This window comes from Streptomyces sp. NWU339 (assembly GCF_003143855.1).
Taxonomy (GTDB): Bacteria; Actinomycetota; Actinomycetes; order Streptomycetales; family Streptomycetaceae; genus Streptomyces.
This window is the reverse complement of sequence record NZ_QFRK01000024.1, coordinates 1-55,846: the sequence shown is the minus strand read 5'-3', so window position 1 is coordinate 55,846 and position 55,846 is coordinate 1. Positions and strand designations below refer to the sequence as shown.

At 71.2% G+C, this 55,846-nt stretch carries 51 protein-coding genes, 3 tRNA genes and 3 pseudogenes (1 of these 57 cut by a window edge); 36 read left to right on the top strand and 21 right to left on the bottom strand.

Annotated elements, in window-relative coordinates; genetic code table 11:
* Nucleotides 1-135: the 3' portion of a hypothetical protein gene (locus DIZ27_RS25710; RefSeq protein WP_109380826.1), read on the top strand. It extends 1,326 nt beyond the left edge of the window; the window shows 135 of its 1,461 coding nt (coding positions 1,327-1,461); the start codon falls outside the window, past its left edge; its stop codon occupies nt 133-135.
* Nucleotides 136-263: 128 nt separating this feature from the next.
* Here the strand turns inward: DIZ27_RS25710 and DIZ27_RS25705 are convergent, their stop codons facing one another.
* A complete protein-coding gene (locus DIZ27_RS25705) occupies nt 264-860 on the bottom strand; it encodes a histidine phosphatase family protein (protein ID WP_109380825.1) in 597 nt (198 codons plus the stop codon).
* Nucleotides 861-1,050: 190 nt separating this feature from the next.
* Between DIZ27_RS25705 and DIZ27_RS25700 the strand changes: the two genes are divergently transcribed.
* From DIZ27_RS25700 to DIZ27_RS25670, 7 genes are all read left to right on the top strand, one after another.
* Nucleotides 1,051-2,043, top strand: coding sequence for a phosphatase PAP2 family protein (locus DIZ27_RS25700; protein WP_109380879.1), 993 nt, complete (start codon nt 1,051-1,053; stop codon nt 2,041-2,043).
* A 1-nt stretch (nt 2,044) separates the two neighbouring features.
* A complete protein-coding gene (locus DIZ27_RS25695; protein ID WP_109380880.1) occupies nt 2,045-3,172 on the top strand; it encodes a hypothetical protein in 1,128 nt (375 codons plus the stop codon).
* The gene (locus DIZ27_RS25690; RefSeq protein ID WP_109380824.1) at nt 3,163-4,779 is read left to right on the top strand and encodes a hypothetical protein; all 1,617 of its coding nucleotides are present in this window, start codon (nt 3,163-3,165) and stop codon (nt 4,777-4,779) included. The genes DIZ27_RS25695 and DIZ27_RS25690 overlap by 10 nt, the downstream gene beginning before the upstream one ends.
* A gap of 196 nt (nt 4,780-4,975) precedes the next feature.
* Entirely contained in the window at nt 4,976-6,328 is a 1,353-nt protein-coding gene (locus DIZ27_RS25685; protein ID WP_109380823.1) for an AAA domain-containing protein, read from the top strand.
* 177 nt (nt 6,329-6,505) lie between these two features.
* Complete coding sequence (locus DIZ27_RS25680) at nt 6,506-6,871, top strand: hypothetical protein (protein ID WP_109380878.1); 366 nt, start codon at nt 6,506-6,508, stop codon at nt 6,869-6,871.
* Nucleotides 6,872-7,027: 156 nt separating this feature from the next.
* Nucleotides 7,028-7,654, top strand: coding sequence for a bifunctional DNA primase/polymerase (locus tag DIZ27_RS25675; protein ID WP_109380822.1), 627 nt, complete (start codon nt 7,028-7,030; stop codon nt 7,652-7,654).
* Nucleotides 7,645-7,718 (top strand) — tRNA-Lys (locus DIZ27_RS25670). Before DIZ27_RS25675 ends, DIZ27_RS25670 begins: the two co-directional genes overlap by 10 nt.
* A 37-nt stretch (nt 7,719-7,755) precedes the next feature.
* Here DIZ27_RS25670 and DIZ27_RS25665 read toward each other — a convergent pair.
* The gene (locus DIZ27_RS25665; RefSeq protein WP_375232006.1) at nt 7,756-8,997 is read right to left on the bottom strand and encodes a M6 family metalloprotease domain-containing protein; all 1,242 of its coding nucleotides are present in this window, start codon (nt 8,995-8,997) and stop codon (nt 7,756-7,758) included.
* Between the two features lie 441 nt (nt 8,998-9,438).
* Here DIZ27_RS25665 and DIZ27_RS25660 point away from each other — a divergent pair, with 441 nt between their 5' ends.
* Nucleotides 9,439-11,352, top strand: coding sequence for a bifunctional diguanylate cyclase/phosphodiesterase (locus DIZ27_RS25660; RefSeq protein WP_109380821.1), 1,914 nt, complete (start codon nt 9,439-9,441; stop codon nt 11,350-11,352).
* Here DIZ27_RS25660 and DIZ27_RS25655 read toward each other — a convergent pair.
* The 3 genes from DIZ27_RS25655 to DIZ27_RS25645 all read right to left on the bottom strand — a co-directional run bounded on the left by DIZ27_RS25655 (nt 11,325) and on the right by DIZ27_RS25645 (nt 14,231).
* The gene (locus DIZ27_RS25655) at nt 11,325-12,434 is read right to left on the bottom strand and encodes an LLM class flavin-dependent oxidoreductase (protein ID WP_109380820.1); all 1,110 of its coding nucleotides are present in this window, start codon (nt 12,432-12,434) and stop codon (nt 11,325-11,327) included. The two genes, DIZ27_RS25660 and DIZ27_RS25655, sit on opposite strands and share 28 nt — an antisense overlap.
* Nucleotides 12,435-12,543: 109 nt before the next feature.
* A complete protein-coding gene (locus DIZ27_RS25650; protein WP_109380819.1) occupies nt 12,544-13,275 on the bottom strand; it encodes a decarboxylase in 732 nt (243 codons plus the stop codon).
* Nucleotides 13,272-14,231 (bottom strand): aspartate/glutamate racemase family protein, encoded by a 960-nt coding sequence (locus DIZ27_RS25645; protein WP_109380818.1) that lies wholly within the window; start codon nt 14,229-14,231, stop codon nt 13,272-13,274. The genes DIZ27_RS25650 and DIZ27_RS25645 overlap by 4 nt, the downstream gene beginning before the upstream one ends.
* 138 nt (nt 14,232-14,369) lie before the next feature.
* Between DIZ27_RS25645 and DIZ27_RS25640 the strand changes: the two genes are divergently transcribed.
* Both DIZ27_RS25640 and DIZ27_RS25635 read left to right on the top strand, forming a co-directional pair.
* Nucleotides 14,370-15,377 carry a D-2-hydroxyacid dehydrogenase gene (locus DIZ27_RS25640; protein ID WP_109380817.1) on the top strand — a complete coding sequence of 336 codons (1,008 nt, stop codon included), beginning with the start codon at nt 14,370-14,372 and terminating at the stop codon, nt 15,375-15,377.
* A 16-nt stretch (nt 15,378-15,393) separates the two neighbouring features.
* Nucleotides 15,394-16,848 carry an amidase gene (locus DIZ27_RS25635; protein WP_109380816.1) on the top strand — a complete coding sequence of 485 codons (1,455 nt, stop codon included), beginning with the start codon at nt 15,394-15,396 and terminating at the stop codon, nt 16,846-16,848.
* Here the strand turns inward: DIZ27_RS25635 and DIZ27_RS25630 are convergent.
* Entirely contained in the window at nt 16,829-17,323 is a 495-nt protein-coding gene (locus DIZ27_RS25630; RefSeq protein ID WP_181383691.1) for a DUF3830 family protein, read from the bottom strand. The two genes, DIZ27_RS25635 and DIZ27_RS25630, sit on opposite strands and share 20 nt — an antisense overlap.
* 97 nt (nt 17,324-17,420) lie before the next feature.
* On the opposite strand from DIZ27_RS25630, the gene ehuB reads away from it, so the two are divergent.
* The 6 genes from ehuB (at nt 17,421) to DIZ27_RS25600 (ending at nt 21,713) form a co-directional block, all read left to right on the top strand.
* Entirely contained in the window at nt 17,421-18,356 is a 936-nt protein-coding gene (gene ehuB, locus DIZ27_RS25625) for an ectoine/hydroxyectoine ABC transporter substrate-binding protein EhuB (RefSeq protein WP_375232005.1), read from the top strand.
* A complete protein-coding gene (gene ehuC / locus DIZ27_RS25620; protein WP_109380813.1) occupies nt 18,353-19,069 on the top strand; it encodes an ectoine/hydroxyectoine ABC transporter permease subunit EhuC in 717 nt (238 codons plus the stop codon). The genes ehuB and ehuC overlap by 4 nt, the downstream gene beginning before the upstream one ends.
* A complete protein-coding gene (ehuD, locus tag DIZ27_RS25615; protein WP_109380812.1) occupies nt 19,069-19,719 on the top strand; it encodes an ectoine/hydroxyectoine ABC transporter permease subunit EhuD in 651 nt (216 codons plus the stop codon). The genes ehuC and ehuD overlap by 1 nt, the downstream gene beginning before the upstream one ends.
* Nucleotides 19,709-20,536 (top strand): ectoine/hydroxyectoine ABC transporter ATP-binding protein EhuA, encoded by an 828-nt coding sequence (gene ehuA, locus DIZ27_RS25610; protein WP_309074909.1) that lies wholly within the window; start codon nt 19,709-19,711, stop codon nt 20,534-20,536. Before ehuD ends, ehuA begins: the two co-directional genes overlap by 11 nt.
* Before the next feature lie 207 nt (nt 20,537-20,743).
* Nucleotides 20,744-21,517 carry an IclR family transcriptional regulator gene (locus tag DIZ27_RS25605; RefSeq protein WP_109380811.1) on the top strand — a complete coding sequence of 258 codons (774 nt, stop codon included), beginning with the start codon at nt 20,744-20,746 and terminating at the stop codon, nt 21,515-21,517.
* A gap of 122 nt (nt 21,518-21,639) precedes the next feature.
* Nucleotides 21,640-21,713 (top strand) — tRNA-Lys (locus DIZ27_RS25600).
* Between the two features lie 69 nt (nt 21,714-21,782).
* On the opposite strand, the gene DIZ27_RS25595 is transcribed toward DIZ27_RS25600, so the two are convergent.
* The 3 genes from DIZ27_RS25595 to DIZ27_RS25585 all read right to left on the bottom strand — a co-directional run bounded on the left by DIZ27_RS25595 (nt 21,783) and on the right by DIZ27_RS25585 (nt 25,166).
* Nucleotides 21,783-22,388, bottom strand: a complete 606-nt coding sequence (locus DIZ27_RS25595; protein ID WP_109380810.1) for a lytic polysaccharide monooxygenase — start codon at nt 22,386-22,388, stop codon at nt 21,783-21,785.
* A 170-nt stretch (nt 22,389-22,558) separates the two neighbouring features.
* Nucleotides 22,559-23,731, bottom strand: a complete 1,173-nt coding sequence (locus tag DIZ27_RS25590) for an SPFH domain-containing protein (RefSeq protein WP_109380809.1) — start codon at nt 23,729-23,731, stop codon at nt 22,559-22,561.
* 97 nt (nt 23,732-23,828) lie between these two features.
* Entirely contained in the window at nt 23,829-25,166 is a 1,338-nt protein-coding gene (locus DIZ27_RS25585; RefSeq protein ID WP_109380808.1) for a peptidoglycan-binding protein, read from the bottom strand.
* 234 nt (nt 25,167-25,400) lie between these two features.
* Between DIZ27_RS25585 and DIZ27_RS25580 the strand changes: the two genes are divergently transcribed.
* From DIZ27_RS25580 to DIZ27_RS25570, 3 genes are all read left to right on the top strand, one after another.
* Nucleotides 25,401-25,474, top strand: a tRNA-Lys gene (locus DIZ27_RS25580).
* Nucleotides 25,475-25,972: 498 nt separating this feature from the next.
* Nucleotides 25,973-28,036: a glycosyltransferase family 2 protein gene (locus DIZ27_RS25575; protein ID WP_109380807.1), complete on the top strand. Its 2,064-nt coding sequence runs from the start codon at nt 25,973-25,975 to the stop codon at nt 28,034-28,036.
* Nucleotides 28,033-29,973, top strand: coding sequence for a kelch motif-containing protein (locus DIZ27_RS25570; RefSeq protein WP_109380806.1), 1,941 nt, complete (start codon nt 28,033-28,035; stop codon nt 29,971-29,973). The genes DIZ27_RS25575 and DIZ27_RS25570 overlap by 4 nt, the downstream gene beginning before the upstream one ends.
* A 102-nt stretch (nt 29,974-30,075) precedes the next feature.
* Here DIZ27_RS25570 and DIZ27_RS25565 read toward each other — a convergent pair whose 3' ends face one another.
* From DIZ27_RS25565 to DIZ27_RS25555, 3 genes are all read right to left on the bottom strand, one after another.
* A complete protein-coding gene (locus DIZ27_RS25565) occupies nt 30,076-31,116 on the bottom strand; it encodes a glycoside hydrolase family 6 protein (RefSeq protein ID WP_109380805.1) in 1,041 nt (346 codons plus the stop codon).
* Between the two features lie 148 nt (nt 31,117-31,264).
* Nucleotides 31,265-31,981, bottom strand: a complete 717-nt coding sequence (locus DIZ27_RS25560) for a class F sortase (protein ID WP_109380804.1) — start codon at nt 31,979-31,981, stop codon at nt 31,265-31,267.
* 8 nt (nt 31,982-31,989) lie between these two features.
* On the bottom strand, nt 31,990-32,538 hold the full coding sequence (locus DIZ27_RS25555; protein WP_109380803.1) for a hypothetical protein: 549 nt from the start codon (nt 32,536-32,538) through the stop codon (nt 31,990-31,992).
* A 398-nt stretch (nt 32,539-32,936) separates the two neighbouring features.
* Between DIZ27_RS25555 and DIZ27_RS25550 the strand changes: the two genes are divergently transcribed.
* The gene (locus DIZ27_RS25550; RefSeq protein WP_109380802.1) at nt 32,937-33,716 is read left to right on the top strand and encodes an HAD-IIA family hydrolase; all 780 of its coding nucleotides are present in this window, start codon (nt 32,937-32,939) and stop codon (nt 33,714-33,716) included.
* Between the two features lie 7 nt (nt 33,717-33,723).
* Here the strand turns inward: DIZ27_RS25550 and DIZ27_RS25545 are convergent, their stop codons facing one another.
* Together DIZ27_RS25545 and DIZ27_RS25540 are read right to left on the bottom strand one after the other, a co-directional pair.
* The gene (locus tag DIZ27_RS25545) at nt 33,724-34,434 is read right to left on the bottom strand and encodes a hypothetical protein (protein ID WP_109380801.1); all 711 of its coding nucleotides are present in this window, start codon (nt 34,432-34,434) and stop codon (nt 33,724-33,726) included.
* 120 nt (nt 34,435-34,554) lie between these two features.
* Nucleotides 34,555-35,718 carry an ROK family transcriptional regulator gene (locus tag DIZ27_RS25540; RefSeq protein ID WP_109380800.1) on the bottom strand — a complete coding sequence of 388 codons (1,164 nt, stop codon included), beginning with the start codon at nt 35,716-35,718 and terminating at the stop codon, nt 34,555-34,557.
* Between the two features lie 76 nt (nt 35,719-35,794).
* On the opposite strand from DIZ27_RS25540, the gene DIZ27_RS25535 reads away from it, so the two are divergent.
* The 3 genes and pseudogenes from DIZ27_RS25535 to DIZ27_RS25525 form a co-directional block, all read left to right on the top strand.
* The gene (locus DIZ27_RS25535; RefSeq protein WP_109380799.1) at nt 35,795-36,868 is read left to right on the top strand and encodes a Gfo/Idh/MocA family oxidoreductase; all 1,074 of its coding nucleotides are present in this window, start codon (nt 35,795-35,797) and stop codon (nt 36,866-36,868) included.
* A 53-nt stretch (nt 36,869-36,921) separates the two neighbouring features.
* On the top strand, nt 36,922-37,386 hold the full coding sequence (locus DIZ27_RS25530) for a heme-degrading domain-containing protein (protein WP_109380798.1): 465 nt from the start codon (nt 36,922-36,924) through the stop codon (nt 37,384-37,386).
* A 305-nt stretch (nt 37,387-37,691) separates the two neighbouring features.
* A pseudogene (locus DIZ27_RS25525) lies at nt 37,692-37,808 on the top strand (IS5/IS1182 family transposase); the annotation flags it as partial.
* 392 nt (nt 37,809-38,200) lie between these two features.
* Here DIZ27_RS25525 and DIZ27_RS25520 read toward each other — a convergent pair.
* Nucleotides 38,201-41,183 (bottom strand): annotated as a pseudogene (locus tag DIZ27_RS25520) (nitrate- and nitrite sensing domain-containing protein); the annotation flags it as partial.
* A gap of 609 nt (nt 41,184-41,792) precedes the next feature.
* On the opposite strand from DIZ27_RS25520, the gene DIZ27_RS25515 reads away from it, so the two are divergent.
* Complete coding sequence (locus DIZ27_RS25515; protein ID WP_109380797.1) at nt 41,793-42,983, top strand: GH25 family lysozyme; 1,191 nt, start codon at nt 41,793-41,795, stop codon at nt 42,981-42,983.
* A gap of 111 nt (nt 42,984-43,094) precedes the next feature.
* Here the strand turns inward: DIZ27_RS25515 and DIZ27_RS25510 are convergent, their stop codons facing one another.
* The gene (locus DIZ27_RS25510) at nt 43,095-43,832 is read right to left on the bottom strand and encodes a membrane protein insertase YidC (RefSeq protein ID WP_109380796.1); all 738 of its coding nucleotides are present in this window, start codon (nt 43,830-43,832) and stop codon (nt 43,095-43,097) included.
* Nucleotides 43,833-43,950: 118 nt separating this feature from the next.
* A complete protein-coding gene (locus tag DIZ27_RS25505) occupies nt 43,951-44,292 on the bottom strand; it encodes a DUF6412 domain-containing protein (protein WP_375232004.1) in 342 nt (113 codons plus the stop codon).
* 230 nt (nt 44,293-44,522) lie between these two features.
* Here DIZ27_RS25505 and DIZ27_RS25500 point away from each other — a divergent pair, with 230 nt between their 5' ends.
* A complete protein-coding gene (locus tag DIZ27_RS25500; RefSeq protein WP_109380795.1) occupies nt 44,523-45,542 on the top strand; it encodes an SEC-C domain-containing protein in 1,020 nt (339 codons plus the stop codon).
* Between the two features lie 221 nt (nt 45,543-45,763).
* Here the strand turns inward: DIZ27_RS25500 and DIZ27_RS25495 are convergent, their stop codons facing one another.
* A complete protein-coding gene (locus DIZ27_RS25495) occupies nt 45,764-46,525 on the bottom strand; it encodes an IclR family transcriptional regulator (protein WP_258308541.1) in 762 nt (253 codons plus the stop codon).
* A 249-nt stretch (nt 46,526-46,774) separates the two neighbouring features.
* Here DIZ27_RS25495 and DIZ27_RS25490 point away from each other — a divergent pair, with 249 nt between their 5' ends.
* Nucleotides 46,775-48,118, top strand: coding sequence for an MFS transporter (locus DIZ27_RS25490; RefSeq protein ID WP_109380793.1), 1,344 nt, complete (start codon nt 46,775-46,777; stop codon nt 48,116-48,118).
* 77 nt (nt 48,119-48,195) lie between these two features.
* Complete coding sequence (locus tag DIZ27_RS25485; RefSeq protein ID WP_109380792.1) at nt 48,196-48,774, top strand: nuclear transport factor 2 family protein; 579 nt, start codon at nt 48,196-48,198, stop codon at nt 48,772-48,774.
* Between the two features lie 179 nt (nt 48,775-48,953).
* Here the strand turns inward: DIZ27_RS25485 and DIZ27_RS25480 are convergent, their stop codons facing one another.
* A complete protein-coding gene (locus tag DIZ27_RS25480; RefSeq protein ID WP_109380791.1) occupies nt 48,954-49,457 on the bottom strand; it encodes an ArsI/CadI family heavy metal resistance metalloenzyme in 504 nt (167 codons plus the stop codon).
* Nucleotides 49,458-49,546: 89 nt separating this feature from the next.
* Here DIZ27_RS25480 and DIZ27_RS25475 point away from each other — a divergent pair, with 89 nt between their 5' ends.
* The 5 genes from DIZ27_RS25475 (at nt 49,547) to DIZ27_RS25450 (ending at nt 53,501) form a co-directional block, all read left to right on the top strand.
* Nucleotides 49,547-49,927, top strand: a complete 381-nt coding sequence (locus DIZ27_RS25475) for a helix-turn-helix transcriptional regulator (protein WP_109380790.1) — start codon at nt 49,547-49,549, stop codon at nt 49,925-49,927.
* Nucleotides 49,924-50,700, top strand: a complete 777-nt coding sequence (locus DIZ27_RS25470; protein WP_181383689.1) for an MIP/aquaporin family protein — start codon at nt 49,924-49,926, stop codon at nt 50,698-50,700. Before DIZ27_RS25475 ends, DIZ27_RS25470 begins: the two co-directional genes overlap by 4 nt.
* Nucleotides 50,697-51,113 (top strand): arsenate reductase ArsC, encoded by a 417-nt coding sequence (locus DIZ27_RS25465; RefSeq protein WP_109380789.1) that lies wholly within the window; start codon nt 50,697-50,699, stop codon nt 51,111-51,113. The genes DIZ27_RS25470 and DIZ27_RS25465 overlap by 4 nt, the downstream gene beginning before the upstream one ends.
* A gap of 479 nt (nt 51,114-51,592) precedes the next feature.
* Nucleotides 51,593-52,945, top strand: a complete 1,353-nt coding sequence (locus DIZ27_RS25455) for a S28 family serine protease (protein ID WP_109380787.1) — start codon at nt 51,593-51,595, stop codon at nt 52,943-52,945.
* Nucleotides 52,946-53,063: 118 nt separating this feature from the next.
* The gene (locus tag DIZ27_RS25450; RefSeq protein WP_109380786.1) at nt 53,064-53,501 is read left to right on the top strand and encodes a glutaredoxin domain-containing protein; all 438 of its coding nucleotides are present in this window, start codon (nt 53,064-53,066) and stop codon (nt 53,499-53,501) included.
* Between the two features lie 46 nt (nt 53,502-53,547).
* Here the strand turns inward: DIZ27_RS25450 and DIZ27_RS25445 are convergent, their stop codons facing one another.
* Nucleotides 53,548-53,820 (bottom strand): hypothetical protein, encoded by a 273-nt coding sequence (locus DIZ27_RS25445; protein ID WP_258308540.1) that lies wholly within the window; start codon nt 53,818-53,820, stop codon nt 53,548-53,550.
* A 426-nt stretch (nt 53,821-54,246) separates the two neighbouring features.
* Here DIZ27_RS25445 and DIZ27_RS25440 point away from each other — a divergent pair, with 426 nt between their 5' ends.
* The 3 genes and pseudogenes from DIZ27_RS25440 to DIZ27_RS47370 form a co-directional block, all read left to right on the top strand.
* The gene (locus tag DIZ27_RS25440) at nt 54,247-54,687 is read left to right on the top strand and encodes a hypothetical protein (RefSeq protein WP_258308539.1); all 441 of its coding nucleotides are present in this window, start codon (nt 54,247-54,249) and stop codon (nt 54,685-54,687) included.
* 17 nt (nt 54,688-54,704) lie between these two features.
* A complete protein-coding gene (locus DIZ27_RS47375) occupies nt 54,705-55,001 on the top strand; it encodes a hypothetical protein (protein ID WP_258308538.1) in 297 nt (98 codons plus the stop codon).
* Nucleotides 54,989-55,338 (top strand): annotated as a pseudogene (locus tag DIZ27_RS47370) (HAD family hydrolase); the annotation flags it as partial. The gene DIZ27_RS47375 and the pseudogene DIZ27_RS47370, both read left to right, overlap by 13 nt.
* Here DIZ27_RS47370 and DIZ27_RS25430 read toward each other — a convergent pair.
* Nucleotides 55,307-55,846 (bottom strand): N-acetyltransferase (locus tag DIZ27_RS25430; protein ID WP_146228988.1); only part of this gene is annotated, 540 nt, incomplete at its 5' end. The pseudogene DIZ27_RS47370 and the gene DIZ27_RS25430 sit on opposite strands and share 32 nt — an antisense overlap.

Sequence of the window (55,846 nt, the reverse complement as noted above, 5' to 3'; positions counted from 1 at the left end):
CTGCTGCCCGAGGTCCAGTCGTCCCGGGTCCGCACGATGCTGGCGGGCACGGCCCGCGTACTCCTCCCGCACCGCCGCACCTCGGACGTGTCGGCCTTCCTGGACCGCCACGACTCCCTCCCCCGCACGACGTGACCGCCCCGGACCGACCTCAGGCCCGGGCCGGCGTCGGGTCCGGGCCGGCGTCGGGTCCGGGCCGGCGTCAGGTCCGGGCCGGCGTCAGGTCCGGGCCGGCGTCAGGTCCGGGCCGGCACCGGGTCGGCTCACCCCGCCAGGTGACCCAGGTCGTTCCAGCTCTCGACGGCCGGCTCCCCGTACGCCCAGCCCAGGACCGACAGTGACGTCGGGTTGAGGCGGATGCGGGCCGCGAAGTCGAGCGGCAGCCCCAGCCAGCGGGCACCGATCGAGCGCAGGATGTGTCCGTGGGCGAAGACCAGCACGTCCCGGTCGGCGGAGCGCGCCCAGGCGACCACCTCGTCCGCGCGGGCCGTCACCTCGGCGAGGGTCTCCCCCTCGGGCACGCCGTCGCGCCAGATCAGCCAGTCGGGGCGGTCCGCCCGTATCTCGTCGGGGGTCATGCCCTCGTACGCCCCGTAGTGCCACTCCATGAGGGTGTCCCAGGTCTGCGCGCGCTCGCCGAACCCGGCGAGCTCGCAGGTCTCCCGCGCGCGTACCAGCGGACTGGTGCGCACCTCGACGTCCGGCAGCCCGTCGTACGGCGGCCGGTGCAGGCGCTCACCGAGCAGCTTGGCGCCCTGCCGGCCCTCGTCCAGGAGGGGCACGTCGGTCCTGCCGGTGTGCTTGCCGGACAACGACCACGCGGTCTGTCCGTGCCGGGCCAGCAGGATGCGCGGTGCCATGAGAGACCTTCCGGGAGAAATCGGGGGCGGAACCCCTCCATCATCGCGCACCCTGGAGTGGGGCAACCCGGCGGGCGATCTCAGCGTCTATCAGGGCCGAAGGCACCTCATGAGGGGCGCGAGTACGCCTAGAGTGGCTGTTCGGATCGCCGTGGGGGCAGGAGTGAGTGTGAAGGGGGAGGGCGATCGGATGCCGCACACCGAGACACCGGGTACCGAAGGGGCCCCGGCGATCCGGCTGCGCTGGTGGACCGAGCTGCCGCTGATCCTCCTCGTGTACGCCTGTTACTCGGCGGGGCGCCTGTTGGTCCGGGGCGACGTCACCGACGCCGTGGACCACGGACTGGCGATCCTGCGCATCGAGCAGGCGCTCCACCTCAACGCCGAGCACCCGCTCAACCGGCTGTTCACGCGCGAGCCGTGGCTGGGCATACCGGCCGACTTCTGGTACGCGTCGCTGCACTACCTGGTGACGCCCGCGCTCCTGGTCTGGCTGTTCCGTTCCCAAGCGGTGCACTACCGCGCCGCCCGCACCTGGCTGATGACGTCCACCTTCATCGGGCTGATCGGCTTCACCCTGCTGCCCACCTGCCCGCCCAGGCTGCTCGACGCGAGCCACGGTTTCGTCGACACCATGGCCCAGTACAGCTCGTACGGCTGGTGGGCCGGTGAGGCCAGCGCCCCGCGGGGCCTGGGCGGGCTGACCAACCAGTACGCGGCGATGCCGAGCCTGCATGTGGGCTGGGCCCTGTGGTGCGGTGTGATCCTGTGGCGGATCGGCGGAACCCAGACGACGAGGGCGGCGAGGACGGCCGCCGTCGGCTATCCGCTGGTGACGGTCGTCGTGGTGATGGGCACCGCCAACCACTACTTCCTGGACGCGGTCGCGGGTGCCGCCGTGATGGGCGCCGGGCTGCTGCTCGCCCCCGTCGTGACGCGGTACACGGACCGGGTGAGGGCCCGTCTGCTGCCGCGCCCGGCGCCGGTCCCGGCGGCCTCCCCCGTCCCGGGTTCCCCGATTGTCAGTGCCGGATGCCAGACTTCCGCGGGTGAGCAATTTCCACGACAGCGGCCACGGCAGCGGCAGTTCGAGCCACGGTTCGCCCCGGAAACCGAACCGGGCGGCGCTCCCCCCTCCGACCAGGGGGAAGGAGCCCAGGCCGCTCCGGCACCGGCTCGCTGAGCTGCGCGGTCCGGACGTGTCGGCGAAGGCGCTGGACGCACGCGCCCTGGCCGCCCTGGCCGCCAACCCGGGCTGCGCGCGCCGCGCGATCCTCGACGGCGCGGGAGTGGACAAGGCGAGACTGGCGGGCGCGCTGGGCTCGCCCTCGGTCTTCGGCCAGTCCCAGTTCGCGTTCGTCCGGGGCAACGCGTTCGAGGCCCGGGTCAAGGCGGACGGCGGTACGGAGCTGCTGCGGCTCGTCCACGAGAAGCTGGACCGCTCCGCGGAACCGCCCACCGGCGCGCGGGTGCCGGACCTGACCGCGTCCGGCCCCCAGGGGCGCGCCGCGCGCACGGAGTTGGCGCTGGGCGAGGCCGCGCGGGCGCGGGACGGGTGGACACTGCTCGACCACCCCCTGCTCGCGCTGGACGTCGCGGGCTCGCCGGCCTTCCTGGAACCGGACGCGGTGGTGGTGCACCCGGACGGCAGCTGGACGGTCGTGGAGATCAAGTCCTTCCCCATGCTGGACGGGGCGGCGGACCCGGCGAAGGTCGGCGCGGCGGCCCGGCAGGCGGCGGTGTACGTGCTGGCGCTGGAGGAGGTCGCCGCCCGCCTCACCACCGTCCCGGCCCCCCGCGTGCGGCACAGGATCCTGCTGGTGTGCCCGAAGGACTTCTCCAATTTGCCGACCGCGTCCGCCGTGGACGTGCGCAAGCAGCGCGCGGTGACCGCCCGCCAGCTGGCCCGGCTCACCCGGATCGAGGACATCGCCGGTGCGCTCCCCGAGGGCACCTGTTTCGCACCCGAGCTGCCCCGCGAGCGGCTCACGGCGGCCGTGGAGTCGGTCCCGGCGAGCTACGCGCCGGAGTGCCTGTCCGCGTGCGAGCTGGCCTTCCACTGCCGGGACCGTTCCCGCGCGCAGGGCGCGGTGACCTCCCTGGGCCGCCCGGTCCGTGCCGAACTGGGCGGTCTGACGACGGTCGAGGACGTGCTGGCGGCGGCCCGCGGTGAGGCCGGCGATCCCGACGACCCGACGGTGGCCGCCCTGCGCAGGGCGGCGGCGCTGCGGGCGGAGGCCCTCGCCGACGCACAGGTCCCCGTCGGCGCACAAGCCCTCACCGGCCGCCCGGAGGTGGCCCCTTGTCGCTGATCGCCACCCTGGCCCGCCTCGAGGCCGTCAGCACCGGTCGCGCCCAGCCCGCCGCCACCGTCCGGCACCGGCATCTGTCCGAGCGGCCGCTGGTGTTCGTGCCGCTGATCACCGCCGGTGAGGCGGGTGCCCCGCTCGGCGCGCTGGTGGGCACCGACCGGGACGCGCCGCGGCTGCTGGCCGTGCCGCAGCCGCGCGACCGGGACCTCAGGTTCGCGTTCCTGGCCGAACTGGCCGACGTGGTCCTGCCGTACGTGGACAGCTGCGCCGAGGCGGTGGAGGCCGCGGAACGCAGCGAGACCGACCCGGAGACCGGAAAGCGGGTCAAGGTCGAGGTCGAGCTGTGCGCGGACGCGCCGCAGCTGATCGTGCCGAGCCGGGCCGGCGTCGACCTCGTACGGCTCCTCGGCCGTTCCACCCGGTTCCGGCGCACGGCGGAGCAGGACCCGGAGGCCCCCTTCCCGGCACCGCCCCGGGTGCCGTTGCTGGGGCGGTGGCTGACGCACTTCGGGGAGCGGGCCCGGGTGCCCGGCTCGTCGCTCCTGACGGCCATGACGGATCTGCTGGGCCGGCACTGGGCGACCGGTCAGTCCACGCTGGAGGACCAGCACCTGGGGGCGCTGCTCGCCTGGATCGACCCGCCCGAGGGACGCTCCGGGGCCGAGGCGGCGCGGGAGGCGGAGCTGGCGCGGGACGCCGGCGGTCAGCTGCTGTGTCCGCCCGCGGGCCCGGCGACCGACCCCGCGTTCGACAACAAGCTGCTCGCCCCGGGCGTCGAGCGGTACGACCGCGCCCGCAGCGCGCTCGCCGCCGCGGAGGACGGTCTGGAGGCCGACGACCGGCTCGGCGCGCTGGCCGCCGCCGAGCGGGAGATCCGCAAGCTGGTGGAAAGCCGTACGCGGCCCACCTGGGACGCGGTGTGGCGGGGCCTGGATCTGCTGCGTGCGCTGCCGGAGGGGGCGCGCGTCGAGGAGCGGTGGACGCGCGACCGCTGGTCGTTCACCGGTCACCGGGACCGGGTGCTGGCCGGTGAGCCGCCGCAGCCGCGCCGCGACGACGCGGTGACGGCGGCCAACAAGCTCGCCACGCGCGAGCGGGAGCAGGCCCGGCTGGAGGCCCAGGAGGCCCTGGACGACCCGTTGGTGATGGCGGGCCGGCGGCTGTCCGGGGAGGCGTTCGCGGGCGAGGTCGTCGAGGTCGTCATGGCGTACAGCGAGAGCAAGCGGCCGAGCCCCCGCCCGCTGGTCACCGTCCGGACGGACGACCACCCGTACCTGGGCGAGCGGGCCAGGGTGTACCGCTCGCTGGGCGGGAAGCCGCAGACGGCCGAGTTCGTCGCCGTGGAGGACTCGGAAGCCGGGGAAGCGGACGGTTCCCTGCTCGTGCTGCGGATCCTGGACAAGATGGGCCGCGGCAAGGAGCCCGAGGCGGGTTCGTTGCCGGAGAAGGGCGACCGGCTCTGCTTCACACTGTTCGAACACGAGCCGCGCGGCGGGGCGAAGCTCCCCGACCCGGAGGAGACCCCGTGGACCCACGGCGGCCCGCCCGGTGCCGCGACCGCCGCACCGGAGGCCGCCGACCCGGTGACCGAGGAGGACCTCCTTTGAACCCTCCCCCTCGCGAACGAGGAGGATTCCTGGCTCACGCTGCCCCGTCGCTCAGCGAACGACCAGGTCTTACGCGATCAGCACCAGCCGGGTTGGAACCAGCCCGGTTTCCCCAGAGATCGGAGGTTGTTGTGCCAGCTTGGCTCTCGCTCAGCACGCCGCGACACTACCATCCGCCAACGGACTGGAACTCTCAGTGACCACCCCTGTCCAAGAGGCGGGCTTCGACCCCGGCGCGGCGGCCACCCGTGCCACCGACGCGATCCTGCGCGACACGCTGCACGGCACCGCGCGCGGTGTGGTCGTCGACTCCCCGCCCGGCGCCGGCAAGTCCACGCTGGTGGTCCGCGCGGCACTGGAACTCGCCGAGGCGGGGCGCCCGTTGATGGTGGTGGCGCAGACCAACGCGCAGGTCGACGACCTGGTCCTGCGGCTCGCCGAGAAGAACCCGGACCTGCCGGTCGGCCGGCTGCACAGCAGCGACACCGACCCGTACGACAAGGCGCTGGACCAGCTGGAGAACGTCCGCAAGTCGGCGAAGGCCGCCGATCTCGCCGGGCTCGACGTGGTCATCTCCACGGCCGCCAAGTGGGCGCACGTCAAGGGCGTCGAACCGTGGGCGCACGCGATCGTCGACGAGGCGTACCAGATGCGCTCGGACGCGCTGCTCGCCGTGGCGGGGCTGTTCGAGCGGGCGCTGTTCGTGGGCGACCCGGGGCAGTTGGACCCGTTCTCGATCGTGGGCGGCGAGCAGTGGGCGGGCCTTTCCTACGACCCGTCCGCGTCCGCCGTGACGACCCTGCTCGCCCACAATCCCGAGCTGCCGCAGCACCGTCTGCCGGTGTCGTGGCGGCTGCCCGCCTCGGCGGCGCCCCTGGTGTCGGACGCGTTCTACCCGTACACGCCGTTCCGCAGCGGCACCGGCCCCGGCGACCGGCGGCTCACCCTCGGTGTCCCGTCGGACGGCTCGGGTCCGGACCGGGTGATCGACGAGGCCGCCGAGTCCGGCTGGGGCCTGCTGGAGCTGCCCGCCCGGCACACCCCGCGCACCGACCCGGAGGCGGTCCGGGCGGTGGCCCTGGTCGTCCGCCGGCTGCTGGACCGGGAGGGCGCCACGACCTCCGAGCGCCCCGCCCCCGACCCGGTTCCGCTCACCGCCGACCGGATCGCCGTCGGCACCGCCCACCGGGATCAGGCGGCGGCGGTCCGGGCGGCGCTGGCCGAGCTGGGCGCGGCGGACGTCACCGTCGACACGGCCAACCGGCTCCAGGGTCGGGAGTTCGACGTCACGGTGGTGCTGCATCCACTGTCCGGCCGCCCCGACGCCACCGCCTTCCACCTGGAGACCGGCAGGCTGTGCGTGCTGGCCTCCCGGCACCGGCACGCCTGCATCGTGGTGTGCAGGGCGGGCGTGGGCGAGCTGCTGGACGCCTACCCGTCGACGGAACCGGTCCAGCTGGGCACCCTCGTGAAGTTCCCGGACGGCTGGGAGGCGAACCACTCGGTCCTGGCCCACCTCGCGGAACACCGGGTCGAATGGCAACCCTGACCACCGCGGACCCGGTCGCGCCTGCCCCGAGGCCCTCTTGCCAGGGCGCGGGACAATGGACGGTGGCCCACTCACCGGCGGGCCGACGTGACGTACGCGTACGACCGGCATGACGAGCACGACGTGTCCGACGTGTACAGCGTGTACGACGAGAAGGACGAGCAAGAGGGAGATGACATGGCGGAGCCCACGCCGCACCGGGACCGACCGCGGCTACGCCCCGCGCCCCTGCTGTTCGAGCCCGCGGAGGCGGCCGCCGACCCGGAGCACTTCTTCGACCTGGAGTCGATCGACGACCCGCGCGCGCTGCTGGAGCGGGCGACGGAGCTGACGCTCGCGTTCCGCGCGGCGACGGACCGGGCTGTGGAGTTCCAGGCGGTGGCGGCGGCGCAGCTGGCCGACCCTCGGCGCTTCGACCGGCTGACGCCGGCCGCCATCGCCGAGCGGGCAGAGTGGACCGAGGACTACGCGAAGAAGATGATCGAGTTCGGTCGGGACCTGCTGCACGGGAGTGAGGGCCGGGGGCACGCCGACCCGGTGTGAGCGGCGCACGCACGGTCACGCGCGACCGGCCACCACCCTCGGCCCTCGAACAGGCGCGGCATATGCCAGGTGGGCAAGATACCGCCTCCCCGCCCCGGTGTCCTCGATTCCCGCAACCCTGGGAAACCGTTCCCTCACCACGGGTAGACAGGCTCCATGAGCAGCGCACACAGTGCACGCAGTGCACGCAAGGTATCCGACGTCAGCGGCGTCACCCCGGACGGCGCCGCCTGGCTCGCCTCCGCAGGAACGTATCCGCGCAGCACCCTCTCGCTCTGGGAGGAGCGGCCGCACGCGCCCGTCGTGCTGCCCTGCGGCTCCGCCTTCGACGTGGTGAGCGCCCCCTCGACCTTCGGGCGCCGGATGCTGGACCGGATGTGGGACGAGGGACCGGGTTCCGGTCCGGTGGCCGAGTTCCGCGGCCGGATGCTGCTGTTCTCGGCACCCGGCACCGCCCAGCGGCTGCCGGCGCTGCTGGAGTGGGAGGAGTGGGACGCCCGCGGCAGGACGGCCGGGGAGGCGGGCCGTACGGGCGCCGTCCCGCCCCTGCTGTGCCACGGCACCGGCGACGCGGTGACCGTTCCGGCCCCGGATCCCGGCGACCGGGCGGACCGCTCCGGCTCGCGCTGGCTGGTCGCCCCGGACACGCGTCACCCCTGGTTACCGGGCCCGGAGGTGCTGCTCTGGGCGGCCGTACGGGCGGCGCGCGCGGCCGTGCGGATATCGATTTTTCCTCCCGCCGACCAGGGTGCTAATGTCTACGACGTCAGCAGGCGCCGCTAGCTCAGTTGGTTAGAGCAGCTGACTCTTAATCAGCGGGTCCGGGGTTCGAGTCCCTGGCGGCGCACGACACGGAAAGGCCCCTTGCGAAAGCAAGGGGCCTTTCACGCGTCTCCCCTCCCCTTCCCGGGCCCGATGCTGATCTGCACCGTCCACGCCCCCGAAGCCGTACGCTCCAGCACCTCCACCCGCACGCCCTCCCCCGGCACCGTGAAGCTCTCGCCGAGGGCGACCGGGGCGTCCGCGAGGGACGGGTAGACCGAGTCCCCCCAGCAGGCCTCCGTGTGCGGGTGGGCGTCGACGACCTCGATCGGCCCCTCACCGGACCGGGTGGTGCCGCGCACCTTGTAGACCAGCACCCCCGACCGGCAGGCGCCCGCGTCGTCGCCGACGGGACCGCGCACCTCGAAGGCGAGCACGCTGTCCGGGCCGGTGCGCACCACGGCTAGCTTGATGCCCCGGCCCAGCCCGAAGGACGGTGCCCCGGCGGCACCGGTCACCGGCACGCCGGGCCCCGCCCCGAGCGGCTCCAGCGTCAGCCGCACGGGCCCCGCATCCTGCACGCACCGCACCTGCCGGGGCTCCAGCCAGCCCAGCTTCCACTTGTGCCAGCCGAACAGGTCGGGGGCGAGGGCGAACTGGCTGCCCATCAGGTCCCAGTCACCGACGTGGGTGTCCCAGTCGCCCTTGCCGTCCACGGGCCGGTTGTAGAGGTCGGGGAGGTCGAAGACATGGCCGGTCTCATGGGCGAGGACCAGCCGGTCCGGCGGGTGGTCCTCGAACACGGTGACGACCCGGCGGATGTCGGTGCCGTCCGCCCGCATCGGGGTCTCCAGGTTGACGACCTTGGTGGCGTCGGAGTCCACCCCGGGCGCGTCCGGGTCGGCGACGAAGTACACGACGTCGTAGCGCGAGAAGTCGACCTTCGGGTCGGCGGCGGCGAGCGCGTCGCGCAGGTAGGCGGACCGGTCCCGCACGGTCCAGTCACGCTGTATGGCGTACGCGGTGGACGGGCGCGGCATCGGGATCCAGCCACGCAGGATGTGCGGGCGCAGGGTGAACCTGCCGTAGGAGGCCCGGTGGAAGAAGTCGCTGGTGGCGGGGAAGTGGTCGGCGCCGATGTCGTCGGGGGTGGTCAGGGGGTGCGAGTCCGGGAAGGACAGGAACACCATGACGGCGTCCAGCCGGCCGGTCGGCCGGGGGTAGGCGGCGTTCCAGGTGTCCAGGCCCTCCGAGTGGTGTGCGTCGGTGCGGGTCAGGGCGCAGGCGTCCGCGGAGAAGGGCTCGGCGTCGGAGGGCCCCGTCACCAGGGACGTGGCCGCGAGCGCCGACATGGTGGTGAGCACGGCCGCCGCGCTGCGCAGCCAGGGGCGGCCGCATGCACCACCCTGTCGGCCCAATCCCCTGAGAGCCTCATGACCGAGTCGCCTCAGGGGGAGCTGGCGCGGCACAAAGACCTCCGGGAGACGGTTCGCGGGACACCGCACCCAGAATGTGGTTGATTGTCATACTGCGCCCTGTTTATCTGCACCGGACGGGTGAGAGGCCGAGAAATCCGTTCACGTTCGACGCCTCGAACCACTTACGGAACGTCACAACCGGTCTCAGGCCTGAAGAAGCCGTCCAGCTCCGAGCGGAAACGATCTGGCAGAGATGCGGGACCGTGCTGGACACTGGACAGTGACTGGAAGGGCTCCGGGTCGGCCTCTATGATCGGCACACTTTCCTGAGACATTCCTGAGGCTTTCCGGCACGGACAGCGATCGAGTGCACGGCGGGAGCGAGCGGTGAGCGGAACGTCCGAAGGGCCGACGCCCACAGCAGACCTCAACCAGCCGATCGTCACGGAGAGTGACGCCCCTGCCCCGCTCCGTGCCGAACGTGAAGAGCCGACTTCACCCCCGGCGCCCTCGTCGCCTTCACCCCAGGCGCTCCCCCCGTCGTACCGCTCCGTCTTCACGGCCGCTCCGCTCGCCATGGCGGTGGTCGACCGCGAGGGCAGGGTGGTCAGCGCCAACAGCACCCTCGCCACCCTGCTGGGTCGCGCCCCGGACACCCTGGTCGGGGCCGTCGCCGCCGACCTGGTGGACCTCTCCTCCGACGCGCGCGCCTGGCACTCCTACCGCGAGGTGCTGTGCGGCCGGCAGGCGAAGCTGCGCTGCACCCGCCGGCTCAAGCACCCCGAGGGGCACTCGCTGTGGGTGCAGGTGTCGGTCGCGCCACTCCCCCCTGAGGCGGCGGACGCGGGGGACGTGCCCGAGGGGCCGGGCGTCCTGCTGTCCGTCGCCGACGTCAGCGCCCGCCGCGAACTCCAGGCCCGGCTCCACTACTTGCAGATGCACGACCCGGTGACCCGGCTGCCCAACCGCACCCTGTTCTTCGAACGGCTGACGGCGGCCCTGGAGGCGGAGTCCTACGAGCAGAGCGGCACCGGCCGGATCGGGCTCTGCTCCCTGGACCTCGACGGGTTCAAGGCCATCAACGACGCCCTGGGCCACCGCGTCGGCGACCGGCTGCTGGCCGCCGTCGCCGAACGGCTGACGCTGTGCGCCGAGGAGGCGGGCCGGTCCAGGACCGGCACCCCGCTGGTGGCCCGGCTCGGCGGGGACGAGTTCGCGCTGCTGGTCGAGGACTCCACGGGCACCGAACAGCTCGCCGACCTCGCCGAGTCGGTGCTCGGGGCGATCCAGGACCCCTTCGACGTGGACGGCCGGCGGCTGTCGGTCTCGGCGTCCATCGGGGTGGTCGAACGGCACGCGGCCGGGACCACGCCCACCGCGCTGATGCAGGCCGCCGACACGACGCTCTACTGGGCGAAGGCCGACGGCAAGTCCCGCTGGACGCTGTTCGACCCGGAACGCAACGCGCACCGCATGACCCGCCAGGCCCTCGCCTCCACGCTGCGCCCCGCCGTCGACCGGGGCGAGTTCACGCTGGAGTACCAGCCGCTGGTCGGCATGGAGGACGACCGGGTGCACGGTGTGGAGGCACTGGTCCGCTGGAACCACCCGCAGTTCGGCACCCTGACACCGAACCGGTTCATCTCCATCGCCGAGGAGGACGGCTCGATCGTCCCGCTCGGGCGCTGGGTGCTGCGCACCGCCTGCCGGCAGGCCCGCCGCTGGCAGGTCGAGCACCCCACCGAGCCGCCGATCTTCGTCAGCGTCAATGTGGCGGTCCGGCAGGTCTGGGACTCCGACCTGGTCGCGGACGTCGCCGAGACCCTGACGGAGACGGGCCTCGCCCCGCAGCTGCTCCAGCTGGAGCTGACCGAGTCGGCGGTGATGGGCTCCTCGGGCCGGCCCCTCCAGGCGCTGAAGGCGCTCAGCGACATGGGCGTGCGCATCGCCATCGACGACTTCGGCACCGGCTACTCGAACCTGGCCTACCTCAGCCGGCTGCCGGTGTCGGTGCTGAAACTGGACGGCGCCTTCGTCCGGGGCTTCCCCTACGAGGACCGGGACGAGACGCCCAGCCCGGCGGACGAGGCCATCGTCGAGGCGATGGTGCAGCTCGCCCACCGGCTGGGGCTGACGGTCACCGCGGAGTGCGTGGAGACCACGGCGCAGGCCACCCGGCTGCGCCGGATCGGGTGCGACACCGGCCAGGGCTGGCTGTACTCCCGCCCGGTGTCACCGGACCGCATCTCCGAACTGCTGGGCACGCCCGGGGTTCAGGCGGACGTCGTGGGCAACCCGTAGGCGTCGGCGATGAGTTCGTAGGAACGCAGGCGTATGTCACCGCTGTGCGCGTTGGCCGTGATCATCAGCTCGTCGGCGCCGGTGCGCTTGTGCAGCTCGTCCAGGCCGGCGCGGACCTCGTCCGGGGTGCCGTGCACGACGTTGGCGTTCCAGGACTCGACGAAGTCCTGCTCCATCGGCGAGAACGGGTACGCCTCCGCCTCCTCGGGGGTGGGCACCAGGCCGGGGCGGCCGGTGCGCAACCGGACCATGTTGAGCGCGGCGGCCAGGACCTGGCGCCGGGCCTCCTTCTCGTCGTCGGTCGCGAGCGCGGAGACCCCGATCAGGGCGTAGGGCTCGTCGAGGACGTCGCTCGGGGTGAACGACTCGCGGTAGAGGTCCAGCGCGGGGACGGTGTTCTGCGCGGAGAAGTGGTGGGCGAAGGCGAACGGCAGGCCGAGCAGGCCGGCCAGCCGGGCGCTGAAGCCGGAGGAGCCGAGCAGCCAGATCGGCGGCCGGTGCGTCGACTGCACCCCGCCGGGCGAGGTCGCCTGGACCGGGCCGGGGACGGCGTGGATGCGGCGGTAGCGGTGGCCGTCGGGGAAGTCGTCGTCCAGGAAGCGGGTCAGCTCGGCGAGCTGCTGGGGGAAGTCGTCGGCGCCCTCGTTCAGCCGTTCGGTGCGGCGCAGGGCGGCGGCGGTGGCGCCGTCGGTGCCGGGGGCGCGGCCGAGGCCGAGGTCGATCCGGCCGGGGGCCATGGCCTCGAGCGTGCCGAACTGCTCGGCGATGACGAGCGGGGCGTGGTTGGGCAGCATGACCCCGCCCGAGCCGAGCCGGATGCGGTCGGTGTGCGCGGCGAGGTGGGCCAGGATCACCGCCGGGGAGGAGGACGCCACACCCGGCATGGAGTGGTGCTCGGCGACCCAGAACCGGTGGAAGCCGCGCGCCTCGGCGAGACGGGCGAGGTCGACACCGGTGCGCAGCGCCTCGGTGGCGGTGTGGCCGGCGCCGACGGTGACCAGGTCGAGGACGGACAGGGGCACGGGGGCGGTGCCCTGTGCCGTGCCTCGGATCTCGTCGGCTGCGGTGTCGTCTGCGGCCACGGTGGGGTGCCTCCTGTTTCGGGTGACGTCTCACCGGTCCACCAACAGGAGGGTGTCCCTGTTTGTTCCCCGCCTCGCCGCCCGCTGCGGGCGCGCCCGCCCGCACCGCTCACACCTGCACGATCGGCTCCCGGGTGAACAGGGCGCCCAGGGACGGGGCGTTCACCCTGCGGTCGGCCAGGCGCAGGGCCTCCCAGACGGTGACCTGGTTGGCGGTGAGGACCGGTTTGCCGAGGTCCTTCTCCAGCGCCGCGAGGTGGGCGACCGTGTGCAGGGCCGTGTCGGGGAGGAGGACGGCCTGGGCGTCCGGGTGGTCGGCCGCGCGGGCCAGGGCGAACACCTCGGCCTCGCCCCAGGTGCCGACCTCCGCCGCCGTGATGATCCCGGAACTGGTCACCCCGGTCACCGACACCGAGCCGGTGCCCAGGAACCCGGCGAAGAGCGCGGCCACGTCGTCCGGGTAGGTCGCGCCGACGGCGACCCGCCGCGCCCCGATCTCCCGTGCCGCGTGCACGAAGGCGAACGACGTGGAGGACGCGGGTGTGCCCGCCGCCCGGGCGAGGGCGCGCACCTGCTCCTGCGCGCCCTCCCAGCCGCGTACGAAGCTGCCGCTGGTGCAGGCCCACACCACCGCGTCGACGCCCGCGCGCCGCAGCTCCCCGACGCCGGCCGCGAGCCGGCCGGCGTCACCCATCTCGAGCAGCGCATCGACCCGGTGCGCGTCCTCACCGATGTCGGTGTGCACCAGGTCCACCCGGATGTCACTGCCCAGCAGCTGCTCGGCGCGCGGATAGTCGTCCTCGGCGGAGTGTCCCGGATAGAGGAATCCCAGTGCGGTCATGTCCAGCCTTCCTGCTGCTTCTCGTCCGGCACTCCCGGCACGCCCGGAACGCCTTGGGCACCCTGCACGCCCGGCGCCTCCGGCCCGTCCGGCAGTACCGGAGCGGGCGGCGGCACCGGACTCCGCGGCAGCACCGCGCCGGACGTCCGGTCCGGCAGTACGGCCTCGGCGCCGGTCCCGGTCTCGGTCCCGGTCCCGGGCGTGACGCGCGCCGACGTGTCGATCAGCGCCTGATACGGTCCCACCGCCTGAGTACCCAATCGGCGCAACGCCGCCCACATGGTCACCTGGTTGGCCGAGATGACCGGTATGCGCAGTTCCGCCTCCAGTTGCGGGATCACGTCGTACGTCGGCAGGTTGGTGCAGGAGAGGAACAGCGCGTCCGCCGCGCCGAGCCGGCCGCGCTCCACCGCCCGCCGGGCCATGTCCACCACCTCGCGGTAGGCGACCCGCCAGATCTGCCGGGTCAGGCCCATGTACGCGCAGCCGGTGACCGTGACCCCGGCCTGCGCCACGTACTGCTCCAGCGACCGGGTCACCGACACGGTGTACGGCGTCACCAGCGCCACCCGCCGCACGTCCAGTTCCACCAGCGCCTCCAGCAGCGCGCCGGAGGTGGTGACCGCCGGGACCGCGCCGGTCCTGCTCATCGCCTCGCACATGGCGCGCTCCCCCAGGACCCCGCCGACGAAGCTGCCGGACGTGCAGGCGTAGGCGACGACCTCGGGGCCGACCGCGGTGAGCGTGCTCACCGCGTTGCCGAGGGTCTCGTGTTCACTGATCAACCGGGCGAGGTCCAGGCTGACCTCGACCGGCACGTACGGCGTTCGGGTGAGATGCAGGGACACGTCGTCCGGCATCCAGCGCCAGAGTTCGCGGTCCAGCGCGAAGTCGAAGGGGGCGACCACGCCGACACCGCGCTGCGGTCCGGGTCCGCCGATGAAGGAGACGTCCATGTCAGCACCGGCCTCACGGTGAGAGACGAGCACGCAACGGTTCGCCGAAACGCCCGTGTTGACGACGGTAGGTTCGGGGTGCCAGCGTGGTCAATCCGCACATCTCAGACTTCCGGTCATCCGGGGAAACGGCGGCCCATGTCCACCCCCTCGCCCACCCCCGCGGACACTGCCTCGACCACCTCTTCGCCCACGCCGGGGGCCGTCCCCACGCTGCTCGTCCTGGACGCCGATCCGCCGCCCCGGCTGGGCCGGCTGACCGGCAGGGTCCGGGTCGAGCACGCGGACGCCTCGACGCTCGCCGAGCGGCTCCCACACGCCGACGTGCTGCTGGTCTGGGACTTCACCTCGCACGCGGTGCGTTCCGCCTGGCCGGGCGGGGGGCCGCGGCCGCGCTGGGTGCACACCGCGAGCGCCGGAGTGGATCACCTTCTCTGTCCGGAACTCGCCGCCTCCGACACGGTGGTCACCAACGCGCGGGGCGTCTTCGACCGGCCGATCGCCGAGTACGTCGCCGCTCTCGTACTGGCGTTGGCCAAGGATCTGCCGCGGACGCTGGAGCTCCAGCGGGAACGGACCTGGCTCCACCGCGAGTCGCGCAAGGTCGCCGGGACCCGCGCCTGCGTCGTCGGATCGGGGCCGATCGGCCGGGCCGTCGCCGGCACGCTCGAGGCGCTCGGCGTCACCACCGCGCTGGTCGGCCGCACTCCCCGCGCGGGGGTGCACGGCTCCGAGGACCTGGACCGGCTGATCGCCCGCGCGGACTGGGTGATCGCCGCCGCGCCGCTGACCGAGCAGACCCGGGGCATGTTCGACGCCCGCCGCTTCGGGGTGATGCAGCCGTCCGCCCATTTCGTCAACGTCGGGCGCGGGCCGCTGGTCGTCGAGGACGCGCTCGCCGAGGCACTCGGGCAGCACCGGATCGCGGGCGCCGCCCTGGACGTCTTCGAGGCCGAGCCGCTCGCCCCGGACAGCCCGCTGTGGCGGGCCCCCGGACTGATCGTGTCGCCGCACATGAGCGGGGACACGATCGGCTGGCGGGACGAACTCGCCGCCCAGTTCGTGGAGTTGTACGAGCTGTGGGAAGCGGGCAAGCCGCTGGTGAACGTGGTCGACAAGCAGCTCGGGTACGTACCCGGGCACTGACGTGGCGGGAGAGCGGATGTCTGATTTCACCGGGTTCTCCGGGTTCTCCGGGTCCACCGGGTCCACCGGGCTCACCGAACTGACCGCCGTACGGCTCCTCGACGGCTACCGCCGGGGTGAGTTCGGCCCCGTGGCGGTGACCCGCGCGGCGCTGGAGCGGGCCGAGGCGAGCCGGCCGGAGGTGAACGCGTTCGTCCGGCTGTTCCCCGAGGAGGCGCTGGAGCGGGCCGCCGCCTCCGAGGAGCGGTGGCGGCGCGGCGAGCCGCGCGGGCTGCTGGACGGGGTGCCGGTCACGGTGAAGGACATCCTGCTGCTGCGCGGCGCCCCGACCCTGCGCGGCTCGCGCGCCGTCGACCCGGCGGGCCGCTGGGACGAGGACGCGCCGTCGGTGGCGCGGCTGCGGGAGCACGGCGCCGTCTTCCTCGGCAAGACGACGACCCCCGAGTTCGGCTGGAAGGGGGTGACGGACTCTCCGCTCAGCGGTGTCACCCGCAACCCGCACGACCCCTCGCGGACCGCGGGCGGTTCCAGCGGGGGCGCGGCGGCGGCGGTAGCGTTGGGCGCGGGGCCGCTGGCCCTGGGGACGGACGGCGGCGGCAGTGTCCGCATCCCTGCGGCGTTCTGCGGGGTCTTCGCACTGAAGCCGACGTACGGGAGGGTGCCGCTGTATCCGGCGAGCGCGTACGGCACGCTGGCGCACGTCGGCCCGATGACGCGGGACGCGGCGGACGCGGCCCTGCTGATGGACGTGATCTGCGGGCCGGACTCCCGCGACTGGTCGGCGCTCGCGCCGGCCCCCGGTTCCTTCCGGGAGGGGCTGGACGGCGGGGTGCGGGGGCTGCGGGTGGCGTACTCGCCGTCGCTGGGCGGCCAGGTGGCGGTGGAGCCCGAGGTGGCGGCGGCGGTACGGCGGACGGTGGAGCGGCTGGCCGCGCTCGGCGCGTACGTGGAGGAGACCGACCCGGACTTCACCGACCCGGTGGACGCCTTCCACACCCTGTGGTTCACCGGGGCCGCCCGGGTGGTGCAGCACCTCACCCGTGAGCGGCGGGAACTGCTGGACCCCGGGCTGCGGGAGATCTGCGGCGAGGGCGCCCGCCGTTCGGCGCTGGACTATCTGGCGGCGGTGGACGTCCGGATGGACCTGGGCCGGCGCATGGGCCTCTTCCACGACAGGTACGACCTCCTCGTCACCCCGTCCGTGCCGCGTACGGCGTTCGAGGCGGGTGTGGAGGTGCCGAAGGGTTCCGGCCACCGGCGCTGGACGGGCTGGACCCCGTTCACCTATCCGTTCAACCTGACCCAGCAGCCCGCGGCGAGCGTCCCCGTGGGCACCGACGCGGCCGGTCTGCCGATCGGGGTCCAGCTCGTGGGCGCCCGCCACGCCGACACGCTGGTGCTGCGGGCGGCCCACGCACTCTTTGAAACCGGGGCGGCCCGGGCGCCCGGGGTCACGCCCGCCGGAAGCTGAGCGTCTCCCCCTCCGCGCCGCCGCGCCACAGGTCGTTGCACCCGTCGGCCATCTCCGCCAGGCCCTCCACGACCTGGCCCCAGACGATGCCGGGCACCCAGCCCACGTCGCCGTTCAGGAGCAGGTTGTTCCGCTCGTAGAACAGGGCCAGGTCGACAAGCGTGGTGCCCGGACCGACCTCGCGGTCGTAGCCGTAAGCCCTGGTGCCCAGCTCCGCGCCCGCGAAGGAGAAGTAGCAGAGGTCTCCCGGGACGGGCGTGACGGTCGGGTTCTCCAGCGGTGGCTCCGCTTGCGCGAAGGGCGGGAACAGGGCATAGATCTCGTTGCGCGCGTATTTGGCGTGGTAGACGTCGCCGGACAGGGGCAGGGCGTCCCAGACGGCCGCGCAGGTGATCGGCGCACGGTCGTCGAGCAACCGGGCCGTACAGGTGATGCCGCGTTTGACCAGCGAGACCTCTACATATCGGTCCATCATGAGACCCATCGTCCCGCACCGGTCAAGACCGCCCGACCGCCGAACGGGGCCGAAACTGGCGGGAATACTCGGCGTCTTCTCGGGTAGCCGCGCCGCCATGGCTCCACCACTGGCACAACCAATGAGACGACCGAGACGACACGGAGACACCCCCGGTCCTGCCGGGCCCTCACGCCGGTCGCTGCTCGCGGGGGTCGCGGCGCTCGGCGCACTCGGCGCGGCGGGCTGCTCGCGCGTGCCCACCGAGGCCAGTACGCACGGCGGTGACCTGCTGTCCCGGCTCAGGGCGGCGGGCGTGGTCCGGCTGGGCATCGCCGGAGAGATCCCCTTCGGTTACATCGACAAGAACGGCAAGCTGACCGGCGAGGCGCCGGAACTGGCCAAGGTCATCTTCAAACGGCTCGGGGTGGACCGGGTCCAGCCCGTGCCCACCGAGTTCGGCTCGCTGATCCCGGGGCTGAACTCGCAGCAGTTCGATGTCGTGGCCGCCGGGATGTACATCAACCCCGCGCGCTGCGAGCAGGTCATATTCTCCGACCCCGATTACCAGATGCTCGATTCGTTCATCGTGCGCAAGGGCAACCCGAAGGGGCTGACCGACTACAAGGACATCGTCGAGAAGAAGGCGAAGTTCGCCACCGGCACCGGGTACGCGGAGATCGCGTACGCGGTCGAGGCCGGGTACCCGAAGAGCGACATCCTGATCGTCCCCGACCAGGTCGCCGGGCTGAACGCGGTGGAGGCCGGGCGGGTCGACGTCTTCGCCGGTACGGCGCTCACCACCCGCGAGGTGGTGAAGAAGTCGGCCAAGGCCGAGGTCACGGAGCCCTTCAAGCCGATCGTCAACGGCAAGCCGCACGTCGACGGGGGCGGCTTCGCCTTCCGGCCGACCGAGACGAGGCTGCGGGATGCGTTCAACGTCGAGCTGGGCAAGCTGAAGGAGAGCGGCGAGCTGCTGCGCATCCTCAAGCCGTTCGGCTTCACCGAGGACGAGATGACGGATCTGACCGCGAAGGAGCTGTGCGGCGGATGACCTCAGGACTCTGGGACCTCGTACTCAAGGGCGTCTGGGTCACGATCCAGCTGCTGGTCCTCAGCGCGCTGCTGGCGACGGCGGTCTCCTTCGTGGTGGGCATCGCGCGCACCCACCGGCTGAAGTTCGTCCGCTTCCTCGCGGGCTTCTACACCGAGGTGTTCCGCGGCACCTCGGCACTGGTGATGATCTTCTGGGTGTTCTTCGTGCTGCCCCCGGCCTTCGGCTGGCAGCTGGTGCCGCTGTGGGCGGGCACGCTGGCCCTGGGCCTGACCTACGGCGCCTACGGTTCGGAGATCGTGCGCGGTGCGCTGGCCGCCGTCGATCCCGCCCAGCGCGAGGGCGGGATCGCGCTCAGCTTCACGCCCACCCAGCGGCTGCGGCTGATCCTGCTGCCGCAGGCGGTGCCGGAGATGATCCCGCCGTTCTCCAACCTGCTGATCGAGCTGCTCAAGGGCACCGCGCTGGTGTCGATCATGGGGATGGGCGACCTGGCGTTCAGCGGCAACCTGGTGCGCCTCGCGCTGCAGGAGAGCGCTGAGATCTACACGTACATCCTGGTGATCTACTTCGTGATCGCCTTCCTGCTCACCCGGGTCATGCGCGGTCTGGAGAAGAAGCTGAAGGCCGGCGTCGGAAAGAAGCCCGTGCCCGAACCCGATACGGAACCGAAGCAGGCCCGGACGACCGGCGTCGGCGGGGGAGGTGCCTGATGAAGTGGGACTGGAGCGCGGTCTCCGACTTCATGCCGTACTTCTGGGACGGTCTGCTGGTCACCCTGCAGATCCTGGTGCTCGGCTCACTGATCTCGTTCGTCCTCGGCCTGGTGTGGGCCCTGCTGATGCGGGTGCCGAGCCGCTGGGTGACCTGGCCGGTCGGCGCGGTGACGGAGTTCGTCCGCAACACCCCGCTGCTGGTGCAGCTGTTCTTCCTGTTCTACGTGCTGCCCGAGTGGGGACTGACCTTCTCGGCACTGACCACGGGTGTCTTCGCCATCGGTCTGCACTACTCGACGTACACGATGCAGGTCTACCGCGCGGGCATCGAGGCCGTGCCGGTGGGCCAGTGGGAGGCGGCGACGGCACTGAACCTGCCGCTGCGCCGGACGTGGACCGCGGTGATCCTGCCGCAGGCCGTGCGCAGGGTCGTGCCCGCGCTCGGCAACTACGTCATCTCGATGCTGAAGGACACGCCCCTGCTGATGGCGATCACCGTGCTGGAGATGCTCGGTGAGGCGCGCCTGTTCGCCCAGCAGCACTTCCAGTTCACCGAGCCCCTGACGGTGATCGGCATCGCCTTCATCGTCATCTCCTACCTGGCCTCCCTTGCCCTGCGAGCCCTGGAGCGACGCCTTGTCCACTGAATACACCCCCATGTCCGACACCGGTGCCGATGCCGGTGCCGGTACCGAGAAGACTCCCGCGGGCGGCAGCCGGCCCGACGGCAGCGAGCTGATCCGGCTGGAGAAGGTCACCAAGCGGTTCGGGAACCACACGGTCCTCGACAACCTGGACTTCTCCGTGGACGCCGGCAGGCACGTCACCTTGATCGGACCGTCCGGATCGGGCAAGACCACGATCCTGCGCCTGCTGATGACCCTGCTGAAGCCCGACGAGGGCACGGTCACCGTCGACGGGGACCGGCTGTACCCCGCGCCGGAGAAGCAGGTCCGCGAGGTCCGCAAGAAGATCGGGATGGTGTTCCAGCAGTTCAACCTGTTCCCGAACATGACGGTGCTGCGGAACATCACCGAGGCCCCGGTCACCGTGCTCGGCATGTCGAAGGACGCGGCCGAGGAGCGGGCGCGGGAGCTGCTGGAGATGGTCGGGCTGACCGAGCACGTCGACAAGCACCCCGCGCAGCTGTCCGGCGGCCAGCAGCAGCGGGTGGCGATCGCGCGGGCGCTGGCCATGCGGCCGCAGGTGCTGCTGCTGGACGAGGTGACCTCGGCGCTGGACCCGGAGCTGGTCGCGGGCGTCCTGGACGTGCTGCGGGACATCGCCCGCTCCACCGACATCACCATGCTCTGCGTCACCCACGAGATGAACTTCGCCCGGGACATCTCCGACCGCGTCCTGATGTTCGACTCGGGCCGGATCATCGAGGCCGGCGCCCCGGAGAAGATCTTCAGCGAGCCGGAGCACGACCGCACCCGGGAGTTCCTCAGCGCGGTCCTGTGATGACGGGGCGTGTCCGGGGCGGGCCGGCCCGGAACGTCCGAGATCGATATCCCGGGGCATTCCTCTGGCATATGCCCGGGGACCGGCGCCGCAGTCGGGGAGGCCGCGATCTCGTCAACACCCGCTCCGGCAGAGCCGCTTGACGGTTATCGTGGAGAGGATTCGCTGACCGGATTGCGGCCCCACAAGCGAGCGCAGGGGGAAACCGTGGCGCTGAAGCACAAGCCGACCGCTCCGTACCACTCGGTCCAGGACGCGCTGCGCGTCCTGGACACGGTGGCGCGGCACACCACCGGAATCACCGACACCGAACTCGCCCGCGAGAGCGGCCTGGGCCGGGAGCGACTGACCACGCTCCTGCCGATGCTGCGCCGCGAGGCCTACGTCGAACAGGGCGCCGACGGCGCGTACGTCGCCGGTGAGGCGTTCGCCCGCCTCGGCTCGGCCCAGGAACACGAGGAGGCCCTGCGCGACAAGCTCCAGCGCACCCTGGACCGGCTCCGCGACTCCGTCGGCGCCGCCGTCTACATGAGCCGGTACGTGGACGGCGAGGTCGAGGTCACCCAGTACGCCGACGGGCCGGCCACCCCGAAGGTCAACGAGTGGGTCGACTTCCGTGATGCGGCGCACGCCACCGCGCTCGGCAAGAGCCTGCTGACCCAGCTCGACCACAACGGCCGGCGCGAGCACCTCGCCCGGCACCGGACGGTGCGGCTCACCTCGCGCACCGTCACCAGCGACAGGCTGCTGCTCTCCCAGCTGGCGGCACACCCGCCCACGGTGCCGGTGCTGGACCTCCAGGAGTACGCGATCGGCACGGTCTGCGCGGCCGTCCCGATCACCGCCGGCTCCTCGGTGGGCTGCCTGGCCCTGTCCCTGCCCGTCGAGCACGCCCACCGCCTGCGCCACGCCGCCGGCACCCTCAACCGCAACGCGGCGCCGGTGCTGCTGTCGCTGACGATCTGCGGTCTCTCCTCCTGATCACGTCGACAGCACACCGACATCACACCGACCGCGGCGGTCGCCGCCGCGGTCGGAGCACACCCCGGGACCGGGTATTATTTTCTAGTCGCCGACCGCGGGAAGCGGACGGCGGGAGTCATGCGCCGCTAGCTCAGTTGGTTAGAGCAGCTGACTCTTAATCAGCGGGTCCGGGGTTCGAGTCCCTGGCGGCGCACGGTGAAGGGCCTCTCGTGGAAGCGGGAGGCCCTTCGACGTGTCCGGCGCCGGGCCCCGGAAGGTGACGTCAGAAGGTGACGTCCGAGCAGGCGTAGAACGCGTTGCTCGTGTCGGCGACCGTCCACACCGCGAGGATGACGTGGCGCCCGCTCAGCCCGGACGGCAGGGTGCCGCTGTGCGAGAGGGTCTGCGGCGGGCGCTGCCCGTTGTAGGGCACCTTCAGGAACGGGGTGAGGTTGAGGTCGGACCGGGCCAGGTTGTGGTTCTGGTTCCAGCCCGGCTTGGTGATGTAGTACGAGAAGTCACTGGTGGCGTGCATGGCCGTGAACTGCCACCGGAAGGTGTAGTTCTGGCCGCCCGTCACCCTGGTCGTCGGCCAGGCGCCGCCCGAGGGCGTCTTCGGGCTGTCGAGCTGGGCGAACGGCGTGTTGTTGGCCGAACAGAGCCGGCCGTCGGCGGGGCCGGAGGCGGGGAAGCCCTTGGGGCCCTCGACGCTCTGCGGCTCCCACTGGATGGCGCCGCAGTTGGTCACACTGCCGTTCTGGCAGAGCTTCTGCCTGCTGATGGGCAGATCGGTGTAGCCGTGGCCGCTGGCACCGCCGGAGGAGAGCACGAGCGCTCCGGTCGTGGCCAGTCCCACCGCGGCTGCGTACAGCTTGGTCCGTGTGCGCATGCTGCCGCTCCTGGAGAACGTGGGGGAGTTTCACTGAGCCGTGCAAGTAGGTCTAGACCAAGGCTCAGATTATGACCACGAGTTGAACATGTCCATACCAATAGCGGAACCGGTTCCGCTTCCCCGGCACACGGGCCCGTAGGCCGCCGACCACCGGCCCGCCCGCCGGCCTACGGCCCCGTCTCCCCCCGTCCCGCGCAGAACGCCACCGTCAGGTCCTTCACCAGCATCTTGCGTTCGTAGTCGTCCAGATCCACCAGCCCCCGCGTGGTCAGCCGGGTCACCGTGTCCTCCACCGAGTCCACGACCGAGGTGAGCACGCTCGCCCGGTGCTGGGCGTCCAGCACGGCGATCCGGCGCCGGTGCATGACGGCGGCCACCTCGGGGGCGTACTCCACCCGGACCGGCCGCACCGAGAACACCTCGATCCCGACGGGCGCGGCGTCCGTCGCCACCAGCCGGGTCAGCGCGTCCTGCACCGTGTCCGGCGCGCCCCGCACCGCGCCCGGCGCCTCCATCGGGACCCGGAGCAGCGCCGCCTCGACACACTCTCGTACGTATGTCTCGTGGTCCTCGACGCCCAGCGTCGCCCGCACGGTGTCCCGCACCCGCCACACCACCAGGACCACCACCCGCAGCGCCACCCCGCTGTGGTCGGCCGCCTGCATCGGCTCGCTGCGCCAGTGCCGCAGCCGCACGTCGACCCGGCGGCGCAGCAGCAGCGGGTTCACCCACAGCAGACCGGTCCGCCGGACGCTCCCCCGGTAGCGGCCGAACAGACCGAGCACCCAGGCCCGCCCGGTCCGGCCGCGCGCCAGCCCGCCGAACCCGAACAGGCCGAGGGCCCCGGCGGTCGCGTACCCCGCCCACTGCGCGGGCCCGAGCCCTGCGGCTCCCGGGTACTCCGGGAGCCCGAGGGCACCGGCCGCCAGGGGCGGCAGTACGCCCGCCCACCAGGACGTGGCCACGCACCCGGCCGCCCCGCACACCCCGGCGAGCACCCCCGCACCGCCGGGCAGCACCCGGGCGGGCCGCTCCACCAGCTCGGGGTCGACCGGCGGCAGGGGCCGTTCGGCGACCGGACGGCCGAGCCGCGGCTGCTCCCCCGTCCCCTGCCGGCGCCCCACCACCACGGGACGCAGCCGCACCGGCACCGGGTCGGGCCCGTCGCGGAAGAGCAGATGGACGGGGATCTCGGTGGTGGCCTCGTTGCGGATGACCCGCGCGGACCGGCCCCTCGCCGGGCCCCCGGCTCCGGGGGGCGGTGGTCCGGGGGTGGGTGGTCCGGGGACGGGTGATTCGGGGACGGGCGATTCAGGGGTGTGGGAAGTGATCGTGGTCATGCGTGTCTCCAGCCTCCGCGCCAGATGCGTCACATCGAAGAACCCTCCGGACCGTGACGGAGCCCGCAGGGGTTGGTCGCGGCGAGCGACCCTCGGGTTACGAGAAGAGCCGCCGCCAGGTCTCCGGCCCCGGCAGGCCGTCCGCGGCACCGCCGCGCCAGCCCTGGGCGCGCTGGAACTCCTCGACGTTGCGCCGGTCCGCCTCGCTCCAGCCCGGGCCCGGCCCCGTGACGTAGTGGCGGCCGAACCCCTTCCGCACCAGTTGCTGCCCCAGCCGGGTGACATGGCCGTTGACCGCGCCCGGCCGGAACGCCGCCTGACCCGGGTAGCCCGGCACCCCGTGCGAGTCCTCGGCGGCCGGGATGTCCCTGCCCCCGCCGGTCAGCAGCAGTTCCCAGGTCAGCGGCCCCGGCAGGCCGTCCGCCGCGGCTCCCTGCCAGCCCTGGGCCTGCTGGAACGCCAGGACCGCCGCGCGGTCCGCGTCCGTCCAGCGCGGTCCGGGGCCGGTGGCGTAGAAACGGGCGCCACCGCGGTCGACGAGCAGGCGGCCGAGCTCGGTGACGTGCGGATTGTTCGCGCCGGGGCCGAAATGGGCCGTTCCGGGAAACGGTTTCCGGGCCTGGGTGGTCTCGCTCACGCCCTTGGCCCCCGCCGTACCGCCGGTCACGCCCTTGTACCGGTACGGGACGTAGCTCGCGGAGTTGTTCCAGTAGGCGTACGGGGTGGTCCGCTGGAGGGTGTGCGGAGGAGTCTGCTCGTAGGCCGCATAAGTGGTACGCGCGCCGTCCGTCCAGCCGCCGAAGAGAACGACGTGGGAGCCGCCGTAGGGATCGGACGCGTTGTGGAAGAGCAGCATGTCCCCCGGCTGGAGTTCGTCCTTGCTGATTCTCTCCGCGTACTGCCCGAGGCTGCCGGTCCACTCGTTTCCGGGCAGGTTCCAGGCCATCGAGACATAGCCCGAACAGTCCTGCCGGTATCCGTCGGACCAGAACGCGGTCATGTCGTACGGGACTTTCTGGGCGACCCATCTCCTGGCCCGTTCGATGATGTCCGCGCGGGTGATCGCGCGCGTCGTCGCCGGGATCGAGGGGTCCGCGGGATCGGCCGGCCGGCCGACGGGGCCGTACAGCGGAGCCCTCGGTCCCTGCGGGGTGGCGGGCTCGTCACCCGCGGGGACGCCCGGGGCGCCGGGCCGCTCGGCGGTGCGGGGGGCGGCCAGGGCGGGGGCGGCCTGCGCGGCGACCACCGCCGAGGCCGCGGCGGCCACCACGAGGGGGCGGAACGCCGCCGGGCGGGCGACCGAGCCGCCGGCCGGCGCATACGCGAGGACGCGCCGCCGGTGCACACAGCCGGGGCAGCCGCAGTCGCCCGCGGGCTCGAACTCCTCGAACACCGGGGGTCCCGTGCGATTCCCCTCACACGTCCCGTCACACATCCGGCCACACGGCCGGTGAAATGCCTCACGTCTGTGCACGAAGGTCAGCTTCTCAACTGTGCCCGGGACGCGCATTCTGACGGCCCGAAGGATGTACGCGTCATGGTCCAGGTGGCGGATCCCGCCGGACACGGGCCCGGGGCCGAGGCCTCGCAGGACCGCACCGGCCACGCCGGGACGGAGGCGGCGGTCGGGAGCACCCCGTCCGGTCCGGTAGAGTTGTCGCGTCAGTGAGCGCCGCTAGCTCAGTTGGTTAGAGCAGCTGACTCTTAATCAGCGGGTCCGGGGTTCGAGTCCCTGGCGGCGCACCGACGCAACGGGCTCCTCGTGATCGAGGGGCCCGTTGCCTTTGGCCGGATACCCCCTCGCGCCCGCCGAGGGACATGTCTTGAACGGAACGCCCTCACCACACGTATGGAGCCACTGGAACCACGTGGGGAACAGGCCCCCCGCCGGACCACCTCAGAGGCCACCATGGGCGCGTATGACCGGCGTGCACCTGTTTTCACACCTTGCGATCATGATGGACACGGTACAACCTGGGTTCTTCATCATGCCGCGCATTCGCGGCTGTTGGAGGGCGGGGTACCGGTTGCGGACGGTACGGGGTGAGAGGTCCCGTTTCACGGAGCGCCGCCGACGAGAGCATCATGCAACCGAAAGAACGCCGTGCCGTGTCTATATGGTGTGGGTGACGTGGTGACAGCGGGCCACCATTGACACACCCGGGACGGTCGAGGGGGACCGGACGCGGGCGGCAGCAAGCGACGAAACACACGGCGGGGCCGTGTGTGGGGGGATGATTCATGACGTCGACGCCGACTGGCGCCCAAGGGGACAACGACCCGTCCCAGACCACCCAGCTCAGGGTGCCTGCGCATCGGACCGGAAACACGGGCGCGTTCCGGCGGATCAAGAAGACGCTGCCGAGATACGACTACGAGCATTACAGCCGGCTCTCGGGTCCCCTCACCCAGCCCGATCCGAACAGACCCTACAAAGTGCAGTACCGCTCGCTGATCTCGCAGGAGCCGCACCGCATCCGCATCGCGCTGATGCTGGCCGCGGCCCCGCTGCTGTCGCTGGTGCTGCTGGTGTGGCTGCTGCAGCCCGCGCACTGGACGGAGCGGGACTACCCGGCGTTCGACTGGCTGCCCGCCCTCGACATGGTGATGCTCGTCTCGATCGGGCTGATCGAGTTCTTCCGCTGCATGAACGTGCTGTCGAACGCGCACGCCACCCTGGTCGCCCGCGACCCGGTCCCGGTGGTGCCGGAGACCGGCACCCGGGTCGCCTTCCTCACCTCCTTCGTGCCCGGCAAGGAGCCGCTGGAGATGGTGACGAAGACCCTGGAGGCGGCGGTGAAGATCCGCCACCGGGGCGTCATGCACGTCTGGCTGCTCGACGAGGGCGACGATCCCGAGGTGAAGGAGGTGTGCGCGCGTCTGGGCGTGCACCACTTCTCCCGCAAGGGCGTCGCGAAGTGGAACCAGAAGAAGGGCCCGCACCGCGCCAAGACCAAGCACGGCAACTACAACGCCTGGCTGGACGCGCACGGAGACGACTACGACTTCTTCGCCTCGGTGGACACCGACCACGTGCCGCTGCCGAACTACCTGGAGCGGATGCTCGGCTTCTTCCGCGACCCGGACGTCGGCTTCGTCATCGGCCCGCAGGTCTACGGCAACTACGACAACTTCGTCACCAAGGCCGCCGAGTCGCAGCAGTTCCTCTTCCACGCGCTGATCCAGCGGGCCGGCAACCGCTACGGCTCACCGATGTTCGTGGGCACCTCGAACGCCGTGCGCATCAAGGCGCTCAAGCAGATCGGCGGTCTGTACGACTCGATCACCGAGGACATGGCGACCGGCTTCGAGATGCACCGCGCCAAGAACCCGGCGACGGGGAAGAAGTGGCGCTCGGTCTACACCCCGGACGTGCTCGCGGTCGGTGAGGGCCCCAACGCCTGGACGGACTTCTTCACCCAGCAGATGCGCTGGTCGCGAGGGACGTACGAGACGATCCTCAAGCAGTACTGGAAGGGCTGGTACTCGCTCCCGCCGAGCAAGCTCTTCAACTACACCATGATGATCATCTTCTACCCGATGTCGGCCCTGAACTGGATCCTGGCGGCGCTGAGCTGTGCGCTGTTCCTGGGCCTGGGCGCCTCTGGTGTGAACATCGACCCCGCGGTCTGGCTGATGCTCTACGGCAACGCCTCCGCGCTGCAGATCGGCCTCTACATCTGGAACCGCCGCCACAACGTCTCCCCGCACGAGCCGGAGGGCTCCGGCGGTGTGGCCGGCATGGTGATGTCCGCGCTGTCGGCGCCGCTCTACGCGAAGGCACTGATCGACTCCGTGCTGCGCAAGAAGAGCAAGTTCGTGGTCACCCCGAAGGGCGACTCGGCCAGCCCGGACACCTGGTTCGGCACCTTCCGGTACCACTGGTACTTCATCCTGATCTTCGGTGGCTCCATCGCCGCCGGATTCGTCTACGGACACTCGCACCCGGCCATGATCATCTGGGCGACGTTCGCCCTGCTCATCACGGCCGCGCCCATGTTCGCCTGGCGCCACGGCATGCGCCAGGACAGGAAGAAGCCCGGAGCGCACGCCGCGGGCCGGGCACAGGACTCCGTACCGGAGCCCCAGACACAGCAGCTGCCACAGATGCCGCAGCAGCACCACGGACACCACGCGCCCCACGCCCCGCAGGGCCGGCCCAGCTGGGCCGGCGCCCACGGCGGACCGGGAGCGCAGAGTGGGCCGGGGGGACCGGGCGGGCCAGGAGGTACCGGGGGCTACCACCCCGGTGACGACCAGACGATGCAGATCGCCCTTGGTGGACTTGGGGGACGTAAGGAATGAACGACCGTGCAGGCCGCCGTCGCGCCCGTCGGATCGCGATAGGCACGGCGGTGGTACTCGCGCTGGCCGGAATGAACGGGCCGTGGCTGTACCGCTTCGGGACCGAGAAATACCACCAGTACAAGATCAACAAGCCGGAGTACAAGGCGGAGAACGGCCGCTGGGAAATCGTCGAGTTCCCGGAGGAGTACCGCCAGAACACCATCCACGCGGCGCTGCTGCACACCGGCAAGGTGCTGCTCGTCGCGGGTTCCGGCAACAACAAGGACAACTTCGACGCCAAGAAGTACGACACGCGGATCTGGGACCCGGTCAAGAAGACCATCAAGAAGGTGCCGACGCCGAGCGACCTGTTCTGCACCGGCCACACCCAGCTCGCCAACGGCAACCTGCTGATCGCCGGCGGCACCAAGCGGTACGAGAAGCTCAAGGGTGACGTGACGAAGGCGGGCGGCCTGATGGTCGTCCACAACGAGAACCCGGACAAGCCGATCACCCTGCCGGCGGGCACCAGGTTCGTCGGCAAGGAGAACGGCAAGACCTTCGTCTCGAAGGACCCGGTGCTCGTCCCGCGCGCCAAGAAGAACTTCGACAAGGAGACCGGCGAGTTCCTGGGCAACACCCCGGGCTACGGCCGCACCTACGTCGAGGCGCAGAAGGAGGGTGCCAAGTACGAGACCGGCACCCAGGACAACTACACCGTGCAGGGTCTGACCGGCGAGGACGCGCGCAACACGTACGGCATCGCCGAGAAGCTCGCCCTGGACAAGAAGGACTTCCAGGGCATCGACGACGCCTTCGAGTTCGACCCGGTGGCGGAGAAGTACATCAAGGTCGACCCGATGAAGGAGGCCCGCTGGTACCCGACGCTCACCACCCTGAGCGACGGCAAGATCCTCAGCGTCTCCGGCCTCGACGACATCGGCCAGCTGGTCCCGGGCAAGAACGAGATCTACGATCCCGAGACCAAGAAGTGGACCTACACGGACAAGATCCGTCAGTTCCCGACCTACCCGGCGCTGTTCCTGATGCAGAACGGCAAGGTCTTCTACTCGGGTTCGAACGCGGGCTACGGACCGGCCGACGAGGGCCGTGAGCCGGGCGTCTGGGACGTGGAGACCAACAAGTTCGACAAGATCCCCGGGCTGAGCGACCCCGACATGATGGAGACGTCCGGCACGGTGCTGCTGCCGCCGGCGCAGGACGAGAAGTACATGGTGATCGGCGGCGGCGGCGTCGGCGAGTCCAGGAAGGCCAGCGAGAAGACCCGGATCGTCGACCTCAAGGCCGACGAACCGCGCTTCGTGGACGGCCCCTCCCTGGACAAGGGAACCCGCTACCCGCAGTACTCGATCCTGCCCGACGACAACATCCTGGTCTCGGGCGGCTCGGAGGACTACCGGGGCCGCAGCGACTCCAACATCCTCGAGGCGCGGATCTACGACACGGCGGAGAACGAGTTCAAGCGCGTCGCCGATCCGCTGGTGGGCCGCAACTACCACGCCGGCTCGATCCTGCTGCCCGACGGCCGCGTGATGTTCTTCGGCTCGGACTCGCTCTACGGCGACAAGGCCAACACCAAGCCCGGCAAGTTCGAACAGCGCATCGAGATCTACACACCGCCGTACCTGTACGGCAAGACCGGGCAGCCCGAGCTGACGGGCGGTCCGAAGACCGTCGAGCGCGGCGGCTCCGCCACGTTCACCTCGAAGGACGCCGGGTCGATCAAGAACGTCCGGCTGATCCGGCCGAGCGCCTCGACCCACGTCACCGACATCGACCAGCGCTCCATCGCCCTGGACTTCGAGGCCGACGGCGACAAGCTGGAGGTGACGGTTCCCAAGAGCCGGAACCTGGTCCAGGCGGGCTGGTACATGCTGTTCGCCACCGATGCGGACGGCACGCCCAGCAAGGCGCAGTGGGTACAGGTGCCCTGACGCCAGGCAGGTCAGGGAAAGGGGGCGTCCTCCACCGTGGAGGACGCCCCCTTTCCCTGTCTCCTGTTCATCGCCGCGTGCGCCGCGTGCGCCGCGGCACGGTCAGTCGCCGTCGCCGGCCTCGGCGAGCTTCACCGCGTAGTCCTCCCACCACTCGCCGGCCTTCGGACCGCCCTTGCACTCGCCGTCCGACTCGCCGGGCCGCTTCACCCACAGGTACGCGTCCACCAGCGGGTCCGCGGTCTCGGTCGTCGGGGTCTCGCCGAGGGCGCGGCCGGGCGGGTTGCACCAGCGCTCGTCCGCGTCGCCCTGCGTGTAGGGGCCGTTGCCGTTGCGGCTGGTGTCGATGACGAAGGGCTTGTCGCCGACCTTGGCGGAGAGCTTCTTGCCGTAGGCGATGGAGTCCTCGGTGGAGTAGAAGTTGGAGACGTTCACCGAGAAGCCGTCGGCCTTGTCGAGGCCCGCCCACTTGAGCGGCTCGTGGATCTGGTCGGGGCTGCCCCAGCCGGCGTTGCCCGCATCCAGGTACACCGTGGTGTTCTTCAGGCCCGCGAGCTTGTCAATGGCGCCGCCGAGGAGGTCGTAGCGCTCCTCGTGGAACTTCTCCGGCGTGCAGCCGTCCACCAGGTGGAGCACCGCGTCGGGCTCCAGGATCACGGTCGCCGCGCGGTCCCCGATGCCCTTGGCCACGCCGTCGATGAAGGAGCGGTAGGCGTCGCCGTCGGCGGCACCGCCCTGCGAGTACTGGCCGCAGTCCCGGTGCGGGATGTTGTAGAGGACGAGCAGCGCGGTGCGGCCCGCCTTGTCGGCGGCCTCGGTGAAGCCGCGAGTCTGCTCCTCCGGGTTCTCCGGGCTGATCCATTCGGCGGTGGGCTGCTCCGCGATCTTGCGGACCTGCTCGGCCTCCGCCTTCTTGCCGTCCTTCTCCAGGTCGGCCATCTGCTGTGCGGCGTTGCCCTGCGGGTTGACCCAGAAGGGGCTGGCGTCCTTCGGCTGCTGCGTGATCGCCGCGTCGGACCCCTTGCCGGATTCGCCCCCCTCGTCATCGCCGGAGGAACAGCCCGTGATCAGCAGCACCGCCCCCAGTACCGCTGCCGACGCCCGCCTCCCGGCGAACGCCCCGACCCCCCTACTGCCGTACATCCAACCCCCCTTGGGTGCACTCGTTCCAAGCCTTCCGAGCCCCAATCCTGACATACGCCCCGCGGCACCCATGAGGCCGAGCCCGTCTTGTCCGCGACCTGTTACAGCCGCTGTGGTACGGCCGGGTGGACGGGTGGGGAGCCGGTCGTCAGGTGGTGGTGTCCGTCAGGTACGCCGAGACGATCACGTTGGCCGTGTAGCGGTGGCGTGCCTCGTCGAAGCTGCCGCCGCAGGTGACGAGGCGCAGTTCGGCCCGGCCGGAGCGGCGGGGCCCATAGGCCTGCCGGGCGTCGAAGCCGTCCCGGGGGAGGACCTGGATGTCCTCGACGGTGAACTCGGCGACCTCGGCGTCCGCGCGGACCACCCGGATCTTCTGGCCGGGCCGCAGCGTACTGACCTTGTAGAACACGGCGGGCCGGGTCTCGGTGTCGACGTGCCCCACCACCAGCGCGGTGCCGGACGCCCCGGGCGTCACCCCGTCCGCGTACCAGCCGACCGTGCCCGGCCGGTCGAACGGCGGCGGGTCGAGCGCGCCCCGCCCGTCCAGCCCACGGGCCACCACCGGCGCCCGGACGTCCAGGCCGGGTATGTCCAGGCGCTGCGGCGGTGCCTCGCCCAGCGGCCGGTGGGCGGGCGGGAGCTCCACCCGGGGCGGGCGGCCGGCCGCCGCCATGTCACCCGTGGCGGGTCCGGACACGCCGGGGCGCAGGTCGGTTCCCTCGCGGCCCCACAGCCAGAGCCCGAGCAGCAGGGCCACCCAGGCCACCCCGGTGAACAGCCGCCCGACACCGGACGGGCTCTGGTTCTGATCTTGGCCTTGGTTCTGGTTCTGGTTCTGGTTCTGGTTCTGATGATGATCGGACATCGCCGGCCTCAGTGCGTTCCGCGGTCCCGCCGGACGCGGCTGCGTACGACGGCCGCCGTCGCGGCGGCGGCGAGGAACAGTCCGGTCACCGTCTGAGCCGTGCCCGGCCCCTCCTCGGACTCGTCGGCGGCGACGACGGTCCGGGCGGCTCCCCCGCCACCCGCGTCCACGGGGGCGACGGGCGAGGCGGGAGGCGATTCGGCCGTACCGCCGGGCTGCTTGCGGGCGGGGGCGACGGTGATCGTGCCCTTGCGGGCGCTCTCACCGCAGTCGACCCGCACGGGGTACGTCCCCGTGGTGAGCGTGGAGCGGACCTTGCTCTCCCCGACGAGTACGCCGTCGGCGACGGTGAGCCGGACCTCGGAGACGAACGCCGAGGACACCGCGACCGCGGTCCGCTCGGCGCACTCCGCCACCTCGAGGGTGACGTCGGCGCCGGGGGCAGGGGTCGCCGGTGTCACCGACACCCCGCCCGCGCCGTCCGCCGCGTACGCCGCCGGGGTGAGCGCGGTGGCCGCCAGGACGCCGGTACAGAGAGCGCGTCGCACAGGACCCATCGTGCACCTCCAGACACCGGGAGCGTCCCCCGTCGAATACGGCACCGCATTCTCAAGGATGCGGAGATTACTCCGTACGGGTGATGGACGAGGTAAGGCGGGAGGGCACGCCCAAGAGGGAGCCAGCCCTCGGAGAGAGCGGGTTCGGTACGGATGGCGGCGGCACACAGAAAATTAGGTCCGGGCCCTGCCGCCATCGTCCGTGAGTGGGAGACGTACACCGTGGAGATGAAGCGGCGGGAGATGGCACGGAGCATCGAGGCTGTGGTGATCGTCCCCCGGTCGACCTTGCTGCTGGGCTTCCGGGGGTCTCATCTGCTGTCAGGGTGATCCCGGCACAGGAGCGACTGCATAGCATGAGTCATCCCATGGTTTACGTACGGTAGGAGTCCATCCCCATGACAGAGCGCAAGCCCATTGAATCGTGGCTCACCGACATGGATGGGGTGCTGATGCATGAAGGGGTCCCGGTGCCCGGGGCGGACGCCTTCATCAGGAAGCTGCGCGACTCGGGGCGACCGTTCCTCGTCCTCACCAATAACTCGATCTACACGGCCCGGGACCTGCACGCACGCCTGAACCGGATCGGGCTCGACGTGCCGGTCGAGAACATCTGGACCTCCGCTTTGGCCACGGCAACCTTCTTGGACACGCAGCACCCCGGAGGTACGGCCTACGTCATCGGCGAGGCAGGCCTGACGACGGCCCTGCACGACGCGGGCTACGTCATGACCGATACCGACCCCGATTTCGTGATCCTGGGTGAGACTCGTACTTACTCATTCGAGGCTCTGACGAAGGCCATCCGTCTGATCGACAGCGGAGCCCGGTTCATCGCCACCAACCCGGACAACACCGGACCGTCTCCCGAGGGAGCACTGCCCGCAACGGGTTCCGTGGCTGCGCTGATCACGAAAGCCACAGGGAAGGAGCCGTACTTTGTGGGTAAGCCGAACCCTCTGATGATGCGAACCGGCCTCAACGTCATCGGCGCGCACTCGGAGACCAGTGCCATGATCGGCGACCGGATGGACACGGATGTGCTGGCCGGGCTCGAAGCCGGAATGGCGACCTTCCTCGTCCTCACGGGACTGACGGCGAAGGGCGACATCGACCAGTACCCGTATCGACCGACCAGAATCGTGGAGTCGATCGCGGACCTGGTGGACCTCGTCTGAGACGGTCTCAGCGGCGCCGACGGGCCGGCGCCCTCGTCAGTCCCCCAGTGAGCAGGGCCACCGCGGCAACGGTCAGGAGCGGCCCGGCGGTGCCGACACCGGTACGGGCGAGCTCTTCGGGGCCGGTGGCACCGGCTTCCTTGCCGGACGCCGGCTCGATCCGGAACCGGTAGTCGTCCGACTGCCCGACCCAGTCGCCGTCGTCCTCGCGCCGCTGGACGACGGCGGCCTTGGCGACGACCTCGCCCGCCACGGCGTCGGACGTGAGCGCGAGCCGTACCTGCACGGTGAAGGTCCGGCCGGGCTCGACGGTGAACCCCGCGAAGCCCGCGTACTCGTCGACGAAGGCGCCGACGAGTTCGTCCTCGTCGGTGGTCTCGAAGCGGACGGGGTGCGGCTGTTCCCGGTCCGGCGCGTAGAACTCCAGCACCGGCTGCGAGGCCCGCAACTCCCGCTTCTCGTCGACGAGTACGACGACCGGATGGATGTCGCCGCAGGAGCGGTCGGTGGTGTTGGTGAGCTGGAGGTACCAGGTGCCGTAGCCGCCGCCGGCCGTGTAGGTGTCCGGGCCGCCGTGGATACGGGCGGTGAGGGGGAAGTCGGCGTCGTCCTCGGCGGCGCAGGTCGGCGGCGGTGCTTCCGTCCGGGCCTGGGCCGCGGTGGGAAGAACGGCGGCCAGCACCGCCAGGAAGAGGGACGCGGGTGTGCGGAGTCGCATGCCGTATGACCTTGCCGATCGGCGGGCGGACACCACGGCGACACGCCCGAACACCCCCGCACGGCCCCACGATTCCCCCCGCTCGGAGCAGCGCACCCCCTCCGCCCCCCTGCTTTCCGGTTACCCGTCCCCCCGTCCGAACACCGGCGCCAGTACCGACTGGGCCGCCCCCTCGGCGACCCCGCCCCCGGAGGCGACCCGTACCGGCACGGCCGTGTCCCCCGTGCGCCGGGCCCGGGTGTCCAGCACCGCGCGTACTCCCCGCACGAACGCCTCCGGGGCGGCCTCGATCGTGCGGCCGCCGAGCAGGACGCGGTCGATGTCGAGCAGGCCCACCAGGTTCGCCGCGCCGACGCCCAGCACCCGCGCCGCCTCGTCCGTGTCGCCCCGCGCCACGGCGGCCAGGCACAGCGCCTCGACGCAGCCGCGGTCGCCGCAACCGCAGCGCGGCCCGTCCAACTGGACGACCTGGTGTCCGAACTCCCCCGCCCCGGTCCGCGGCCCCCGGTGCACGCTGCCACCGATCACCAACCCGGCCCCGAGCCCCGTACCGAGGTGCAGATAGGCGAAGGAGCCGCCCTCGCCGTCGACGGCCAGGCCCAGCGCCGCCGCGTTGGTGTCCTTGTCGACGACGACCGGCACGCCGAGCCGTTCCGACAGCGCGTCCCGCAGCGGGTACCCGTCCCACTCGGGAAACCCGGTCACCCGGTGCAGCACGCCCCGGGCGTGGTCGAGCGGCCCGGGCAGGGCGACTCCGGCACCCAGCAGGGCGGGCCGGGGCGGCACCCGTACGCCGGTGCCGGCTCCGTCCCCGGCGGTCCCGTCCTTGGCGGTCCACAGCCCCTCGACGACTCCCGCCACCCCGGCGAGTACCGCCTCCGCCCCCGCCCCCAGGTCCAGGGGGGCGCTCCGCTCCCCCACGACCGTCCCGTCGAGGTCGACCAGGACGGCCCGCAGTTCGTCCCGGTCCAGGTGCACGCCCACCGCGTGCCCCGCCTCCGGCACCAGCCGCAGCACCGTCCGGGGCTTGCCCCCGGTGGAGGCCCGGCGTCCCGCGTCCGCCGCGAGCCCCTCCGCCCGCAGCCGGGCGGTGATCTTGCTGACCGCCTGCGGGGTGAGACCGGTCCGCTCGGCGAGCTCCAGCCGGCTGATGCCCTCCGCCCCGGCGGTCCGCAGCAGGTCGAGCACGAGCGCGGCGTTGTGGCTGCGCAGGGCGAGCAGATTGACCCCGCCCGTCGCGCCCGGCACGACCGCCGTACCGGTCGTCCCCGCCCCGCCCCGCATACCGCCGTACGTCCTGTTCACCCGCCCATTCTCCCCCGTGCTTGCACTTTGGCAACAGCGTTGCGAAAGTAGGGGCATGACTGGCACTCCCCTCCGCGTCGGCCTCGTCGGCTACGGCCTCGCGGGCTCCGTGTTCCACGCCCCGCTGATCGCCGCGACCGAGGGCCTCGCGCTCGACACGGTGGTCACCTCGAACCCCGAGCGGCAGCAGCAGGCCCGCGCCGAGTTCCCGGACGTCCGCCTCGCGGCGACGCCGGACGAGCTGTTCGAGCGCGCCGCCGAGCTGGACCTGATCGTCGTCGCGTCGCCGAACAGGACGCACGTCCCGCTCGCCACCACCGCCCTGAAGGCCGGTCTGCCGGTCGTCGTCGACAAGCCCGTCGCCGGCACGGCCGCCGAGGCCCGTGAGCTGGCGGCGCTCGCCGAGGAGAGCGGTCTGCTCCTCTCCGTCTTCCAGAACCGCCGCTGGGACAACGACTTCCTCACCCTGCGCAAACTGGTGTCCGAGGGCACACTCGGCGATGTGTACCGGTTCGAGTCCCGTTTCGAGCGCTGGCGGCCGCAGCTCAAGGGCGGCTGGCGCGAGTCCGGCGACCCCGCGGAGATCGGCGGTCTGCTCTACGACCTCGGCAGCCATGTCGTCGACCAGGCCCTGGTCCTCTTCGGCCCGGTGGCCTCCGTTTACGCCGAGGTGGACATCCGCCGCGAGGGCGCGCGCACCGACGACGACACCTTCATCGCCCTCACCCACGCGAGCGGCGTCCGCTCCCACCTCTACGTCTCCGCGACCACGGCCCAGCTCGGCCCGCGCTTCCGCGTCCTGGGCTCGAAGGCGGGCTACGTCAAGCATGGCCTCGACCCCCAGGAGGCCGCCCTGCGCGACGGCCTGCGCCCCGGCGCCGGTTCCGACTGGGGCACCGAGCCGGAGGAGCTGTGGGGCCGCGTCGGTTCCGGGGAGTCCCCGGTGACCGGCGGCGGGCGCCCCGAGCCGACCCTCCCCGGCGACTACCCCGCCTACTACACGGCCGTGGCGAAGGCCCTCCGGGAGGCCGGCCCCAACCCGGTGACCGCGCGCGAGGCCGCCGCCGCCCTGGACGTCCTGGAGGCGGCCCGGCGCTCGGCCGACGAGAAAGTGACGGTGACACTGTGACCCGACCCGAACCCGCCCCCCGCGAGGAAGAGGCGACTGCGGGAACACCGAGCGTGGAAGAGCCGAGCCTGGAAGAACTGGAGGCGCAGGAACGCCGCCTGGTCTTCCAGCAGTTCAGTTACGAGGACGCCTGGGAACTGGGCTCGTTCCTCGTCGACCTGGCCCGGGTGCGCGACGCCCCCGTCGCCATCGACATCCACCGCGCGGGCCAGCAGCTCTTCCACGCCGCCCTCCCCGGTTCCAGCCCCGACAACGACGCCTGGATCGCCCGCAAGCGCCGGGTCGTCGAGCGGTACGGCTCCGCGTCGTACCTGGTGGGCGCCCGGCACCGGGCCAAGGGCACGACGTTCGAGGAGTCCTCGCGCCTGGACCCCGACACCTACGCGGCCCACGGGGGTTCGTTCCCGATCACCGTCGAGGGCGTCGGCGTGATCGGCGCGGTGACCGTCTCGGGCCTCCCCCAACTCCAGGACCACCAGCTCGTGGTGGAAGCACTGGAACACTTCCTGGCCGACTGATGCCCGTCCTCGCCAGTGAGGCGGTCGTCGGTCTTCGCGCGGGGCGGAGACGGTGAAGTCCGGCTGATTCATCGGGTTGGCGGTACTGAGCCGTTTTCGGCCTTCGTTTGAGCAGGCGAGGTGAAGAATGAGGACGGATCGTGGATTTCGAGGAGTCCGCCCGCCCCGTCGACGACGACGGCACCTTCCGAGACTTCTGAGTCGCTGACCGTCAAGCGGCGTCGGACTGCCGGCGAAAGGGGGCGTCCGCCCCAGCGGGCACCCTTCTCGCTGCAGATGAGAGCGCATTCCTTGCGCTGGGCGGCGAGCAGGCCATGGCCACTCTCAAGGGCCGGCGCCTGCTGCGGAAACTCCGCTGCAGCACCCACCGCATCACCGGCATCGTGAAGACTTTTCTCGTTCTTCACCACGCGTCAGCGTGAGATGGAAAAGCACTCACTTTTTACCGGACCTTCCCATCATCCACACAATGAGGAACCCCGCGAACAACATGACGACGAAGAACACATACACGAGAGTCATGACTTCATCCCCTTTCATGTCTCCGAAGCGGAACCGCTTCGTGTGTACACGCCCGATGCCAGGCCTGTCGCCGGCCAAAACGAATGTGCGGAAGTCCAGCCTCGATCTTGCATGACGGTCTGTCGACGGAGTCGGCGGACCGTTTTGCTTTCTGTGGCTGATGGCGGGCAGGCCGACGGCCCGGTTGTCGCATCCAATGGGCGCCGGGTTCCACTTCTCCGGGTCGGGTGGTGCTGTCGTCGGGACGGAGAAGGTGTTGTCAGGTTGAGCCGGTGGCCTTGGGGTCGGAATGGTCGTCGGGTTTGTCGATCACCAGGGGGCGGCCGCCCTGCGGAGTGTGCTCCGCCGCGCCCTCGACCGGATCGGCCTTCGGGACCCGGCGCGGCAGGCCGGAGGCGGTAACCCCGCCGACCTTCGGCCGCTTGAGCCGCTCCGCCCGCTCCTGGCGCTCGTCATTGGCCGAGCGCAGGTCGTTCTCTTCCCCACCGAGCGGGGAGTCGTGGCCTGCGCGCCGACTGCGGCGGCTCCTACCGGCCCCCTCGATGGGTGGCATCGTCGGGCCCTGCCGCGCTGTTCCGGCGAGGAAGGCCGACGTCGGTCACCTCGTGGACGGTGCTCGGGACAGCCGGAGGCGGGAACCCTGCGTGTTCCGCGGCCGATTCGGCTCCTCCCGGACCGGTTGCCGCTTCCGTGCCGGACGTGGACATGTACGCGTTGCCGTAGCCGCTCGAGTCCTGCCACTCGCCCCGATGCGACGGTTCGCCCCGGCCGGTGTAGGCGTCCGGCGTGGGAGGCCGCTGTTCCCGGTAGCCGTCGGCCGGGTAGCCGTCGCCGTGGTGGCCGTTCTGTACGGGGACGTACTGACCGTCGTGGGCGAGCCGTCCTTCATGGCCGGTGCGGTCGCCATGGCCGCCGGCCCCTTCGTGGCTTTCCCTGTCGCCGTAGTCGGCCGCACTGCCGTCATGGGCAGACCGAGCGCCGTACGCACCCGCCTGGGCATCGAACACAGGGGCAGGGTGACCGGGCTGCCGGCCCTGATACGGACCGGGCTCCTGGTACGCGGAGGGCTGCCTGGCCTCTTCGCGGAACGCCGGACGACCTCCGCCCCTCTGGTTCTGCGTCGCCTCCAGAGCCGCACGCAGCTCCTCGCGCAGCAACGAACGCCCGACCGGGTCGAGTTCCCGGAGGTCCTGCGGCCCGTCGGCGGTGTAGCGACTGTCGTCGAAGCCGAGTTCGGCCGCCGTCCGCTGGGGAGGAGCCTCGTGGGACTGCTGTTCCGGGATGATGGAGGCGACGGTGAATTCCGCGCCCCCCATGACCTGATCGCCGCCGCCACCATGAGTGATCGCCTCCGGCAGCATGACCAGCGACGTCGTGCCGGCCTGCTCGCCGGAGGGGCGCAGCTGGACGCGAATCCCGTGACGGCCGGAGAGCCGGCCGACGACGTACAGTCCCATGTGCTGCGAGATCTCCGCGTCCACGATCGGCGGTTTCGCCAAACGGTGGTTGATGTCCGCGAAGTCCTCGGGGGTGAGGCCGATGCCCTTGTCGTGTATCTCGATCATGATCCGGCCGTCGGGCAGGCGCGTCGCGGCGACGAGGACCTTGTTCTGGGGCGAGGAGAACGTGGTGGCGTTCTCCATCAGCTCGGCGAGCAGGTGCACGAGGTCCGACACGGCGCGGCCGTGGATCTCCGCCTCCGGCACACCCGCGAGTTCGACGCGCTCGTACTGTTCCACCTCGGAGGCGGCGGCGCGGAGGACGTCGACCAGCGGGATCGGCTGGTCCCAGCGGCGGCCGGGCTCCTCGCCCGCGAGGACGAGGAGGTTCTCTCCGTTGCGGCGCATCCGGGTCGCGAGGTGGTCCAGCTTGAAGAGGTGTTCCAGCTGGTCCGGATCGGCCTCGTTGTTCTCCAGATCCGTGATGAGGGTCAACTGCCCCTCGATCAGGGACTGGTTGCGGCGCGACAGATTGGTGAAGATCGCGTTGACGTTGCCCCGCAACAGTGCCTGCTCGGCAGCGAGGCGGACCGCCTCGCGGTGCACCTGGTCGAACGCGCGGGCGACCTCGCCGATTTCGTCGGTCGTCGTGATCGGGATGGGCTCGACCCGGGTGTCGACCCGGCCCGGATCCGTGCGGGAGAGCTGGTCGACGAGCATCGGCAGCCGCTGCTCCGCGACGTCGAGGGCGGCCGACCGCAGCCGGAGCATGGAGCGGCTCATCTGCCGGGCCATGAGTCCGGCGATGAAGGAGGTGACGAGCAGACCGACCAGGACGACGGTCGCCGTGGCGATGGCCTCACGATTCGCCTCGCCGTCGAGGTCGGAGGTCCTTTTCACGGCATTGTCGATGAGCTCCGTCTCGATGGTCCTGTAAGCCTCGAACTCGGCAGTGGTGGTGGCCCACCACGACTCGGGGGTGACAGCCTGCGCGGCCAGTGTCGCCCTGGTGGCGTCCGGCGCGGCTAGGAGCGCGAGGGCCTTGTCGGGGGCCGGCGGGGCCACGGACTCCTCACCGTTCGCCTTCGCTTCGGCCGCGGCTTCCTCCGCCCTGGTCCCGGCCTCGGCCTTGAGCTGCCTCTGCGCCTCCTCCAGCGCGGTGATGTCCTCCTCCCTGCCGCCCGAGAGGTACTCGTGGGTGGCGATCCCCTCGAGATAGGCGTACGAGGTCAGAGCGACGCGTTGTTCGGCGGCATCCGCGGCGTCCGGCCCGTTGACCAGAAGGTGCATACCGATGGCGCGCTGAAGGGAGATCGCGCTCTTGGACATCGAGATGGCGTAGAGGGTGCGGCCGTACCCGGTGACGTCGGTGGTGCCCGGACCGAGTTCGTTGGAGAGCTCCAGCAGGGGGTGCTGAAGGGCGAGGTATCCCTCTTCGGTCTCGACGCCCTTGAGAGCGCCGGTGTAAGCGGCGGCGCGGAGGTCATCGAGCTTCGATTCCTGCTCGAGGAAGGCGTCGAGGCGGCGGTTGAGGGTTTCCGTTTCCGGCGCGTCCTCCACCACGGCGTGGAAGTCCTCGGCCGCCTTGTCGGTGGCCACACGGGCTTCGACGACGCGCTGGTCGTCCTTGGCCGCGCGCAGCAGGGGCTCGACGGACACGTCGCGCTCTTCCTGCAGGCGGTGGCCGTAGACGAAAGCCGCCTCGACCACGCGGGCGGTCTTCCCCGCGGTGACCGCCGCCTGCCAGTCGCGGAACGATCCCTGGATCTGGACCGTCCCCATCACCAGACAGACCACTACCGGCAGGAACAGGATCGCGTTGAGCCGGGTGGGCATGCGCCAGTTCCCGGGGGTGAATCGGCTTGTGCTGCCCTTGGGCGTGTCCTCACCAGTGACCTGCGTGGGCGATTCCGCGGCCCGCGGTGGAGAGGTGAATTGTCCCCCCGGCCGCGATGCGTGGCTCGTCGTTTTCCGCCTCACTCGACCAACAACCTCTCGATGGCGGCACATGACGTATGCCGTTGATGTGTCCAGGCCCGCGCAGCAGGGCAGTTCGGCGCATTCCAGCACGTCGGTCCGCGCTCTTTCAAACAAGGCGTCGACCGGTTACTCCGGACATTAACGCCCGAGGCATTCCGGGCGTTAAGAAGGTGCCGTCAAATTGTCTATCAGCCACCCTGTCTCATGGACAACTCGACAACACCTTCCTAGGTGTTCTCCCAGTACCCTCCGCGATTCGCCACGGTGCGCGGCGATTTAACACCCAATGCGCGTAGGCAAATTTTGCCGAGGGTACTGCCAACCGCCTTGTGATTCCGTGATGATCGCCTCTGCATCCGGCGGCGAAAGTGACCCGCCGGTACCCCACGCCACGTCAACTCCCCTCCCTGGAACGGCCCGAGAAGGCCGTCCGAGAAGACGTGCGTCACTGGAGGAAGAAAAGGTATGCGCACCACTTTCGCGGGCGTGTCCGTACGGGCCGCCGTGGTCGGCACGGCGACCGCCGTCGCCCTCGGTCTGACCGGCACCACCCCGGCCCAGGCCGCCTACCCGAGCAGTTACGGCGTCAAGGGCATCGACACCAGCCGTTGGAACCACAGCTCGGCGATCAACTGGAACAGCGTCGCCGCCTCGGGCCAGAAGTTCGTGTTCCACAAGGCGTCCCAGAGCACCGGTTGGGTCGACCCCTACTTCAACCAGGACTTCAAGGCCTCCGCCGCCGCAGGGCTGATGAACTCCGGTTACCACTTCTACGCGGAAGGCACCGGCAGCGCCCAGGCCGACCACTTCATCAGGACCCTGCGCACCGCCGGCTACACCGGCAAGGCCGCCGGCCAGCTGCCCCCGGTCATCGACCTGGAGCACCACAACGGCGCGTGCCCGGCCTACGCCACCACCACGCACATCAGCACCTTCATCAACAAGATCAAGTCGTCCTTCGGGGTCGCCCCGATCGTCTACACCTCCAAGTGGTTCGTCGACGACTGCCTGAAGGGCAACGGCAGCGTCTTCTCCACCACCCCGCTGTGGCAGCCGCGTTACCAGAGCGGCTCCAACGAGCCGGCCGCCCTCCCCGGCGCGAACCGCTCCTGGTCCTTCTGGCAGCACAGCGAGACCGGTTCGGTCTCCGGCATCAGCGGCAACGTCGACCTCAACGTCTACCGCGGCACGCTCACCCAGCTGCGCGCCATGGCCAACATCGGCACCGGCACCACCCCGGCTCCCGCCCCGCTGCCGTCCTGGCCGGTCCTGAAGTACGGCGCCACCGGAGTGGACGTCAGGGCACTGCAGTACCTGCTCAACGCCCGCGGCCACGCCACCACCGTGGACAGCAGCTACGGCCCGGCCACGCAGAGCCAGGTCACCGCTTTCCAGCGCGCCAACGGGCTGGCCGCCGACGGCATCACCGGACCGGCCACCTGGTCCAAGCTGATCGTCACCGTCCAGAGCGGTGCCACGGGCAGCGCGGTCAAGGCCGTCCAGACGGAGCTGAACTCCAAGGGCTACTCGCTGACCGTCGACGGCAGCTTCGGCCCGGCGACCCTCTCCGCGGTGAAGTCGTTCCAGTCCTCCAAGGGCCTCGCCGTCGACGGAAGCGTCGGCCCGGCCACCTGGCAGACCCTCGTAGGCAGCTGACCGCCCGACGGACAGGGCCACGGCCCTCGCACCCGTCGGCCGGGAACGACGGCCCGCGCCCTCACCGGTGCGGGCCATCTTCCCTCCGGGCGACTGCGCCGCAGTGGTGGGTCACCTGTACAGGACGGCCCGTTCGACCACACTCCAGGTCGTACTGGTGACCATGTACAGCGCGGCGGCCAGCGGCAGCACGGCCACGGTGATGAGTGTGAAGAACGACATGAACGGCATCACCTTGGTCACCGCCCCCATCCCCGGCACCTGGTCCGCCGCGCCGCCCGCGCCCGACGCTCCGGAGCCTCCGGACAGCGCCGAGTTCGCGGCCATCGTCCGCCGCGTCAGCCGGTAGCTGAAGAAGGCGACCGCCGCGACGACGGCGAACAGCCCGACGTACACGAGCCCCGGCCCGCCGAACGGCCCCCCGTCGCCCAGCGCGTCGGCCCAGCGTCCGCCCAACGGCGCTGTGAACAGCTCATGTCCGAGCAGCCCGTTGGGCCGTCCGCCGATCGTGTCGCTCGAGAACAGGTGGTACAGCAGGAAGAACGCGGGCAGTTGGAGGAGGCTCGGCAGGATTCCGGACAGCGGTGACACCTTCTCCTGGGTGTGCAGTTCCAGTACGGCCCGCTGGAGCCTCTCGGGGTTGCGGCCGTACCGGCGCCGCAACTCCGCGATCTTCGGCTGGAGTTCGGCCCTGGCCCGCTGCCCGCGTGCGGCGGCCCGGGACAGGGGGTGGACAAGGAGCCGTACGAACGCGGTGAACAGGACGATCGCGGCGGCGGCCGCGGAGAGACCGAACAACGGCTGGAGCAGATCGGCCAGTTGCTCGACCAGGCTGGCGAAGACGGACATGGGTGAGCCCTCCGGGGGTCTCGTCGTGCCGGGGCAGAAGTGCTGAATGGCGGCATGACGACCCGCGCAGGGTCACGCGTGGTGAGGAACCTGAACCGGACCCACGGGTACCGGTGCCCTACGCGGCGGTCGCCGGGAGGGCGTGTCCGGGTGCTCTGGGCCGGGTGCGCCCCCGGGCGTCGGGGTCGCGCTGGGGCAGGAAGGCGGTACGCCGGTCACGGTCACGCAGGGCCGTACGCACCCGGGTGGGCGGCACGACGGGCGCGCAGCGCGCGAGGACGACGGCGCAGGCGGCGAGCGCGGCGCCGGCCGCAGCGGTCGCGGCGAGCGCGACGGTGGCGGAGAGCCCACCGGCGTCCAGCAGCACGAGCAGGAGCAGAAGCAGGGGCAGGAAGACCCGGGGCAGCGAAAGAAGCCCGGCGAAGACACCGCAACGCGAACCCGTCCGGCTATGGATCACTCGCCACACCCCCTCTCCCTCCCCTCCGCCTCGCGCATCAGGCCCCTGTACGACACGACAGATCGTCGCGCTCATCCCAACGTCCAGGACGGTACGACGGTTCCCGGGCGGGCCGCGCGAGCGGGCGCAGGACCCGTGCACCGGCGCCCCGGCGCCGGTGCGGCCCATCCGCTCCCGTGTGACGGGACACTCTCCCCCTCCTGTCACCCGTCGGCAGTACGGTGTCACCCATGCGCCCCGACACGCCCGCCGAAAACGTCGACCACACCGCCGAAGCGGCCCGCCTGGAGCGGACCGCCGGCCTGTATCCCGAGGACGCCGAGGCCCTGCTGCTGCGGGCCGCCGCCCACCTGGAACTCTCTGGCGACCGCTCCGCCGCGGCCGCCCTCTACGACCGCCTGCTGGCCTCCGACACCGGGCAGACGGGGCTGGAGAACCCGTACCTGGTCCGCGCCCTGAAGGCCTCGAACCTGTGGGAGTACGGCCACGAGGCGGAGGCCCGCGCGATCATCGACGGCATCCGCACCGCGGCCCCGCGCGACCCCGCCCCCTGGGTGGTCGTCGCGGAGTCCCTGGAGTCGCACGACGAACTGGAGGCGGCGCACGAGACGTTCACGGAGGCGGTACGCCTCCTCCTGACCGACGTCCCGGAGCCCCCGTCCGCCGCCCACCCGCTCCTCTTCGGCCGCCACCGCGTCCGCCGCATGCTGGGCGTCCCCCACGACGAGTGGGACGCCCTCGCGGACACCGTCCACAGCCTGCCCGTCACCCTGGACGAACTCCACGACCCGAAGCGCGTCTGGTCGCTCGGCTCGGAGAATCCGGCGGAGCTGGAGGCGGAGATCTCCCGCCTCCGAGCGGAACTGGGCGCCTACCGGACCGCCCTGTCCCGCCCCTTCCCGGTGGCGATCCTGCACTGGCCGGCCCCGGAACTGGCCGAGCTCCTGGAGGCGTACCCCTCCCTCACCACCGAGTACCCCTCCCACGAGGAGCACCTGGCCACGACAGAGACGGCCCTGCGCGAACTCGCCGCCTCCGGCACCCCCAACCTGGGCATCGTCACCGGCACCGTCCCCTCCTACGAGGCCTTCGCCGCCTCCGAGGCCACCACCCCGGGCGACACCGACCTCCTCCCCCAGTACGCGACCACCCTGGCAGCCCGCGGCCGGGCCGTGCCCTGGCCGCCGCAGCGGTCAGCCGCCTGCTGGTGCGGTTCGGGCCGCCCGTACGGGGAGTGCCACGGCGCCTGAGCGGCGGACAGCCAGGACAACAGCCCTGCCCCGCCCCGCAGAGAGCCCGACGACCGTCATGAAGGGCCGCTCGGGCCAGGGCCTGTCCGGGCGGATCATGCCGCAGACGCGGGACCGGCACACCCTCCCCGAGCTCTTCGAGCAGGGGGACGCACCGGACCCCGCCCACCCGCGCCGACAAGACGCCGTCGATTTCCTGCGACCTGATCCGCCGGACGGGCCTAGTGCTGGAGCTTCGAGGTGAGCTTCGCCTGCATCTTCTGTGTCGCCAGGCGCAGGGCTCGGGTGAGTGCCGTCTCGGACGGGGTGCGGGGATCCTCACGGGTGAAGCAGAGGCGCGCCTGCGGCCCCGAGATGGTGATGGCGATGGGCGGGTACCCCTGCGGGGCGGGGAGGGTCTGCGCGAGTGCCGCGATGCCGGGTTGGGTCTCCTCGATGTTGCGCGCGTAGCCGCGCTGCCTGACGTCCTCCAGTTCGGCTTCGAGGGCCGTGCGGGTCGGGGTGGTGGTCTTCGCCGCGTGCGGGAGCGGTTCGTTCGGGTAGATCCGGCGGAGCTGCTCGGTCGTGAGGGTGGCGAGGAGGGCTCGTCCGCAGGCTGAGGTGTGCGCGGGGAGGATCGTTCCCGCCCGGGCTTCGATGCGCATGTGGTGCTGTGAGGCGATGCCGTAGATGTAGCGCACCGCCTGCCCTTCGAGGACCGCGAACTCCACGGTCTCACCGGTTGCCGTCTGCAGCTCGAGCAGGTCGTCCTGGATGAGGTGGGTGAAGTCCGTGTCGGCGTGGGCGGGGCGGGCGGCGGTCATGGCCGGGCCGAGGCGGTAGCCGGGGCCGTCGAGTGAGCGGCGCATGAAGCCGTTCGCCTCGAGGGTGGCCAGGAGCCGGTGGGCGACGGAGGTCCCCACACCCAGTTCGTCGGCGGCACGGGCGAGGGTGACGACCGGCTCCTGCTGCGCCAGCGCGAGCAGTCGAAGCGCCCTGTCCACAGTTTGAAGAGTGTTCACGGCCCGATATTCCCACATACAGGGAATGATTGACTAGCCGCTCCCTGATAGTGGATTCTCTCGATGTCCGCAGGCTAACGCACACTCGAACGAGTGTCTTTGCGTGGCGCGGACTCCTGGGCGCGAGACCACCCCCTCGCCTGCCCGTGGCGTAAGTGGCCGTTGAGGCGTGAACCGCCCGTGAGTACGTGTGACGTGCCGCGCAGTGAGGACACCGAGGAGAGTGAAGCAATGACAGTCAGTGAACTCGAGGGGCCGGCTGGAGCAAGTCGGCCGGACACGGCACCGGAGGGCCCGGAAGCCGGGAGCGGTACCCCCACCGCCCGGCGCGCGGTCGTCAGTGGCGCGCTGGGCTCCGCACTGGAGTGGTTCGACTTCTCCGTGTACGGCGCGTTGTCGGCCACGGTGTTCCCCCAGCTGTTCTTCCCCGACCTCGCGCCGGGCACCGCGCTGCTGGCGTCGTTCGCGACCTTCGGGGTCGGGCTGGTGGCACGGCCCCTGGGCGGCCTGGTGTTCGGCCTGCTGGGTGACCGTCTCGGCCGCCGGAACGTCCTCATGTTCACGCTGCTGCTCATGGGCGCGGCGTCGGTGCTGATCGGCCTGCTGCCGACCTATGCCACGGTGGGAATGGTGGCTCCGGTCGCGCTGGTGGCGCTGCGTTTCCTTCAGGGCTTCGCCCTGGGGGGCGAGCACACCGGGTCGCAGCTCATGGTGATGGAGCACTCGTCGAGCCGGCGTCGCGGTGTCGCGGGTGCCCTGATGTCGGTGGGATCACCGATCAGTCAGGTACTCGCCACACTCACGCTGACCGGACTCGCCGCGTGGCTCACCGAGGACCAGTTCACCGGCTGGGGCTGGCGGATCCCCTTCCTGATGAGCGTGGCGCTCATCGCCGTCGGGTACTACATCCGGCACCGCGTCGAGGAGACTCCCGCCTTCCTCGCCAACGAGGGCAAGAGCGAGCAGCCGGCCCGCGGGCTGCTGAGGCAGCACCGGAAGACCGTGATGCTGCTGGTGCTCGCGTGGGCCGCGCCAGGAGCGCTGTACTACATCACCGTCACCTTCGCCATCAGCTACCTCACGGGCCAGCTCGGATTCGACAAGAGCTCCACCTTCGGGCTGATGGTCGTCGCGAACTCGATCTCCATCGGGGCCAGCCTGCTCGGCGGCTGGTCCAGCGACCGGATCGGACGGAAGCGCGTCCTCTTCACGGGTCTCGCGGTGCTGCTGGCCTTCCTCGTCCCGTTCTTCCTGATCCTCGACACGGGCAACTGGTGGCTGGCCGCGCTCACCATCACGGGTGCGCTGTGCGGTGTGCAGTTCATGACCGGGTGCCAGGGGGCCTTCTACGCCGAGGCGCTGCCGACCCCTGTCCGGTACACCGGCTCGGCTCTCGGACTCACCTGCGGAAACATGCTGTTCGCCGCACCGGCGCCGCTGCTCGCGACGTGGCTGATGCAGATCTCGGGGAACGGAACCCTGCTGATCACCGCCTACGGCCTGCTCACGATCCTGATCTCCGCCGTGGCGATCCGCCTGCTCCCGGACCGTACCGGCCGGCGACTCGACGCGTGACGGGGCCCGCACCCTGCCGTACGCGCCCCTCCGCTCCCCCCACACCCGCCTGAATCCTCACCCGAGGGAGAAACACAATGACCGACGACGCAGTTCGTACCGCCAGCGTGGTGACCGAGGAGGACCTTCGCCTCCTGCGGGAACTGAAGGTCAAGGACCGGCTGCACGACCTCGAGGCCGCCTACTGCCGCGGAATCGACCGGCGTGACCCCGAGTTGCTGAAGTCGATCTTCTTCGACGACGCCTTCGTCCGCCTGGGCGACATGAAGGAAGGCGGCGTGGACGAGTGGGTGAACTGGATCATCGACGAGTTCAAGCCCCGGTTCGAGAACACCACCCACTACCTGCTGAACGAGTGGTACAAGGTGGACGGCAAGACCGCCGAGGGGGAGACCCATCGCCTCTCGTACCACCGCTTCGGGGACCCGGCACGCGAACTGATCGCCGCCAGCCGCACGTTCAACCGGTACGAGGAGCGCGACGGCGTCTGGAAGATCACTTTCCGCGAGGTGATCCGGGACTGGATCCACGAACGCCCCGTGGACCAGGAGCTGTTCACCGGTGGGTTCGCCATGGAGCTGAGCAAGCCCGGCCCCGACGACAAGAGCTACCAGGTGCTCTCGATGTTCGGCCGCGGTCCGCTCCAGCCCGAGTGACCCCTGGTTCCGTGCCCGGCCACGGCCCCGCCGCCCGCGGGACGGGCCCCGTGCGGGGACCCGCACCACCATGAGCACCGATGACCTCGCCCTTTCCCCCGGGGGCGGGGTCATCGGTTTCCCGGCGCCACCGCCGCCCGCTCAGCCGTACGCCGTGCCCTCCCCTCCGCACGACCGGGTCACGCGCGGCTACGCGCCGAGCCGCAGGAGCAGCCGGCGGTTGCCTCGGCCCGGGCCGGGTCGACGGCCTGCTCGTCGGTGGCACCGCAGCAGGCTTCGGGCGTCGGGGTCGTCCGGGCGCTCCTGCCGAGGGTGTCGGCGTCGGCCTTGACCGTGTAGACCTCCCACGGTTCCCGGCCGGGGCCGGTGACCCACACCTTGTCCTGCAGGGCGTAGCAGCAGGAGGTGTCGTTCTCCTCGAAGGTCGCCAGGCCCGCCTCCTCGAGCCGGGTGGCGGCTGCGGTGACCTCCTCGGTGGAGGCGACCTCGACGCCGAGGTGGTCCAGGCGGGTGTCCTCACCCGCCTCGCCCTCGATGAGGACCAGCTTGAGCGGCGGCTCGGCGAGGGCGAAGTTGGCGTAGCCCTCACGGCGCTTGGCGGGCTCGGCGCCCAAGAGCTTGGCGTAGAAGACGATCGAGGCTTCGAGGTCGGCGACGCGCAGGGCGAGCTGAACGCGGGACATGACGATCTCCCATCCGGAAACAGCTTGTTTCGACGCCTGTCGATACAGTCGAGGTTGCCACCCGATTAGATGACTGTCAACATAGAGGAATGTCGAAACAAGCAGGTCTTCCGGTGCTCGGACAGGATGACGCGGCGTGCTGTGCGCCGATGGTCCGCGAGCCGCTGGGCGAACAGGACGCGGTCGAGCTGTCGCGGATGTTCAAGGCGCTGTCGGATCCGATCCGGCTGCGGCTGCTGTCGTTGATCGCCTCCCATGAGGGCGGCGAGGCGTGCGTGTGCGACCTCATCGGCCCGTTCGACGTCTCCCAGCCGACCATCTCCCACCACCTGAAGGTGCTGCGGGAGGCCGGACTGGTCGGCTCCGAGCGGCGCGGCACCTGGGTGTACTACTGGGTGCTGCCCGAGGCCCTGGCGAAGCTGTCCGCCCTGCTCCAGACCCCTGCCGTGCCCGCGCAGGCCCCCGCGTGAGCGGGCCGGCGCCGCTGGCGAGGCGGGCGGTCGTCGAGGGACTCGGCACGGCCGGGCTGGTCGCGGTGGTGGTCGGCTCCGGCATCCAGGCCACCGAACTGACCCGCGACGTCGGGGTGCAGCTGCTGGCCAACTCCCTGGCCACCGTCTTCGGCCTCGGCGTGCTGATCGCCCTGCTCGGCCCCGTCTCCGGGGCGCACTTCAACCCGGCGGTCACCCTCGCCGCCTGGTTCACCGGCCGCCGCACCGGCGACGCCCCCACCCTGCGCGACCTCGCGGGGTACGTGCCCGCCCAGATCGCCGGGGCGATCGGCGGCGCGGTACTGGCCGACGCCGTGTTCGGAAAGCCGCTGGCGCACTTCTCCACCCACGACCGGTTCGCCGGCCACCTGTGGCTGGGCGAGGTCGTGGCCACCGCCGGGCTGGTCTGGATCGTCTTCGGCCTGGCCCGCGCGGGCCGCGCGCACCTGGCGCCGCTGCTGGTCGCCTCCTACATCGGGGCGGCGTACTGGTTCACCTCCTCCACCAGCTTCGCCAACCCGGCGGTGACCATCGGCCGCGCGTTCACCGACACCTTCGCCGGCATCGCCCCCACCTCCGTGGCACCCTTCCTCGCCGCCCAACTGGTCGGCGCCGCGGTCGGCCTCGGCCTGGTCACCGCCTGCTTCGGCCGCCCGGCCTCCGGGAGCGAGGACGAGGTCGTCGTCCCCCACGACGGGCAGCAGCCCGCAGCCCCCGCCCGTTCCGCCGAAGAAAGCGCCCTGACCCGATGAACACCCCCGCCGTCCCCTCCGTGCTGTTCGTCTGCGTGCACAACGCCGGCCGCTCCCAGATGGCCGCCGCCTTCCTCACCCACCTCGGCGGCGACCGGGTCCAGGTCCGCTCGGCCGGATCCGCCCCCGCCGACGCCGTCAACCCGGCCGTGGTGGAGGCCATGAACGAGGTCGGCATCGACATCTCGGCCGAGAGTCCCAAGGTCCTCACCGTGGCGGCGGTGCGGTCCTCGGACGTGGTGATCACCATGGGCTGCGGCGACGCCTGCCCGTACTTCCCCGGCAAGCGGTACCTGGACTGGCAGTTGGACGATCCGGCCGGGCAGGGCGTCGGGGCGGTCCGGCCGATCCGCGACGAGATCGAGCGGCGCATCCGCGGCCTGCTCGCCGAACTCGGCATCGAGACGGCGTGAGGGCCACCGCGACCGGCGTGCACATCGCGCCGATACGGTCCGAGCACGCCGAACAGGTCCTGGCGACCTCCGCCTCAAGAGGGCTGACGACACAGCACGGTTCGACAACCGCGCTCAGTGCCTCGACGCCGTCCGGGCCCCAGCGAGGCCGGGAGCTCCACCGAACCGACGCGTGACGGCTTCCGTCTCCGAGGCCCCCCGGACGACACCGACCTCCTCCCCCAGTACGCGACCACCCTGGCAGCACGGGGGCGGGCCGTGCCCTGGCCTCCGCAGCAGTCAGCCACCTGCCGGTGCGGCGCGGACCGCCCGTACCCCGTACGGGGAGTGCCACGGCGCCTGACCGGCGGACAGCCAGAACAACAGCCTGCGCCGCCATCTCCCCCCTGCGGGGGAGGCGGCCCCCCCGCGCGGGGGATCTTCCCGCGACATCCGGCGGATGTACTGGAGGCATCCGACGTCAAAGGGAAGGACACCCGATGCGCCTCTGGACGAGACGACGCCTGCTCCTCTCGACCGCCTCGGCCGCCGGTCTCGTCGCGACGGCGTCCGCCCCGGCCCACGCCCTGACCGGGACGCCTCCCGCACCCGCCGACGACGACATCGTGCGGCGCCTGGGCTCCCTGCCGGGTGTGCGGATCGTGGAGGAACGGCCGGACGCCGGACCGGGATACCGCTTCTTCGTGCTCGGACTGCGCCAGCCGGTCGACCACACCGACCCCTCGGCCGGCACGTTCGAGCAGCGCCTCACCCTGCTCCACACGTCCGCCGCTCGCCCCACCGTCCTGTTCACGACCGGGTACGAAGCCGCGCTCATCTCCCGGCTCACCGAACCGACCGTCCTCCTGGGCGGCAACCAACTCCAGGTCGAGCACCGCTACTTCGGCACCTCACGCCCCAGCGCCCACGACTACTCCCACCTGACCATCCGGCAGGCCGCCGACGACCACCACCGCGTCGTCCGCACCTTCCGCCGGCTCTACCGAGGTGAGTGGATCTCCACCGGCGGCAGCAAGGGCGGCATGGCGAGCGTGTACCACCGCCGCTTCCACCCCCACGACGTGGACGGCACCGTGGCCTACGCGGCCCCGAACAACGTCGACGACCGCGACGACTCCGCCTACCTCCGCTTCCTGGAGACCGTGGGCACGGCCGCCGACCGCGAGGCGCTCAAGTCCGTCCAGCGCCGGCTCCTGCTGCACCGCGCGGAACTGGTCGCCCGCTACGAGGCCGCGACGACCGCCGCCGGGGACACCTTCCGCATCGTCGGCAGCGCAGACAAGGCGTTCGAGATCGCCGTCCTGCGCGCCCCCTTCATGTTCTGGCAGAACGGCGGCAGCGCTGCGGACCTCGCCGCCGTCCCCGGCCCGGATGCCACCACCGACCAGCTGTACACCTGGCTGGACGACACGGCGGGCCTGGCCCTCTACGCCGACACGGTCGCCCGCGCCTACATCCCGTACTGGTACCAGCTCGCCACCGAGATGGGGTATCTCGACGTCCCCACCGCCCACCTGGCCGACCTGCTGCGCCACCCGGGCGCCATCGAACCGCGCTCCTTCGTCCCCCGCGACATCCCCGTGCGCTTCGACCCGGGCGCGATGCCGGACATCGACCGCTGGGTCCGCCGCAGCGGCACCCGCCTGCTGTTCGTCAACGGCACGCAGGACCCCTCGACCGCCGAGTCCTTCCCGCCCGGCCGCCACGACTCCCGCGTCCTGTGGGTCCCCGGCGCCAACCACCACACCACCATCGCCGACCTCCCCACCCCGGACCGCACCGAGGCGACCGCCATGCTCACCCGCTGGGCCGGCCGTTCCCGAAAGGGCTGACGGGCACCTTGCGACACACGGGCTCCACAGCCACGGGAGTCGCCCCGCGGCCGTGGAGCCCGGCTGCCCACTCGGCCGACTCGAACAGTCCGTCCCCTCGTCGATAGCCTGCCTCCTCATGACGCGTGCTTGGATTCTGCCGATGCTGCTCGTGCTCTGCGGCTCAGCGCTTGCAACTGGGCTGATCTTCAAAGGGAGCCCCGGCACAGCCGCAGCACTCCTGCTGCTGTTCGCACTGTTCGCGTGCCTGAACTCGCCCCTGATCTTCCCGAGGTCGACCAGCACGATGGAGGCACAACGGCGCAGCGCGACCGACGGCCGGCCGATCGTCTTCTGGCGGCCGGGCTGCACGTACTGTCTGCGCCTGCGCATCCGCTTGGGCCGCAGCGCCCGTCGCCTGCACTGGGTCGACATCTGGCGCGATCCGGCCGGAGCGGCGGCGGTGCGGGAGGCCAACGACGGCAACGAGACCGTACCGACCGTCATCGTGGCAGGCCGCCCGCACACCAACCCCGATCCGGCATGGGTGCGCGAACAGCTCTCCTCTTCCACCTGATCGGGAACGGCGCCCTGGAATCCACCGACCACCCGGTGGAGCATCCTCAGTCCGGAGTGCCAGGCCCTCTGTCACAGAGGAGCTCAGTCATCCCGAGCGCTCGGAGGAGCCCGTGTATCCGGGCTGGAGGGTCCGCCCCACCCTCCGGTCCCACGAGCGCGTCCTCCACCCCGGTCTGCAGCCAATTGGCCTGGTTGTCGTCGGCCTCGGCAGCCGCAAGAACGATGAGCCTTATGGCCGCCACCGTTCCCACCCGGGTCAAGGCCTCCGCCGTCTGCCGGGTCACCGCCGTGTCCTCGACGTCCAGCAGCAGCCCCACCAATACTTCCGCAGCCTCGGAGACATCAGCGAAGGAAGCAAGGTCACGCCCGGCACGAACCCGCTGCGACCACGAAGGAGAAGAAGCCTCGGCCAAGGTCGCCGCCAACCCACTCATCATTTCCGGCACAGCCAGACAGTCTCATGCCCCCGAAGAAGGTCGAACCCCGAATCGAAATGACCAGAGGCTCGAGTCAGTGGACCATTTCCGCATGATCCCGAGGCCGAGCGAGCGGCTGCACCCGTTTTTCGCCAGTCACGGCGGAGCAATTGTCAAGGTATGTGGACCTGAGCTGCACTCAGAAGCCGTCCGCATCTCAGCGGGCCGTGGGCGCCGAAGCGCCGGGGCACCCGGCCGAGATCATCTGTCGATCTCGAACCGAGCGGGCCCACTGCCCAACTCTCTTGATACAACAGGAAAATCACCGTGACGCGAACAGAGAGGGCACTGCCGATGGGCCGACCGACGACCTCGACTCCGCTACCGAGTGACACGAAGGTACTGTCCATCGGTCTGCATCCGAGTGCGCTCGACTACAGCCGGATGCCCGACGGTGTCGACGAGGCGGCACTCACCACCCGGATCGAGGCGGCCAACGCGGCGCTGCGCGAAGCAGGGTTCGATGCTGTTCCGTGCCTGATCGACGCCTCGCCGGACCGCGCCGCGGCGATCGTCCGGGAGCAACTCCAGAAGCACACGTTCGGTTTGGCGATGATCGGCGGTGGCGTACGGATGCTGCCGGAGAACACCCTGCTGTTCGAGCGCCTGGTCAACGTCCTCACCGAGGAAGCGCCCTGGGTCCGGTTGTGCTTCAACACGACGCCGGAGGACACGATCGAGGCGCTGCGGCGGTGGATCCAGGCGTAGACGAGATGTGACCAGCGGTGAGCAGGGCCGGGGACTGGCGCGGTGGCCGCTGCTCCGTTTCCAGCCCCGCCCTGCCTGAAATCGACCGCTGGGTTCGCCGCAGCGGCACCCGCCTGCTGTTCGTCAACGGAACACAGGACCCCGCGACCGCCGAGCCCTTCCCGCCCGGCCGCCACGACTCCCGCGTCCTGTGGGTCCCCGGCGCCAACCACCACACCACCATCGCCGACCTCCCCACCCCGGACCGCACCGAGGCCACCACCATGCTCACCCGCTGGGCCGGGACACGGCCGACCCGGAGCTCCTGCGAGTAACGAACGCAACTCTGGAGTTGGAGAATGACCTGACCTTCCTGGGGCTGGTGGATCTCGCGGACCATGTCGTCAGCAGCGCCCGGGTGGGGCGGCCGAGCCGGACCGGGAGGTCTATGAGATCGCGGCCGAGCAGGCCGGCGTCGCCATGGACCGGTGCCTCTTCGTGGATGACCGGTTGGAGGACGTCGAAGCCGCAGTCGCGTGCGGGATGAGTGGTTGCCGGCCACAGCAGAGACCCCGCACGCCACGGACAAGGGATCCGGACCCGCCCTCGGACCGGACCCCTCACCGCGTGCTGCTCCTCGCTAGGCCGCTTGGCGCGCCGGGTGGAAGTTGATGCGTTCGCTGACGACGGGGAAGCCGGCCTTGGCGAAGTGCGCGGCCATGGGGAAGTTGCCCCGGTCGGTCGCTCCGCCGATGAGCTCCGCGCCCCGTTCGACGAGGAAGCGGGTGCACTCCGCGAGGAGGTCGTAGGCGTAGCCGTGACCGCGTTGTTCCGGGACGACTCCGATGAAGCCGATGGTCGGGCCGGAGGGGTTGTGGGCCGGGATGTGGATGCCGGCCAGGTCGCCCTCCGGCGTGTGCGCGGTCTGCCACCACTCCCGCGGGGAGGGGCACCAGTGGAAGAAGTCGAGTTCCTCCTGGGCGGCCCGGTCGAGGCCGCCCTCCGCGATGGCCCTGAGCGCGTGGGCGTCCAGGGTGACGGAGTGGATGCGGCGCAACGCGTCGAAGAACACGGTGTCGTCGGGTTCGGCGCTGAAGCGCAGGCGTCCGGGCCGCTCGGGCAGGCCTCGCTCCGGGGTCCAGCGGTACCGGAAGCGTTCCACCAGGAGTTCGTACCCGGC

Bases quoted from the DNA above. Each gene is read 5' to 3' on its own strand.
- DIZ27_RS25540 (WP_109380800.1), bottom strand. From the start codon at position 35,718: ATGCGGGGCGGGGCGGGGACGACCGGTACGGCGGTCGTGCCGGGCGCG.
- DIZ27_RS25485 (WP_109380792.1), top strand. From the start codon at position 48,196: ATGACCGACGACGCAGTTCGTACCGCCAGCGTGGTGACCGAGGAGGAC.
- DIZ27_RS25630 (WP_181383691.1), bottom strand. From the start codon at position 17,323: ATGATGGACCGATATGTAGAGGTCTCGCTGGTCAAACGCGGCATCACC.
- DIZ27_RS25510 (WP_109380796.1), bottom strand. From the start codon at position 43,832: ATGTCCGTCTTCGCCAGCCTGGTCGAGCAACTGGCCGATCTGCTCCAG.
- DIZ27_RS25450 (WP_109380786.1), top strand. From the start codon at position 53,064: ATGACGCGTGCTTGGATTCTGCCGATGCTGCTCGTGCTCTGCGGCTCA.
- DIZ27_RS25535 (WP_109380799.1), top strand. From the start codon at position 35,795: ATGACTGGCACTCCCCTCCGCGTCGGCCTCGTCGGCTACGGCCTCGCG.
- ehuC (WP_109380813.1), top strand. From the start codon at position 18,353: ATGACCTCAGGACTCTGGGACCTCGTACTCAAGGGCGTCTGGGTCACG.
- DIZ27_RS25575 (WP_109380807.1), top strand. From the start codon at position 25,973: ATGACGTCGACGCCGACTGGCGCCCAAGGGGACAACGACCCGTCCCAG.
- ehuD (WP_109380812.1), top strand. From the start codon at position 19,069: ATGAAGTGGGACTGGAGCGCGGTCTCCGACTTCATGCCGTACTTCTGG.
- DIZ27_RS25585 (WP_109380808.1), bottom strand. From the start codon at position 25,166: ATGTGTGACGGGACGTGTGAGGGGAATCGCACGGGACCCCCGGTGTTC.
- DIZ27_RS25560 (WP_109380804.1), bottom strand. From the start codon at position 31,981: ATGTCCGATCATCATCAGAACCAGAACCAGAACCAGAACCAGAACCAA.
- DIZ27_RS25635 (WP_109380816.1), top strand. From the start codon at position 15,394: ATGTCTGATTTCACCGGGTTCTCCGGGTTCTCCGGGTCCACCGGGTCC.
- DIZ27_RS25490 (WP_109380793.1), top strand. From the start codon at position 46,775: ATGACAGTCAGTGAACTCGAGGGGCCGGCTGGAGCAAGTCGGCCGGAC.
- DIZ27_RS25565 (WP_109380805.1), bottom strand. From the start codon at position 31,116: ATGTACGGCAGTAGGGGGGTCGGGGCGTTCGCCGGGAGGCGGGCGTCG.
- ehuB (WP_375232005.1), top strand. From the start codon at position 17,421: ATGGCTCCACCACTGGCACAACCAATGAGACGACCGAGACGACACGGA.
- DIZ27_RS25455 (WP_109380787.1), top strand. From the start codon at position 51,593: ATGCGCCTCTGGACGAGACGACGCCTGCTCCTCTCGACCGCCTCGGCC.
- DIZ27_RS25545 (WP_109380801.1), bottom strand. From the start codon at position 34,434: ATGCGACTCCGCACACCCGCGTCCCTCTTCCTGGCGGTGCTGGCCGCC.
- DIZ27_RS25480 (WP_109380791.1), bottom strand. From the start codon at position 49,457: ATGTCCCGCGTTCAGCTCGCCCTGCGCGTCGCCGACCTCGAAGCCTCG.
- DIZ27_RS25500 (WP_109380795.1), top strand. From the start codon at position 44,523: ATGCGCCCCGACACGCCCGCCGAAAACGTCGACCACACCGCCGAAGCG.
- DIZ27_RS25465 (WP_109380789.1), top strand. From the start codon at position 50,697: ATGAACACCCCCGCCGTCCCCTCCGTGCTGTTCGTCTGCGTGCACAAC.
- DIZ27_RS25680 (WP_109380878.1), top strand. From the start codon at position 6,506: ATGGCGGAGCCCACGCCGCACCGGGACCGACCGCGGCTACGCCCCGCG.
- DIZ27_RS25640 (WP_109380817.1), top strand. From the start codon at position 14,370: ATGTCCACCCCCTCGCCCACCCCCGCGGACACTGCCTCGACCACCTCT.
- DIZ27_RS25550 (WP_109380802.1), top strand. From the start codon at position 32,937: ATGACAGAGCGCAAGCCCATTGAATCGTGGCTCACCGACATGGATGGG.
- DIZ27_RS25555 (WP_109380803.1), bottom strand. From the start codon at position 32,538: ATGGGTCCTGTGCGACGCGCTCTCTGTACCGGCGTCCTGGCGGCCACC.
- DIZ27_RS25475 (WP_109380790.1), top strand. From the start codon at position 49,547: ATGTCGAAACAAGCAGGTCTTCCGGTGCTCGGACAGGATGACGCGGCG.
- DIZ27_RS25570 (WP_109380806.1), top strand. From the start codon at position 28,033: ATGAACGACCGTGCAGGCCGCCGTCGCGCCCGTCGGATCGCGATAGGC.
- DIZ27_RS25700 (WP_109380879.1), top strand. From the start codon at position 1,051: ATGCCGCACACCGAGACACCGGGTACCGAAGGGGCCCCGGCGATCCGG.
- DIZ27_RS25595 (WP_109380810.1), bottom strand. From the start codon at position 22,388: ATGCGCACACGGACCAAGCTGTACGCAGCCGCGGTGGGACTGGCCACG.
- DIZ27_RS25675 (WP_109380822.1), top strand. From the start codon at position 7,028: ATGAGCAGCGCACACAGTGCACGCAGTGCACGCAAGGTATCCGACGTC.
- DIZ27_RS25590 (WP_109380809.1), bottom strand. From the start codon at position 23,731: ATGACCACGATCACTTCCCACACCCCTGAATCGCCCGTCCCCGAATCA.
- DIZ27_RS25650 (WP_109380819.1), bottom strand. From the start codon at position 13,275: ATGACCGCACTGGGATTCCTCTATCCGGGACACTCCGCCGAGGACGAC.
- DIZ27_RS25515 (WP_109380797.1), top strand. From the start codon at position 41,793: ATGCGCACCACTTTCGCGGGCGTGTCCGTACGGGCCGCCGTGGTCGGC.
- DIZ27_RS25705 (WP_109380825.1), bottom strand. From the start codon at position 860: ATGGCACCGCGCATCCTGCTGGCCCGGCACGGACAGACCGCGTGGTCG.
- DIZ27_RS25645 (WP_109380818.1), bottom strand. From the start codon at position 14,231: ATGGACGTCTCCTTCATCGGCGGACCCGGACCGCAGCGCGGTGTCGGC.